The organism is Caulobacter sp. 05T431 (genome assembly GCF_056665975.1).
This window is the reverse complement of sequence record NZ_JBFTKU010000019.1, coordinates 1-56,107: the sequence shown is the minus strand read 5'-3', so window position 1 is coordinate 56,107 and position 56,107 is coordinate 1. Positions and strand designations below refer to the sequence as shown.

At 69.6% G+C, this 56,107-nt stretch carries 52 protein-coding genes (1 of these 52 cut by a window edge); 39 read left to right on the top strand and 13 right to left on the bottom strand.

Features of this window, described 5'->3' with window-relative positions; genetic code table 11:
- Both AC1U89_RS17310 and AC1U89_RS17305 read right to left on the bottom strand, forming a co-directional pair.
- On the bottom strand, positions 1-973 hold the 5' portion of the coding sequence (locus tag AC1U89_RS17310) for a DHA2 family efflux MFS transporter permease subunit (protein WP_479900913.1). 632 nt of this gene lie to the left of the window's left edge; the window shows 973 of its 1,605 coding nt (coding positions 1-973); its start codon is at positions 971-973; its stop codon lies off the left edge, out of view.
- A 24-nt stretch (positions 974-997) separates the two neighbouring features.
- Entirely contained in the window at positions 998-2,116 is a 1,119-nt protein-coding gene (locus AC1U89_RS17305; RefSeq protein ID WP_479900912.1) for an HlyD family secretion protein, read from the bottom strand.
- A 302-nt stretch (positions 2,117-2,418) separates the two neighbouring features.
- Between AC1U89_RS17305 and AC1U89_RS17300 the strand changes: the two genes are divergently transcribed.
- Positions 2,419-2,547 (top strand): hypothetical protein, encoded by a 129-nt coding sequence (locus tag AC1U89_RS17300; protein ID WP_231499424.1) that lies wholly within the window; start codon positions 2,419-2,421, stop codon positions 2,545-2,547.
- Positions 2,548-2,584: 37 nt separating this feature from the next.
- Here the strand turns inward: AC1U89_RS17300 and dut are convergent, their stop codons facing one another.
- Both dut and coaBC read right to left on the bottom strand, forming a co-directional pair.
- A complete protein-coding gene (dut, locus tag AC1U89_RS17295) occupies positions 2,585-3,043 on the bottom strand; it encodes a dUTP diphosphatase (RefSeq protein ID WP_479900911.1) in 459 nt (152 codons plus the stop codon).
- Positions 3,040-4,248, bottom strand: coding sequence for a bifunctional phosphopantothenoylcysteine decarboxylase/phosphopantothenate--cysteine ligase CoaBC (gene coaBC, locus AC1U89_RS17290; protein WP_479900910.1), 1,209 nt, complete (start codon positions 4,246-4,248; stop codon positions 3,040-3,042). The genes dut and coaBC overlap by 4 nt, the downstream gene beginning before the upstream one ends.
- Before the next feature lie 179 nt (positions 4,249-4,427).
- Here coaBC and AC1U89_RS17285 point away from each other — a divergent pair, with 179 nt between their 5' ends.
- Positions 4,428-5,009 carry a hypothetical protein gene (locus AC1U89_RS17285; protein ID WP_479900909.1) on the top strand — a complete coding sequence of 194 codons (582 nt, stop codon included), beginning with the start codon at positions 4,428-4,430 and terminating at the stop codon, positions 5,007-5,009.
- Positions 5,010-5,284: 275 nt separating this feature from the next.
- On the opposite strand, the gene ubiB is transcribed toward AC1U89_RS17285, so the two are convergent.
- Both ubiB and AC1U89_RS17275 read right to left on the bottom strand, forming a co-directional pair.
- Entirely contained in the window at positions 5,285-6,790 is a 1,506-nt protein-coding gene (gene ubiB, locus AC1U89_RS17280) for a 2-polyprenylphenol 6-hydroxylase (RefSeq protein ID WP_479900908.1), read from the bottom strand.
- 207 nt (positions 6,791-6,997) lie between these two features.
- Complete coding sequence (locus tag AC1U89_RS17275; protein WP_479900961.1) at positions 6,998-7,618, bottom strand: TetR/AcrR family transcriptional regulator; 621 nt, start codon at positions 7,616-7,618, stop codon at positions 6,998-7,000.
- 95 nt (positions 7,619-7,713) lie between these two features.
- On the opposite strand from AC1U89_RS17275, the gene AC1U89_RS17270 reads away from it, so the two are divergent.
- Both AC1U89_RS17270 and AC1U89_RS17265 read left to right on the top strand, forming a co-directional pair.
- Positions 7,714-8,553, top strand: a complete 840-nt coding sequence (locus tag AC1U89_RS17270) for an oxidoreductase (protein WP_479900907.1) — start codon at positions 7,714-7,716, stop codon at positions 8,551-8,553.
- A 117-nt stretch (positions 8,554-8,670) separates the two neighbouring features.
- Complete coding sequence (locus AC1U89_RS17265; RefSeq protein WP_479900906.1) at positions 8,671-8,895, top strand: hypothetical protein; 225 nt, start codon at positions 8,671-8,673, stop codon at positions 8,893-8,895.
- 36 nt (positions 8,896-8,931) lie between these two features.
- Here AC1U89_RS17265 and AC1U89_RS17260 read toward each other — a convergent pair whose 3' ends face one another.
- The 3 genes from AC1U89_RS17260 to AC1U89_RS17250 all read right to left on the bottom strand — a co-directional run bounded on the left by AC1U89_RS17260 (position 8,932) and on the right by AC1U89_RS17250 (position 11,037).
- Complete coding sequence (locus tag AC1U89_RS17260) at positions 8,932-9,696, bottom strand: lysozyme inhibitor LprI family protein (protein WP_479900905.1); 765 nt, start codon at positions 9,694-9,696, stop codon at positions 8,932-8,934.
- A gap of 105 nt (positions 9,697-9,801) precedes the next feature.
- The gene (gene rpiB / locus AC1U89_RS17255; protein ID WP_479900904.1) at positions 9,802-10,251 is read right to left on the bottom strand and encodes a ribose 5-phosphate isomerase B; all 450 of its coding nucleotides are present in this window, start codon (positions 10,249-10,251) and stop codon (positions 9,802-9,804) included.
- Positions 10,252-10,278: 27 nt separating this feature from the next.
- Positions 10,279-11,037: a class I SAM-dependent methyltransferase gene (locus AC1U89_RS17250; RefSeq protein WP_479900903.1), complete on the bottom strand. Its 759-nt coding sequence runs from the start codon at positions 11,035-11,037 to the stop codon at positions 10,279-10,281.
- Between the two features lie 148 nt (positions 11,038-11,185).
- Here AC1U89_RS17250 and mutM point away from each other — a divergent pair, with 148 nt between their 5' ends.
- The 5 genes from mutM (at position 11,186) to dnaA (ending at position 17,078) form a co-directional block, all read left to right on the top strand.
- Positions 11,186-12,064 (top strand): bifunctional DNA-formamidopyrimidine glycosylase/DNA-(apurinic or apyrimidinic site) lyase, encoded by an 879-nt coding sequence (gene mutM / locus AC1U89_RS17245; protein WP_479900902.1) that lies wholly within the window; start codon positions 11,186-11,188, stop codon positions 12,062-12,064.
- A gap of 194 nt (positions 12,065-12,258) precedes the next feature.
- Entirely contained in the window at positions 12,259-13,884 is a 1,626-nt protein-coding gene (locus AC1U89_RS17240; protein WP_479900901.1) for a hypothetical protein, read from the top strand.
- 95 nt (positions 13,885-13,979) lie between these two features.
- Positions 13,980-14,768 carry an enoyl-CoA hydratase gene (locus tag AC1U89_RS17235; RefSeq protein WP_479900900.1) on the top strand — a complete coding sequence of 263 codons (789 nt, stop codon included), beginning with the start codon at positions 13,980-13,982 and terminating at the stop codon, positions 14,766-14,768.
- 138 nt (positions 14,769-14,906) lie between these two features.
- The gene (rpsT, locus tag AC1U89_RS17230) at positions 14,907-15,182 is read left to right on the top strand and encodes a 30S ribosomal protein S20 (protein WP_291879514.1); all 276 of its coding nucleotides are present in this window, start codon (positions 14,907-14,909) and stop codon (positions 15,180-15,182) included.
- A 417-nt stretch (positions 15,183-15,599) separates the two neighbouring features.
- Entirely contained in the window at positions 15,600-17,078 is a 1,479-nt protein-coding gene (gene dnaA, locus AC1U89_RS17225) for a chromosomal replication initiator protein DnaA (RefSeq protein WP_479900899.1), read from the top strand.
- A 172-nt stretch (positions 17,079-17,250) separates the two neighbouring features.
- Here the strand turns inward: dnaA and AC1U89_RS17220 are convergent, their stop codons facing one another.
- The gene (locus AC1U89_RS17220) at positions 17,251-17,871 is read right to left on the bottom strand and encodes an alpha-ketoglutarate-dependent dioxygenase AlkB (protein WP_479900898.1); all 621 of its coding nucleotides are present in this window, start codon (positions 17,869-17,871) and stop codon (positions 17,251-17,253) included.
- Positions 17,872-17,996: 125 nt separating this feature from the next.
- Here AC1U89_RS17220 and AC1U89_RS17215 point away from each other — a divergent pair, with 125 nt between their 5' ends.
- From AC1U89_RS17215 to trpS, 9 genes are all read left to right on the top strand, one after another.
- Entirely contained in the window at positions 17,997-20,618 is a 2,622-nt protein-coding gene (locus AC1U89_RS17215) for a M1 family metallopeptidase (RefSeq protein WP_479900897.1), read from the top strand.
- Positions 20,619-21,026: 408 nt separating this feature from the next.
- Positions 21,027-22,925, top strand: coding sequence for a molecular chaperone DnaK (gene dnaK, locus AC1U89_RS17210; protein ID WP_479900896.1), 1,899 nt, complete (start codon positions 21,027-21,029; stop codon positions 22,923-22,925).
- Positions 22,926-23,064: 139 nt separating this feature from the next.
- Positions 23,065-24,216 (top strand): molecular chaperone DnaJ, encoded by a 1,152-nt coding sequence (gene dnaJ, locus AC1U89_RS17205; protein ID WP_479900895.1) that lies wholly within the window; start codon positions 23,065-23,067, stop codon positions 24,214-24,216.
- A gap of 130 nt (positions 24,217-24,346) precedes the next feature.
- Positions 24,347-24,619 (top strand): hypothetical protein, encoded by a 273-nt coding sequence (locus AC1U89_RS17200; protein ID WP_479900894.1) that lies wholly within the window; start codon positions 24,347-24,349, stop codon positions 24,617-24,619.
- A 164-nt stretch (positions 24,620-24,783) separates the two neighbouring features.
- Positions 24,784-27,483 (top strand): DNA mismatch repair protein MutS, encoded by a 2,700-nt coding sequence (mutS, locus tag AC1U89_RS17195; RefSeq protein ID WP_479900893.1) that lies wholly within the window; start codon positions 24,784-24,786, stop codon positions 27,481-27,483.
- A gap of 83 nt (positions 27,484-27,566) precedes the next feature.
- Complete coding sequence (locus tag AC1U89_RS17190) at positions 27,567-30,392, top strand: [protein-PII] uridylyltransferase (protein ID WP_479900892.1); 2,826 nt, start codon at positions 27,567-27,569, stop codon at positions 30,390-30,392.
- A gap of 125 nt (positions 30,393-30,517) precedes the next feature.
- A complete protein-coding gene (locus tag AC1U89_RS17185) occupies positions 30,518-32,422 on the top strand; it encodes an FkbM family methyltransferase (RefSeq protein ID WP_479900891.1) in 1,905 nt (634 codons plus the stop codon).
- A 95-nt stretch (positions 32,423-32,517) separates the two neighbouring features.
- Positions 32,518-34,155, top strand: coding sequence for a murein biosynthesis integral membrane protein MurJ (murJ, locus tag AC1U89_RS17180; RefSeq protein WP_479900890.1), 1,638 nt, complete (start codon positions 32,518-32,520; stop codon positions 34,153-34,155).
- A 164-nt stretch (positions 34,156-34,319) separates the two neighbouring features.
- On the top strand, positions 34,320-35,354 hold the full coding sequence (gene trpS / locus AC1U89_RS17175) for a tryptophan--tRNA ligase (RefSeq protein ID WP_479900889.1): 1,035 nt from the start codon (positions 34,320-34,322) through the stop codon (positions 35,352-35,354).
- Between the two features lie 14 nt (positions 35,355-35,368).
- Here trpS and AC1U89_RS17170 read toward each other — a convergent pair whose 3' ends face one another.
- On the bottom strand, positions 35,369-36,658 hold the full coding sequence (locus AC1U89_RS17170; protein WP_479900888.1) for a cytochrome P450: 1,290 nt from the start codon (positions 36,656-36,658) through the stop codon (positions 35,369-35,371).
- Positions 36,659-36,791: 133 nt separating this feature from the next.
- On the opposite strand from AC1U89_RS17170, the gene AC1U89_RS17165 reads away from it, so the two are divergent.
- The 15 genes from AC1U89_RS17165 to trmB all read left to right on the top strand — a co-directional run bounded on the left by AC1U89_RS17165 (position 36,792) and on the right by trmB (position 49,235).
- Entirely contained in the window at positions 36,792-37,361 is a 570-nt protein-coding gene (locus tag AC1U89_RS17165) for a NifU family protein (protein WP_479900887.1), read from the top strand.
- A 117-nt stretch (positions 37,362-37,478) separates the two neighbouring features.
- Positions 37,479-38,066, top strand: coding sequence for a malonic semialdehyde reductase (locus tag AC1U89_RS17160; protein WP_479900886.1), 588 nt, complete (start codon positions 37,479-37,481; stop codon positions 38,064-38,066).
- Positions 38,067-38,178: 112 nt separating this feature from the next.
- On the top strand, positions 38,179-38,826 hold the full coding sequence (locus AC1U89_RS17155; RefSeq protein ID WP_479900885.1) for a DUF1131 family protein: 648 nt from the start codon (positions 38,179-38,181) through the stop codon (positions 38,824-38,826).
- Positions 38,827-38,830: 4 nt separating this feature from the next.
- A complete protein-coding gene (locus AC1U89_RS17150; RefSeq protein ID WP_479900884.1) occupies positions 38,831-39,496 on the top strand; it encodes a DUF1131 domain-containing protein in 666 nt (221 codons plus the stop codon).
- On the top strand, positions 39,493-40,149 hold the full coding sequence (tsaB, locus tag AC1U89_RS17145) for a tRNA (adenosine(37)-N6)-threonylcarbamoyltransferase complex dimerization subunit type 1 TsaB (protein WP_479900883.1): 657 nt from the start codon (positions 39,493-39,495) through the stop codon (positions 40,147-40,149). Before AC1U89_RS17150 ends, tsaB begins: the two co-directional genes overlap by 4 nt.
- A complete protein-coding gene (gene rimI / locus AC1U89_RS17140; protein ID WP_479900882.1) occupies positions 40,146-40,598 on the top strand; it encodes a ribosomal protein S18-alanine N-acetyltransferase in 453 nt (150 codons plus the stop codon). The genes tsaB and rimI overlap by 4 nt, the downstream gene beginning before the upstream one ends.
- 46 nt (positions 40,599-40,644) lie before the next feature.
- Complete coding sequence (locus tag AC1U89_RS17135) at positions 40,645-41,052, top strand: Fur family transcriptional regulator (protein WP_479900881.1); 408 nt, start codon at positions 40,645-40,647, stop codon at positions 41,050-41,052.
- A gap of 63 nt (positions 41,053-41,115) precedes the next feature.
- Entirely contained in the window at positions 41,116-42,468 is a 1,353-nt protein-coding gene (gene miaB / locus AC1U89_RS17130) for a tRNA (N6-isopentenyl adenosine(37)-C2)-methylthiotransferase MiaB (protein ID WP_479900880.1), read from the top strand.
- Complete coding sequence (locus AC1U89_RS17125) at positions 42,465-43,409, top strand: PhoH family protein (RefSeq protein ID WP_479900879.1); 945 nt, start codon at positions 42,465-42,467, stop codon at positions 43,407-43,409. Before miaB ends, AC1U89_RS17125 begins: the two co-directional genes overlap by 4 nt.
- Positions 43,410-43,427: 18 nt before the next feature.
- Positions 43,428-43,880, top strand: coding sequence for an rRNA maturation RNase YbeY (gene ybeY, locus AC1U89_RS17120; protein ID WP_479900960.1), 453 nt, complete (start codon positions 43,428-43,430; stop codon positions 43,878-43,880).
- 116 nt (positions 43,881-43,996) lie between these two features.
- Entirely contained in the window at positions 43,997-44,929 is a 933-nt protein-coding gene (locus tag AC1U89_RS17115) for a hemolysin family protein (protein ID WP_479900878.1), read from the top strand.
- A complete protein-coding gene (gene lnt, locus AC1U89_RS17110) occupies positions 44,926-46,506 on the top strand; it encodes an apolipoprotein N-acyltransferase (protein ID WP_479900877.1) in 1,581 nt (526 codons plus the stop codon). The genes AC1U89_RS17115 and lnt overlap by 4 nt, the downstream gene beginning before the upstream one ends.
- A gap of 51 nt (positions 46,507-46,557) precedes the next feature.
- Positions 46,558-46,989: a helix-turn-helix domain-containing protein gene (locus AC1U89_RS17105; protein WP_479900876.1), complete on the top strand. Its 432-nt coding sequence runs from the start codon at positions 46,558-46,560 to the stop codon at positions 46,987-46,989.
- Positions 46,990-47,238: 249 nt separating this feature from the next.
- A complete protein-coding gene (gene metK / locus AC1U89_RS17100) occupies positions 47,239-48,462 on the top strand; it encodes a methionine adenosyltransferase (RefSeq protein WP_479900875.1) in 1,224 nt (407 codons plus the stop codon).
- A 92-nt stretch (positions 48,463-48,554) separates the two neighbouring features.
- Entirely contained in the window at positions 48,555-49,235 is a 681-nt protein-coding gene (gene trmB / locus AC1U89_RS17095) for a tRNA (guanosine(46)-N7)-methyltransferase TrmB (protein WP_479900874.1), read from the top strand.
- A gap of 4 nt (positions 49,236-49,239) precedes the next feature.
- Here the strand turns inward: trmB and AC1U89_RS17090 are convergent, their stop codons facing one another.
- Entirely contained in the window at positions 49,240-50,154 is a 915-nt protein-coding gene (locus tag AC1U89_RS17090; protein ID WP_479900873.1) for a LysR family transcriptional regulator, read from the bottom strand.
- A 104-nt stretch (positions 50,155-50,258) separates the two neighbouring features.
- Here AC1U89_RS17090 and AC1U89_RS17085 point away from each other — a divergent pair, with 104 nt between their 5' ends.
- Entirely contained in the window at positions 50,259-50,930 is a 672-nt protein-coding gene (locus AC1U89_RS17085) for a glutathione S-transferase family protein (RefSeq protein ID WP_479900872.1), read from the top strand.
- Positions 50,931-50,985: 55 nt separating this feature from the next.
- Positions 50,986-51,687 carry a hemerythrin domain-containing protein gene (locus AC1U89_RS17080; RefSeq protein ID WP_479900871.1) on the top strand — a complete coding sequence of 234 codons (702 nt, stop codon included), beginning with the start codon at positions 50,986-50,988 and terminating at the stop codon, positions 51,685-51,687.
- 49 nt (positions 51,688-51,736) lie between these two features.
- Here AC1U89_RS17080 and ppa read toward each other — a convergent pair whose 3' ends face one another.
- Positions 51,737-52,270, bottom strand: a complete 534-nt coding sequence (gene ppa / locus AC1U89_RS17075; protein WP_029910284.1) for an inorganic diphosphatase — start codon at positions 52,268-52,270, stop codon at positions 51,737-51,739.
- Between the two features lie 259 nt (positions 52,271-52,529).
- On the opposite strand from ppa, the gene rimP reads away from it, so the two are divergent.
- From rimP to AC1U89_RS17055, 4 genes are all read left to right on the top strand, one after another.
- Complete coding sequence (gene rimP / locus AC1U89_RS17070; protein ID WP_479900870.1) at positions 52,530-53,096, top strand: ribosome maturation factor RimP; 567 nt, start codon at positions 52,530-52,532, stop codon at positions 53,094-53,096.
- Between the two features lie 2 nt (positions 53,097-53,098).
- The gene (gene nusA / locus AC1U89_RS17065; RefSeq protein WP_029910293.1) at positions 53,099-54,781 is read left to right on the top strand and encodes a transcription termination factor NusA; all 1,683 of its coding nucleotides are present in this window, start codon (positions 53,099-53,101) and stop codon (positions 54,779-54,781) included.
- 54 nt (positions 54,782-54,835) lie between these two features.
- The gene (locus tag AC1U89_RS17060; RefSeq protein WP_479900869.1) at positions 54,836-55,486 is read left to right on the top strand and encodes an RNA-binding protein; all 651 of its coding nucleotides are present in this window, start codon (positions 54,836-54,838) and stop codon (positions 55,484-55,486) included.
- A gap of 188 nt (positions 55,487-55,674) precedes the next feature.
- Positions 55,675-56,107, top strand: a 433-nt coding sequence (locus tag AC1U89_RS17055) for a translation initiation factor IF-2 associated domain-containing protein (protein WP_479900868.1), incomplete at its 3' end; no start/stop codon positions are given.

Here is a 56,107-nt window from a genome sequence, read left to right as displayed (position 1 = left end):
CGACTTCCGAGGCGGAGTAGTGGCGCACCCGGCCCAGGAACTGCGGCAGCAGGAAGGTGCCGCCAAACAGGCTGGCGCCGGACACGGCCGTCATGGCCACGCCGATGCTGAAGTTGCGGTTGGCGAAGGCCCGCAGCTCGACGATCGGATTGCGATAGCTGAGCGAGCGCCAGACGAAGACCACGCCGGTGACGACGGCCGTCACGGTCAGGGCCAGGATGCCGCTGTCCTCGAACCAGCCGTCCTTGGAGCCCTCCTCCAACACGAACTGCATGCTCATCAGGAAGACGGCCATGACGCCCAGGCCGAACCAGTCGAAGCCCTTGGCCAGGCTGGGGTCGCCCTTGTCGAACTGGCCCCAGCGGGCCACCCCGAACAGCACGATCAGGCCGGTCGGCACGTTGATGAAGAACAGCCAGCGCCAGCTGAGCCATTCGGTCAGGTGGCCGCCCAAGGTGGGGCCGACGGTCGGGGCCAGGGTGACGATCAGGCCCATGATCACGCTGGCCGTCACGCGCCGCTCGGGCGGGAAGGCGGTGAAGGCCACGGCGAACACCGTCGGGATCATCGCCCCGCCGATGAAGCCCTGCAGGGCGCGGGTGATGATCATCATGTCGATCGACGAGGAGAGGCCCGTCAGCACGCTCATGAGGATGAAGCCGGCGCACGAGATCAGGTAGACGCGCTGGGTGCCCCACAGCCGCGACAGATATCCCGACAACGGGATCATCACGACCTCGGGGATCAGGTAGGCGGTCTGGATCCAGCTGACCTGGTCGGCGCTGGCGCCGACTCCGGCCTGAATCTGCGGCAGCGAGGCCGCCACGATCTGGATGTCGAGGATGGCCATGAACTGGCCGATGACCATGGCCCCGAAGCCCAGGAACAGCTTGCCCCAGTCGACTTCAGGCGCCGCCGCCGGCTTGGGCGGTGCGGCGGGTTGGGCTCCGGCGGGGAGGGCGGCGTCGGCCATGGCGGCGATCCGAACCGAGGCGCCTTAGCGCGCCTGGCCTCCCGTCTGGTCCTTCTGGGCGTACTGGCCCGCGTCCGGCAGGCCGACCTGGGCGAAAGTCGGGCCCGAACGGTCGCGCACGTCGACCTTGACGTCGACCGACAGGCCGGGGCGCAGGGCCGAGCCCAGCTGCGACTTCTCGACGACGATCTTCACCGGCAGGCGCTGGGTGATCTTGGTGAAGTTGCCCACGGCGTTCTCGACCGGGATCAGGGCGAACTCCTGGCCGGTGGCCGGGGCGAAGCTGTCCAGCTTGCCGTGGATCACCGTCTTGCCGAAGGCGTCGGCCTTGATCTCGACCGGCTGGCCCACGCGCAGGCGGGCCACCTGGGTCTCCTTGAAGTTGGCGACGACATAGCCCTGGCCGACCGGCACGATCGACATCAGGGCCACGCCCGGCTGCACCAGCTGGCCGGGACGGACGCTGCGGGCGCCGACCACGCCGGCGGCGGGGGCGCGGATCACGGTGCGGTCCAGGTCGATGCGGGCCTGCTCGACGGCGGCGCGGGCCGCGGCGGCCTGGGCCACGGTCTGGGCGCGGGCCGAGCCCAGCGACTCCGCCGCGCGGCGTTCGGCCTCGAGGGCGGCCTGGGCGCTCTGGACGGCGGCGGCCGACTGGGCGGCGCTGGCCTGGGTGGTCTGGACCTTCTGGGTCGAGACCCAGCCCTGCTTGGCCAGGGCGTCGTAGCGGATCAGGTCGGCCTTGGCGCGGCCCTGGTCGGCTTGAGCCGAAGCGACGCCGGCGGCGCGCTGGGCGATCATCGCCTGCTCCAGGGCGGCCTTGTCGTCGACGCCCTTGATGGCGGCTTCCAGGGCCTGGGCGTTGGCGATCGCCTGGTCCAGCTTGGCCTGCAGCGGGGCGGGATCGATGCGCGCGACCACCTGGCCGGCCTCGACCCGCTGGTTGTCGGCCACCAGGACCTCGGCCACGTAGCCGGAAACCTGCGGGCTGACCTGCACGGTGTCGGCCTGGACGAAGGCGTTGTCGGTGGTCTCGTAGCGCTGCTTGTCGACGAACCACAGGCCGCCGCCCACCACCAGGGCGGTCAGGGCGACGCCGCCCACGATCAGGGGAACAAGCTTCTTTTTCGACGCGGCGGCCATGGACGTGATGATCCTGAAAACAACCTGATGGCCGGGGCGATATATCGGCGCTTCGTCCCGGGCAAGGGATAAATGGACGCACCCGTCCAAAAATCAACCAGGCCCGGCGCGAAAGTTCGAAGCCGCGTCAACGTGTGGCGCCGCCGCCGCGATCGGCGTTGCCGGAGCGTGTCCCGGGCGGGGTTTCTCGCGGAGGGCGAATCACCTCTTAATCTTCGGGCGCCGGCGCAACCGGGGGAGCCGCGCGCGCGTATTTCCAGGGACGGAGCCGTTCGCTCCGCCCGTCATCGAGGAAGCGCCCCATGAACGCCCCGACGCACGATCGCGGCCCGTTGTCGATGTTCCGCCCCGTCCTGTGGCTGGCGGCCGCCGCCTTCGCGGCCGGCTTCGGCGGCTATCTGATGATGTCGCCGGCCCTGCACGCGGGCTGAGCGCACGGCGGCTGATCGCCGCCGCGCTTCCCAGACTCTAGCGTCCGCCGGTCGAGCCGAAGCCGCCCGCCCCGCGCGCCGTTTCGTCCAGGCTGGTCGTCAGACCCCACGAGGCCTGGACCACGGGAGCGATCACCAGCTGGGCGATGCGGTCGCCCCGGCGGATGGTGAAGTCCTCCTCGCCCAGATTGATCAGGATCACCTTCACCTCGCCGCGATAGTCGCTGTCGATGGTGCCGGGGGTGTTCAGGCAGGTGACGCCGTTCTTGGCCGCCAGGCCAGAGCGCGGCCGCACCTGGGCCTCGAAGCCCAGGGGCACGGCGAAGGCCAGGCCCGTGGGCACCATGAAGCGCGCGCCCGGCTTCAGCACCAGGGGCGCGTCCTCATCCACGGCCGCCCGCAGGTCCATGCCGGCCGCGCCGTTGGTCTCGTAGGCGGGCAGGGGCAGGCCCTGCGCGTGGGCCAGCTGGACGACGGGGATATGCGGTGCGGTCATGAAAGGCTCGTTTCCAGACTTTGGGCTATGCGTTGGGCGAGGTCGTGGGCCACGGAATCCTTGGCGGCCCGTGTCCAGCGTTCGGTCTTGTCCTTGGAGATCAGCAGGACGGCGTTCTCGTCGCCGCCCATCACGCCGGGCTCGGTGACGTCGTTGGCGATGATCCAGTCGCAGCCCTTGCGCGCCAGCTTGGCGCGGGCGTAGGCCTCGACGTTTTCGGTCTCGGCCGCGAAGCCGATCACCAGTTTGGGCCGGTTGGGGCCCGAGGCGGCCAGGGTGGCCAGGATGTCGGGGTTCTCGACGAAGGTCAGGGCCGGCGGGCCGCCCTTGTCCTTCTTCAGCTTGGTCCCGAACACCTCGTCGATGCGCCAGTCGGCCACGGCGGCCACGAACACGCCGACGTCGGCGGGCAGGGCGGCCTGGCAGGCGGCCAGCATGTCGCGCGCGGTCTCGACGTCGACCCGGTCGACGCCCAGGGGCGTGGGCAGGAAAACCGGCCCGCTGACCAAGGTGACCCGCGCGCCCAGCTTGGCCAGGGCCCCGGCGATCGCATAGCCCTGCCGGCCGCTGGAGCGGTTGGTGACGCCGCGCACCGGGTCGATCGGTTCGAAGGTAGGCCCGGCGGTGACCAGGGCGTGTTTGCCGGCCAGCGGCCGGGCGGCGGGACCTTCAAGAGCGGCCATGATCGCTTCGAAGATGACGGGAGGCTCGGCCAGGCGGCCCGGGCCGAACTCGCCGCAGGCCATGGCGCCCTCGTCGGGTCCGACGAATAGCACGCCGTCCGCCTTCAGGGTCGCGATGTTGCGCTGGGTGGCGGGGTGCAGCCACATCCGCACGTTCATGGCCGGGGCCATCAGCACCGGCTTGTCGGTGGCCAGCAGGGTGGTCGAGGCCAGGTCGCCGGCCAGGCCGTTGGCGCATTTGGCGATCAGGTCGGCCGTGGCCGGCGCCACCACCACCAGGTCGGCCGAGCGCGACAGCTCGATATGACCCATCTCGGCCTCGTCGGTCAGCGAGAAGAGGTCGCTATAGACCTTGTCCTCGGCCAGGGCCGACAGGGAGAGGGCGGTGACGAACTCGGCGCCCGCCTTGGTCAGGATCGGCCGCACGCCGACGCCGGCCTTGCGCAGCAGGCGCGTCAGCTCCAGCGCCTTGTAGGCGGCGACGCCGCCGCCGACGATCAGAAGAACCCGCTTCTCTGCCATGTGGTCGGTCTCCGGCGCGGCTCGCCTCCCGGAGGTGCTCAGGGGAGGCGTCATCAGGCGCATAGAGCGACGCGGCGTCCAGCGTAAGCCCCCTCGCGCAAAAACCTTAACAGGGACTCGACATCCGTTCCGTCTTCGTTCTTAATCGTAAAAGTAGAGGAAAAGCTCGGAGATCGATCATGACGGTACGGTGCGCGTCCTGGTTTTCCGCCCTGGCGGCCGTGAGCCTGGTCGCCTGTCTTGGCGGGGGGCTCGCGGCCTGCGACGGCGGCGCCTCGGCGGTGAAGGCGCCCAAGGGTGGCGGGGTCGCCTCGGCGGCCGAGCCGGCCTCCGATCGGGACGCGCCATCCTATGAGAGCGCGCCCACGCGGCCCGATCCGCGCGACGCCCCGGTGCGCAAGGTGGCGGGCAAGCCGATGTGGGCGGCCAACCGCACGCGGACGGCGGAAGAGAACGCCCAGCGGGGCTTCGAGCGCTACGGGGCCGACTTCGCCGCCGCCGATGTCGACGACTATGTCCGCAAGACCCACGCCTTCGTCGGCCATCCGCCGGCCGGGGCCGAGACCCTGCAGCGGGCGAACGGCGACACCCTGATCTACGACCCCAAGGGCAATGTCTTCGCGGTGGTCACCAAGGCCGGGGCGCCGCGCACCATGTTCAAGCCCGACGACGGCGCGGCCTATTGGGCCACGCAGAAGGCCAACCAGACCCGACGGACCGCCGCCGCGCGCGACCGGACGTCCGGCCCCAGCGACAGCTAAACTATCCCACCAGCTATCGCTCAGGCGCGCCTTGGGGGAGGCGCAAGGGGAGGGCGGACGCCTCGCGCGCCGCCGCGCCCCGCCACCCGGTCGGCCTCGGCGGCGATCGGGACCCGGGGGCGGCGCGGGGCCGCTCCCGGGCGCTTGGCTGCGGAAGCTCTCTCCCGGAGGGGAGGGAGGGACCCGCGACGAAGTCGTGGGAGGGTGAGGGGTTGAGGTCGGCCGAGGTGCGGTAGGGCGTCGGCGAGCGTACAGGGCGAGCCGGGCGCTGGGCCCTAGCCCAGCCAGACGCCGGCCGCGAACGCCAGGCAGGCCACGGCCGCGCCGGCCAGGAACCACAGCAGCGGCCGGGCCGGGCGCGGCTCGACCACGGCGATCGTCGGGGCGGGCGGGGCCTCGGCCAGGCGGGCCAGGGCCTTGATCGCCCGGGCGGCCTCGTCGGCGAACTCGCGGACCTTGGCGGCGGGCGACAGTTCGCGGGCGATCCAGCGGCGCACCACCGGGTCGGCGGCGGCCCACAGGTCGTGGGTCGGGTCGATGCGGCGGGCCACGCCCTCGACGGTGACCATGGTCTTCTGCAGCAGCACCAGTTCGGGGCGCAGGGCCATGTCGAACAGGGCGGTGATCTCGAACAGCTGGGCCAGCAGCTTGCCCATCGAGACGTCGCTGGCGTCGCGGCCGAACACCGGCTCGCCCACCGCCCGCAGGGCCTGGGCGAAGGCGTCGCGGTCGTGGTGGGCCGGCACGTAGCCGGCGTCGAAATGGATGGCCGCCACGCGCGGATAGTCGCGATTGAGGAAGCCGTACAGGATCTCGGCCAGGTACTTGCGCTCGGCCGGGCCCAGGCGGCCCAGGATGCCGTAGTCGACCGCGACGATCGAAGCGGGTGCGCTGATGAACAGGTTGCCTTCGTGCAGGTCGGCGTGGAACAGGCCGTGGTCCAGGGCCTGGGCCAGGAAGCCGCGGGTGACGGCCTCGGCCAGGGCCTTGCGGTCCAGGCCCGGCTGTTCCAGGGCGGCGGCGTCAGACAGCGGCAGGCCCGCGGCCCAGGTCAGGGTCAGGAACCGCTTGCCGACGCCGTCCCAGACGACGTCCGGGGCCCGCATGTAGGGATCGGCCTTCATGGCCTCGCCCAGCTCGGCGCAGCCGGCGGCCTCGAAACGCAGGTCCAGCTCCAGGTCCAGGGCCCGGATCACCACCTCGACGAACTCGCGGGGCCGCAGGCGGCGAGCGGCGGGGACGAGGCGCTGGGCCAGGTCGGCGGCCAGGCGCAGGGCGGCGGTGTCCTGGGCGACCTGGCGCTCGACGCCCGGGCGCAGGACCTTCACGGCCACCTTCGTCCCGTCGGCCAGGGTCGCGGCATGGGCCTGGGCCAGGGAGGCGGCGGCGATCGAGGGCTCGAAGTCGGCGAACAGGGTGTCGACCGGCCGGCCAAGGCCCCGGGCGATCTCGGCCTTGGCCACGTCCAGCGGGAAGGCCGGCAGGCGGTCCTTCAGATGCGACAGGTCCTCGGCGAAGGCGCTTCCGAAGATGTCGGCCCGGGTCGACAGGAACTGGCCCATCTTGATCGCTGCCGGGCCCTGGCGCTCCAGCACCCGCGCCAGCCGCTCGCCCGGACGGCCCTTGCGCGCCGCCCCGCCGGCGAACAGCCGCAGCGCCCGCCCGGCCAGTCGGGCCGACGGGGGCAGGATCGGCTCCAGCTCGCGCGGGATCAGGGCGTCGGCCCGGACCAGGGCCCAGCCGGCGGCGATCAGGCGCAGGGACGCGGCGAAGCGGCTCATGCGGCGAAGGTCTCGATCGACGGGCGGTGGGGCGAAGGCGGGATCGGTCTCATGTCCCGGCCTGAAAGCCCGCTCCGCACGCTCCGGTCAAGGCCGCTTTCACCGACGACCGAGCGCGGGTCGTGAAAAGCGCATGGGAAAAGCTTCCTAGAGACGTCCGGTTTCGACCCAGGTCAGACCTGACCTGTCGCCGATGATCGTCTTTCCTCACGATCGCAACAGATCCCCGCGCCTGCCGGGCTCGACGAAGCCCAGCAGGACGGTAAGGGCCGTCGTTCGCGCCTTTTCGGGCAGCTGTGCGTCGGTGATCTCGTCGGCGATCCAGAAGGACAGGCAGCCGCGAAAGGCGATCGCCAGTTGTTCGGGCACGCGCTGGGCGGCGAGGTCGGCCAGGGCGGGATCGACGCCCGCGCCGTCGCCGAAGGCGGCGGCCCACAGGGCTCGTGATTGGGCGCTGACGTCGCTCGGCCTGGCGCCGGGAAAGCCGAGCGACCGGATGATCGCCCGGTTGATCTGGGGCTCCTCGAGCATGACGGCGACCGCGATCGATACGGCGGCGAGCACGCGGCTGATCGCGTCGCCGGGCGGCGCGGTCTCAGAAAAGCGCTCGCTCATCAGATCGATCCGGCGAGCCGACAGCGCCTGCGCGATCGCCGCCTTGCTTCCGAACTGATTGAAGGGCGTGGCGAAGCTCACGCCGGCTTCGGCCGCCAGCTCGCGCATCGAGAACGAAGCGGCGCCGTCGGCGCGGAGCAGGCGCTCGGCGGCGTCGAGCACCGTCTCACGCGCCAGTGTCCGCTTTTGCTCCCGAACCGACATCTCGACCATGCGGGCCAAGGTGGGCCGCCCCGCGTCTTGCGTCAACAAATTATATCATGATATAGAGTCTTGGCCACGTCCCACCCGATCGCTTCGAGACCGCCATGACCGCATCGACCAAGACGTTCCTGATCACCGGAGTCAGCTCCGGCCTGGGCCGCGCCTTCGCGCGCGCCGCCTTGGAGGCAGGCCACATGGTGATCGGCACGGTCCGCAATGCGCGGGCCGCGTCGGAGCATGAGGCGCTGGCGCCGGGGCGGGCCCACGCGCTGGTGCTCGACGTCACCGATTTCGACGCCGTGGCCGCTCAAGTCCCCGAGGCGGAGCGCCGGTTCGGTGCGATCGACGTCCTCGTCAACAACGCGGGCTACGGCCAGGAAGGTGTGGTGGAGGAGTCGTCGATCGACGATCTGCGCCGCCAGTTCGACGCCAATGTCTTCGGCGCGGTGGCGATGATCAAAGCCGTGCTGCCCGGCATGCGTGAGCGCGGCTCGGGCCGCATCATCAACGTCACCTCGATGGGCGGATTCATCACCATGCCCGGCATCGCCTATTATTGCGGAAGCAAGTTCGCGCTGGAGGGCGTTTCCGAAGCCTTGGGCAAGGAGGTCAAAGCGCTCGGCATCCATGTGACCGCCCTGGCGCCGGGTCAGTTCCGCACCGACTGGGCCGGACGTTCGATGGACCGTGCGCCGCGCAGCATCGCCGCCTATGACGCGATCATGGATCCGATCCGCGCGGCGCGTCAGGCCAAGAGCGGACGCCAACCGGGCGATCCGGCCAAGGCCGCCCAGGCCCTGTTGACGCTGGTGGAATCCGACGCGCCGCCGACACGGCTGTTCCTCGGCGAGGACGCGCTGGCCGTGGTCGAGCAGAAGCTGGACCTGATGCGGGCCGAGATGGCCGCCTGGGATGCGCTCTCCCGGTCGACGAACTTCGACTAGGCGGAAGGCGCGAGATACCTGGCCCGAGGGGCGATGCAACGCCCGCGATTCAACCATCTAGGCCATTTCGCCGAGAGGTGTAGGTTGGCTGTCGATCAAGCGACGGAACGGTCAGCCATGCGCAAGTGGGTCTATCTGGTCGTGGGGTTGGCGGCCTTGGCGATCGCGCTCGGCTCCGGCTACTTCGTGGGCGAGCACCTGCTGGTGGCGCACACCTTCGGATGGCCCATCCTCTCCGACGCGGCGTTCGCGGCGTTCAGCGCCGCTTGCGTTTGCGGCCTGTCGGGAGCCGTGTTCATGGCCCGGAAGCTGGTTGCGGCGCGCTCGGGCAAGGGCGGCTAGCGACCCCTCGACGCCGTGGGCCGGAGGCGGCCGCCCTCAGGGGTTTTTCGGCTCGGGCATCAGCGGGGGCGTGCTGTCCATGTACTGGAGCCAGCTCGACCAGATCAGCGCGGTGCGGGACCTGGTGACCGACTGCCAGCACGACTGGTACATCGCCCCTCGAATGGTGCCCTCGCTGTACCAGGTGTAGACGGCGGAGCATTCGGCCTTGCGGAACGCTTCCCAGGCGGTCTGGGCGGCGTCGAACTCGGCCAGGGCGGCCTTCGCCGACGGGCCGGAAAACTCGCCGCGCGCCTCTTCGTTCAGGCGCTTGCGGGCCGCCGCGACATAGCGGGCCAGGTCGCGGTCGGCGCGGCGGGAATATTCCGCCTGGCAGGCGTTCACCTCGGGCGTCGACCCCCCGTTCTTGCAGAGCGCCGGCGGGTCCGAGATCGCCGTCAGCGCGCCGATCTGCCGCTGGTACGCGGCGGACAGGCATGCGACGTCGAGGCACGCGTCCCGCTGCTTCAGCCACGCCAGTTGCCTGTCCTTCACCGCCTCGGGGCGCGCCGAGCGATCCAGCGCGCCGCGATAGGCGCCCTCCAGCTGGGCGTCGAACGAATTGAGGTCCGGATCGTCGCAGATCATGCGCTCGATCCGGCCGGCGGCCTTCGCGCAGTCGAAGCTGGCGGCGCGCGCGGCCCCACCCCAGAACAGGACCGCGCCGATACAGGCGGCGGCGAGGCCCAGGAGCGCGGGCGCGACCCGGAAAAACCGCCGCCACGCTGTGACGTCGGGCGGGCAGGGACTGAATACGTTCAACACAGGTCTCTCCGTCGCCCCGTTCATGCGGCCGAGGTTAGCCGCGCCATGGACCGGCTTCCAGCCGCCATGACGCTTGAAGCAGGCCGGCCATGAAGCCGTCCCTCAGGGCGCGGGGACGAACGGCGGCGCGCCGAGTTTCTCGACCCGTCGGGCGTGGCGACCGCCGGCGAACGGGGTCGCCAGGAAGGCGGCGACGCAGGCCTTGGCCGTGTCGAGCGCGATGAGCCGGGCGCCTAGGGCGATGACGTTGGCGTCGTTGTGCTCGCGGCTGAGCGCCGCCGAGACCGGTTCGTTGACCAGGGCGCAGCGACAGCCTGGGTGGCGATTGACCGCGATGGAGATGCCGACGCCCGACCCGCACAGGGCGACGCCGCGCTCGGACCGGCCGCCGGCGATCTCTTCGGCGAGCCTGTAGCCGTAGTCGGCATAGTCGGCCGGCGCGTCGTCGTGGGGACCTAGGTCGGCCACCTCATGGCCCTCGGCCGCCAGCCACGCGGCCAGGTCGGCCTTGAGCGCCATCGCGGCGTGATCCGACGCGATGGCGATGCGCATGGGCCCCGCTCCCCGACAGGTCCGGCGCTACAGCGCCCAGCCTTGGTGCATGGCCGCGACGCCGCCGGTGAAGTTGGTGATGGTCACCCGCTTGAAGCCGGCGTTCTCCATCATGCCCGCGAAGGTCTTCTGGTCGGGGAAGCGGCGGATGCTCTCGACCAGGTACTGGTAGGCGTCGCGGTCCTTGGCCAGCCACTCGCCGAACTGCGGGATCAGCTTGAAGGAATAGGCGTCGTAGGCCTTGGACAGGGCCTCGGTCACCGGCTTGGAGAATTCCAGGCAGATGAACCGGCCGCCCGGCTTCAGCACCCGGCGCGCCTCGCGCAGGGCCGCGTCGATGTCGGTGACGTTGCGGATGCCGAACGAGATCACATAGGCGTCGGCATAGGCGTCGGGCAGCGGAAGGCGCTGGGCGTCGCCCACGGTCCAGGTGATCTCGGGCGCGCCGCCCTTCTCGATGCCGGCGCCGATCATCTCGGCGTTGTAGTCGATGATGTTGATCAGGGCGTCCGGGCCGCCCCGGCGCTCCTGGGCCTGGCGCGCCATCTTGGCGAAGCGGCGGGCCATGTCGCCGGTGCCGCCGGCGCAGTCGATGATGATCTCGCCCGGCTGGGGGTTCAGGCGCGCGGCGACCGCGTCCTTCCACAGCCGGTGCACCCCGCCGCTCATCACGTCGTTCATCAGGTCGTAGTTCTTGGCGACCCGGTCGAACACCCCGCGCACCAGGCCGGCCTTGGCCGAGGCGTCGACGTCCTTGAATCCGAAGGTGGCGGAGGCCTTGGTCATGCAATCGCTCGATATCGTCCGGCTTGTGTCGTCCGGCTCTTATAACCGCCCGCGCCTGCCCGTCACCGGTTTTGCTTGGACCGGGCCTAGGAACCGGGCGCGCTATGCCCGATATCTGACGCCCCAAGCCTTCCGTCCGAGGTCGTCCTTGCCCGAACTTCCCGAAGTCGAGACCGTGCGCCGGGGCCTCGAGCCCGTGCTGAGCGGCGCACGCCTGGCCCGTGTGCGCGCCAACCGCCCCGACCTGCGCTTCCCTCTGCCCGAAGGTTTCGTCCAGCGGCTGACGGGGGCGAAGATCCTGCGCCTGGACCGCCGGGCCAAGTACCTGCTGGCCCCCCTCGACCGGGGCGACACCCTGGTGATGCACCTGGGCATGACCGGACGGTTCGAGATCGCCGCCCCGGAGGGCCCAAATCAAGAAAGAAGGGGCAGGCCGGGCGACTTCGCCCGCCAGGTCACGCCCGACGACAAGCACGCCCACGTGGTCTTCGAGACCGAAGCCGGCGCCACGGTCACCTACTACGACCCGCGCCGCTTCGGCTTCATGGACCTGGTCGCCACCGACCGGCTGGATCGCCACCCCTGGTTCGCGACCATGGGGCCCGAGCCGCTGTCCGAGGCCTTCGACGCCAAGACCCTGGTCGCGGCGTTCAACGGCCGCAAGCAGGGCCCCAAGACCCTGCTGCTGGACCAGAAGACCGTCGCGGGCCTGGGCAACATCTATGTGTGCGAGGCCCTGCACCGGGCCCACATCTCGCCGTTCAAGCCGGCCGGCATGATCGCCGGCAAGCGACTGGGGCCCCTGACCACGGCGATCAAGGACGTGCTGGCCGAGGCGGTCGAGGTCGGCGGTTCGTCCCTGAAGGACTTCGCGGCCGCCGACGGGGCCCTGGGCTATTTCCAGCACCGCTTCCGGGTCTACGATCGCGAAGGCCAGCCCTGCCCGACGCCGGGCTGCAAGGGGACGATCGCGCGGGAGGTCCAGGCGGGCCGGTCGACGTTCTTCTGCCCGGTGTGCCAGGTGTGAGGGGCTCCTCGTAGGTTTCGGTGGAGACCGCTTACTCCTGCCGACCGGAAAGCGGTCAGGTCAGGGCAGGTCGGTGGGAACCTTGGGGCAAAGGTCGGTGGGCGTGACGGTTTGTCCGGACGCCGCGAGAACCCGGGTTCCAGCGGCGGGCGATCCCGCTATGGTCTCCGCGTCACATCGAAAGGCTTGGCGCCATGAGAGTTGGGATCGTTCTGGCCGCGACTCTCCTGGCCGCGTGGGCCGCGACCGACGCACGGGCCCAGGCGCCCATGCACGACCACGCCGCGATGGAGCGCCTGGGCAGCGTCACGTTCGAAACCTCGTGCAGCGCCGCGGCCCAGCCCCGGTTCGACCGGGCGGTGGCGCTGATGCATTCCTTCCAGTTCGGGCCGGCGATCGAAGGCTATCGCTCCGCGCTCGAGGCCGATCCCGGCTGCGCCATCGCCTATTGGGGCATAGCGCTGAGCAACTGGGGCAATCCGTTCGCCGGCTTCAAATCCCCCGCCCAGCTGGAGCGCGGGCTGAAGGCGGTCGAGGCGGGGCGCGCGCTGGGGGCCAGGACCAAGCGGGAGCAGGCCTATATCGAAGCGGTCTCTCACCTGTATGTCGACGCCGGCCGCTTGGACCAGTCGGCCCGGGCCCTGGCCTACGAGCAGGCGATGGAACGGGTGGCCGCCGACTATCCCGAGGACACCGAAGCCAGCATCTTCTACGCCCTGGCGCTCGCCGCCGCCGCCGATCCCGCCGACAAGACCTACGCCAAACAGTTGAAGGCCGGCGCGATCCTGGAAGGCCTGTTCGCCAAGTATCCCGACCATCCCGGCTTGGCGCACTACATCATCCACGCCTATGACGAGCCGGCCCTGGCCTCGCGCGCCGCCGAGGCGGCCCGGCGTTATGGTGAGATCGCGCCCTCGACGCCGCACGCCCTGCACATGCCGTCCCACACCTTCACGCGGATCGGCGACTGGCAGGCCTCGATCGACACCAACCTGGCCTCGGCCGCCTCGGCGCGCGCCGCCGGCCAGCCGGCCGACGAGCTGCACGCCAGCGACTACATGATCTACGCCTATCTGCAGACCGGGCAGGACAAGGCCGCCGGGCAATTGGTCGAAGCCTCCGCCCAGGTCTTCTCGCGGTTCGATCCGACCGCCGCCAACGGCGCGGCGCCGGCCTCCGCCGCCTATTACGCCCACGCCGCGATCCCGGCGCGCTACGCCCTGGAGCGCCGGGACTGGGCGGGCGCGGCGGCGCTGGAGCCGACGCCGAGCCGCTTCCCCTACGCGGACTCGATCTCCTATTTCGCCCGGGGGCTGGGCGCGGCCCATCTGAAGGACGGCGCCGGGGCCCGCGCGGCGATCGGGTCCCTGGACCAGATCCATGACCGGCTGGCCCAGCAGGGCGAGGATTATTGGGCGGGCCAGACGGACATCCAGCGGCGGGCGGTCGCGGCGATCCTGGCCTTCGAGGAAGGCCATGTCGACGAGGCCCTGGCCGGCATGCGGACGGCCGCGGACCTGGAGGACAAGACCCAGCTGGCCTCGGTCACGCCCGGCCCGCTGGCGCCGGCTCGCGAGATGCTGGGCGAGATGCTGCTGGAGCGCGGCCGGGCGGCCGAGGCGCTGGTGGCGTTCGAGGCGTCTCTCGTCCAGGAGCCCAACCGCTTCTGGTCGCTCCAGGGAGCGGCCGAGGCCGCCAGGCGGGCCGGCGACGACGCCAAGGCCAAGGCCTATTTCCAGAAACTGCTGGCCGTGGCCGAGCGGGCGGACAAGCCCGAACGGCCGCAGCTGGTCGAGGCGCGGCGGCGAGTCCGGCCCTGAAGGCGGTGAGCCAGCCGCTCCCGGGGTCGGCAAAGCCGGGGCTCCCCAACGCCGCGCGCCCCTCTATAAAGGCGGCGCTCAAGAGGAGACCGCCGATGGCCGAGTATCAAACCCTGATCGTGGAAGCGCCGCAGAGCGCGCCCGGCGTGACCCTGATCCGCCTCAACCGGCCCGAGGCCCTGAACGCCCTGAACACCGCCCTGCTGACCGAGTTGGCCGCCGCCCTGGCCGCGGCCCAGGCCGACGACGCGGTGGGCTGCATCGTCGTGACGGGCTCGGCCAAGGCCTTCGCGGCCGGAGCCGACATCAAGGAGATGTCCGACAAGTCTTACGCCCAGATGTTCAAGGACGACTTCTTCGCGGCCGGGGCGCGGGCCATCGAGGGCACGCGCAAGCCGATCATCGCCGCAGTGGCCGGCTACGCCCTGGGCGGCGGCTGCGAGCTGGCCATGATGTGCGACTTCATCCTGGCCGCCGACACGGCCAAGTTCGGCCAGCCCGAGATCAACCTCGGCGTCGCGCCCGGCATCGGCGGCACCCAGCGCCTGACCCGCCTGGTCGGCAAGTCCAAGGCCATGGACATGATCCTGACCGGCCGGATGATGGGCGCCGAGGAAGCCGAGCGCGCGGGCCTGGTCTCGCGGATCTTCCCGGCCGACACCCTGGTGGACGAGGCCCTGGCCGTGGCCGCCAAGATCGCCGCCCAGTCGCCCCTGGCCACGGCCATGAACAAGGAGCTGGTCAACGCCGCCTACGAGACGACGCTCAGCACGGGCGTCCAGCTGGAGCGGCGCCTGTTCCACTCGCTGTTCGCCTTCGACGATCAGAAGGAAGGCATGGCGGCCTTCGTCGAGAAGCGGAAACCGGCGTTCAAGGGGTCGTGAACGGCCGTTTGACCGGCGCGCGAGATTCTGGCCCGTCTGTGGATTGACCCCGGGCGGTCGTTCCCGTATATCCGCGCGCTCTTGATTTCTCCTGCTTCGCGGCCGCCCGCGCGGCTGTCCGTTTGAAGGTCCGAACTAATGGCCAATAATCCCGGCGCCAAGAAAGCGATCCGCAAGATCGCTCGTCGCACCGAAGTGAACACCGCTCGCCGCTCGCGCGTGCGCACCTTCCTGCGCAAGTTCGAAGACGCGCTGGCCGCCGGCGACAAGGACGTCGCCAAGGCCGCGTTCATCGAAGCGCAATCGGAACTGATGCGCGCCGTCTCCAAGGGCGTCGTCCACCCCAACACCGGCTCGCGCAAGGTTTCGCGCCTGGCGGCTCGCCTGAAGAAGCTTGATCAGGCCGCTGCCTAAATCAAGATTCTCGCCGAACGCCGTTCGGCTAGCGAATTCAAAGACTTAGAGAAGCCGGTCGAGGAAACTCGGCCGGCTTTTTCTATTGCCTTTTTTCAAACTCAAGATTGTCCACGAGACATTCCGTTGGGTGAACGTCGGGCTCCGAAATTGCATTCCCTTGGCCCGCGAGGACGTCTGTCGAGTCAACAGAAATATCCGCCGACGGACTCAAGTTTTCCGTTTGACCGGCCCGGGCCGCTGGCTAATTTGAACGTCTCAACGCTCTTCCAGTCCATGGAGATCACTGGCGGCGGCGGAACCCTTGCGTTCGCCGATCAACCCCCTGTGCCTGCCGGACATTGAAGGCTTGAGACGCGGTCGTGCGCCATGGGGGGCGGCGATCGGGGATGACACGACATATCGAGGCGGTGACCGATGACGACCAAAGGCGGGGTAGTGACCCAAGAGTTTTCGGCTGCGTTCTCTTCTGTCGCCGGCGAGCCCGCGGGCGTCGTCTGGAGCAAGGTGTGCGTCGTGCTGAAACGCGAGCTGGGTGACGCCGCCTTCGGGTCGTGGATCGCGCCCGCCGCCCTGCGCGAAGGCCAGGCCGGCGACGTGGTGGTGGTGACTCCGACCGGGATCGCGCGCGACTGGATCCGCCGCAGCGCGTGGCGTCGCGTCAGCGAACTGTGGGCCGCCAACGACCCGACCTCGCGCCGCCTGGACCTGAAGTCGCGCCTGGAGTTCGAAGCCGCCGGCGGCGCCGTGAGCGCGCCCGCGTCCTATGAAGCCAAGGCCGAGCCGATCGAGATCGTGCTGCCGGTGTCCAGCGACGTGCCCGCCCTGGCCCCGACGGCCGGCGCCAAGGCTTCGCCGGTCCAAGGCCTGCAGGAACGCTTCACCTTCGACACCTTCGTGCCGGGCCCGGCCAACGAATTCGCCCACGCCGTGGCGCGCCGCGTGGCGAGCTGGGCCGACGGCCACTTCAATCCGGTGCTGTTCCACGGCCCCTACGGCTTCGGCAAGACCCACCTGCTGAACGCCCTGGCCTGGGAGGCCATGCGCCAGGCCCCGACCAAGCGCGTGGTCTACCTGACCGCCGAGCGCTTCCTGTCGACCTTCGTCCGCGCGGTGATGGATCGCCAGACCACGGCCTTCAAGGAAGAGCTGCGCGGCGCCGACCTCCTGATCATCGACGACGTGCACTTCATCGCCGGCAAGCAGTCCAGCCAGGAAGAGCTGTTCCACACCCTGACCGCCCTGGTCGAGGACGGCCGCCGGGTGGTGTTCTCCTCGGACCGCGCCCCGGCGGCGATGACCGAGATGGACGCCCGCCTGCGCTCGCACCTGCAGGCCGGCCTGGTCTGCGGCCTGGAGCCGGCCGACCGCGCCCTGCGCATCGGCATCCTGGAGCGCAAGCTGCAGTCGCTGTCGCGCCAGCACGGCTTCGACCCGACCCTGCGCACCGAAGTGATGAACTTCCTGGCCGACCGCTTCACCGACAGCGTCCGCGAGCTGGAAGGCGCGCTGAACACCCTGTCGGCCCGGGCCGGCGAAGGCGTCTCGCGCCTGACCCTGGACGAGGTGCAGGCGATCCTGCGTCCGCACCTGCGGGCCGGCGAGAAGCGCATCACCATCGACGACATCCAGAAGGCCACCGCCGAGCACTACGGCATGAAGCAGGCCGACCTGCTCAGCGAGCGCCGCAACCGCGCCATCGCCCGTCCGCGCCAGGCGGCCATGTGGCTGGCCAAGCAGCTGACCACCCGCTCGCTGCCCGACATCGGCCGTCGCTTCGGCGGCCGCGACCACACCACCGTCCTGCACGCCGTGCGCCGCATCGAGGCCCTGCGCGCCGAGGACCCGGCCCTGAGCCAGGACCTGGAGACCATCACCCGCAAGCTGCGGGGCTAGGCTTCGGGTTTTCGAGACGATGAAGGGCGGTCCGAAAGGGCCGCCCTTTTCTTTGGTGCGGTGAACACTTGCCCCCTACGGACCGCTTCGCGGTCGTCTTCCCCCAACAGGGGGAAGATGTGCGGTAGCGCGGCGGCGCGGACAGACGGCGAAGCCGTCAGGTGGGGGCAAGTCAGTGAGCCGCTGAGGCCCTGCGCAAGGTGATGTTCACCCGCCCTCCCCCGGCCACCAGCCCCGACGACCCCGCCAAAATCCGGTCCACGCCATGGAACGCCAGCCTCGCCGGCCCGGACAGCCGGCACACATCCCCCGACGACAGCCGCAGCGACTTGGTCGGGTCCTTGCGCGACGTCCCGCCGATCCGGAACACCGCCGTGTCGCCCAGCGAGATCGACAGCACCGGGAAGCGTGGATCGGCCTCGTCGCGGTCCTGGTGCAGGCCCATGCGGGCGTCGCCCCGATAGAGGTTGATCAGGGCCGAGTCCGGCGGCGTCTCCGGATCGCCCAGCTCCGCCCACAGATCGAGCAGCGCCTGGGGCATGGCCGGCCAGGGCCGTCCCGTGTCCGGATGGCGGTCGGCGTAGCGGTAGCCGGTCCTGTCGCTGGTCCAGCCCAGCGGGCCGAAGCTGGTCATCGCCACGCTCATGGCCTTGCCGTAGGCGGTCTCGTAATGGGCCGGCGGCGCGACGTCGCAGGCCGCCAGGGCCAGGCGCGTCAGATCGTTCTGGGCCTTAGGATCCAGCAATCCGGGCCAGAGGTCGAAACCCGGTAGAACGCTGATCGGCTTAATCATTACGGAGATTTAATGCGCCAGACGCCGTGGGACAGTGTTGGTTTGCGCCCGGGGGCATCCTGCCGAACAATTTTTGCAATCCAAGGCCGTTCATGCGTCGACTTCTCTCTTCCGCGGCTGCCGCCGTGCTCGTTTTTGCCGCCGGTTCGACCCTGGCCGCGACCCCCGCCGCCCGCGCTCCCGCCAAGTCGGCCGTCACCGCCGCCACCGTCACCACCCAGCTGCCGCGCGGCGTGGTCCCGACGCACTATGATCTGGCCTTCACGCCCGACGCCGACAAGCTGACCTTCACCGCCTCGGTGAAGATCGCCGTCGACGTGGTCAAGCCGACCAGCACCATCACCCTGCACGCCGCCGACCTGGAGTTCGCCAAGGTCGAGATGGCCGGGGTCGGGGCGGCCAAGGTCAGCGTCGACGCCGAGGCCCAGACGGCCACCTTCACCTTCGACAAGCCCGTGAGCGCCGGCGCCCACGTCCTGGCCATCGACTACAGCGGCAAGATCTACAAGCAGGCCGCCGGCCTGTTCTCGCTGGACTACGACACCGACCAGGGCAAGAAGCGGGCGCTCTACACCCAGTTCGAGAACAGCGACGCCCGCCGCTTCATCCCCTCGTGGGACGAGCCGTTCTTCAAGGCCACCTACGACGTCCAGGTGACCGTCCCGACCGGCCAGATGGCCATCGGCAACATGCCGATCGCCAAGACCGAGGATCTGGGCGGCGGCAAGTCCAAGGTGACCTTCGCCACCTCGCCCAAGATGTCGACCTACCTGCTGTTCTTCGGCCTGGGCGACTTCGACCGCGCCACCGCCAAGGTCGGCGACGTCGAGATGGGCGTGATCACCAAGAAGGGCGACCTGGCCAAGGCCGACTTCGCCCTGAAGTCCTCGGGCCCGATCCTGCAGTGGTACAACGACTATTTCGGCGCGCCCTATCCGCTGCCGAAGCTGGACCACATCGCCGCCCCCGGCCAGAGCCAGTTCTTCAGCGCCATGGAGAACTGGGGCGCGATCTTCTACTTCGAATACGCCCTGCTGGACGATCCGGCGATCTCCACCCAGGGCGACCGCCAGAACATCTACACCACCGTGGCCCACGAAATGGCCCACCAGTGGTTCGGCGACCTGGTCACCATGCAGTGGTGGGACGACCTGTGGCTGAACGAGGGCTTCGCCTCGTGGATGGAGAGCCGGGCCACCGAGCACTTCCACCCCGAGTGGAACAGCCAGCTGGGCTCGGTCGCCAATCGCGAATACGCCATGGGCCTGGACTCGCTGTCGACCACCCACCCGGTGGTGCAGCACGTCGAGACCGTCGACCAGGCCAGCCAGGCCTTCGACGCCATCACCTATGAGAAGGGCGAGGCCGTCATCCGCATGCTGGAGGGCTATGTCGGCCCCGAAGCCTGGCGTTCCGGCGTGCGCGCCTACATCAAGGCCCACGCCCACGGCAACACCCAGACCGACGACCTGTGGATCGAGGTCGAGAAGGCCGCGGGCAAGCCCATCACCGCCATCGCCCACGACTTCACCCTGCAGCCGGGCATCCCGCTGATCACGGTCGACGCCGGCGCCTGCGTCGCGGGCAAGACCCCGGTCACCCTGACCCAGGGCGAGTTCAGCCGCGACAAGCCGACCAAGACCCCCCTGGCCTGGCGCGTGCCGGTCTCGGCCCAGGTCGCCGGCTCCAGCAGCGTGGCCAAGACCCTGGTGGTCGGCGGCAAGGGTTCGCTGAGCGTCGCCGGCTGCGGCCCGGTGGTCGTCAACGCCGGCCAGTCCGGCTATTTCCGCACCCTCTACACGCCCAAGGCCTTCGCCGGCGTCTCGGCCAGCTTCGCCAAGCTGCCGGCCATCGACCAGCTGGGCGTGATCTCGGACGCCTGGGCCCTGGGCCTGAACGGCCAGCAGGCCGTCACCGACGCCCTGGACCTGGTCCTGGCCACCCCGGCCGACGCCGATCCGCAGGTGTGGGGCAAGGTCGCCGGCGTCCTGACCGACGTCGACGGCATGTACGAGAGCGCGCCGGCCGACCGGGCCGCGTTCCGCAAGCTGGCCATCGCGCGCCTGGCGCCGGTGTTCCAGAAGGTGGGCTGGACGGCCCAGCCGGGCGAAGCCGCCCCTGTCGCCACCCTGCGCACCACCCTGATCAACGCCCTCAGCATCCTGGGCGACCCGACGGTGATCGCCGAGGCCAAGCGTCGCTACGCCGCCGACAAGACCGATCCGACCGCCGTGCCCGGTCCGCTGCGCAAGGCGATCCTGGCCTCGATCGGCCGCAACGCCGACGCGGCCGCCTGGGACGCCCTGCGCGAACAGGCCAAGGCCGAGAAGACCCCGCTGATCCGCGACCAGCTCTACACCCAGCTGGCCTCGGTGCAGGACGAGGCCCTGGCGGCCAAGGCCCTGGACCTGGCCATCAGCGGCGAGCCCAGCGAGACCCTGGCGGCCAACATGATCTCGCGCGTCTCGGTGCTGCACCCGGACCTGGCCTTCGACTTCTCCGTCGCCCACAAGGACGCGGTGAACGGCAAGGTCGACGCGGCCTCGGCCACCAAGTTCATCCCGGGCCTGGCGCGCCGCTCGGCCGATCCGGCCATGATCGGCAAGGTCCGCGCCTATGCCGAGGCCAACCTGCCGGCCGGTTCGCGCGGCGAGGCGGAAAAGTCGGTGGCCTCGATCACCGACCGCATCAAGTCGCGCAAGGCCGCCCTGCCGGCGATCACCGCCTGGGTCGCCAAGAAGGGCTGAAAACCCTTGGAAACGCCGGGGGCGAACACGGTCCCTGAGCGGATTCAGCGAACGCGAGGTGAGGCTTTCGGGCCGCTCTCGTCGTCTATCTGGCGGAAGGGCCGCGCTTTTTCGAGCGCGGCCCATTTCGTCGCAGGTCAAGATTCCCCTTCATTCGCTGCGGGATTGGGCTTGCAGGCTGGCGCCTATCCCCCATATCGGCTTTCGAAGCGGGGTTGACGGGCTCGTCAACTTCGATTGAACGAACGCTTTCCCTTCGTACGTCGTTGTGTAGACGCCGTCTGGAGGGCGAGGATTTGGATCAACCGTTAGAACGCGACCAGACGGGGACGGCTCGAGAAAAACCGGGGCGCTTGCCTTAAGGCCCTTGTCACCGCCGTCCGCCAATCAGGAGCTGCAGGTCTCAACATGAGCAAGATTATCGGTATCGACCTTGGCACCACGAACTCGTGCGTGGCCATCATGGACGGTAAGACCCCGAAGGTGATCGAGAACGCCGAAGGCGCTCGCACCACCCCCTCGGTCGTCGCCTTCCTCGAAGACGGCGAGCGCCTTGTCGGCCAACCCGCCAAGCGCCAGGCCGTCACCAACCCCACCAACACGCTGTTCGCGATCAAGCGCCTGATCGGCCGCAACGCCAGCGACCCGGTGGTGGAAAAAGACAAGGGCATGGTGCCCTACGAAATCGTCAAGGGCCCGACCGGCGACGCCTGGGTCAAGGCCCACGGCAAGGACTACAGCCCGCAGGAAGTCTCGGCCTTCATCCTTCAGAAGATGAAGGAAGCCGCCGAGACCCACCTGGGCGAGCCGGTGACCAAGGCGGTCATCACCGTCCCGGCCTATTTCAACGACGCCCAGCGTCAGGCCACCAAGGACGCCGGCAAGATCGCCGGCCTTGAGGTCCTGCGCATCATCAACGAGCCGACCGCGGCGGCCCTGGCCTACGGCCTGGAAAAGAACGACGGCAAGAAGATCGCCGTCTACGACCTGGGCGGCGGCACCTTCGACGTCTCGATCCTGGAGATCGGCGACGGCGTCTTCGAAGTGAAGTCGACCAACGGCGACACCTTCCTGGGCGGCGAGGATTTCGACCTGCGCGTCGTCGACTACCTGGCCGACGAGTTCAAGAAGGAACAGGGCGTCGACCTGCGCAAGGACAAGCTGGCCCTCCAGCGCCTGCGCGAAGAGGCCGAAAAAGCCAAGAAGGAGCTGTCGTCGACCGCTCAGTACGAAGTGAACCTGCCCTTCATCTCGATGAACGCGTCGGGTCCGCTGCACCTGAACATCAAGCTGTCGCGCTCCAAGCTGGAAGCCCTGGTCGAAGACCTGATCACCCGGACCATCGGTCCGTGCGAACAGGCCCTCAAGGACGCCGGCCTGAAGAAGAGCGACATCGACGAAGTCATCCTGGTCGGCGGCATGAGCCGCATGCCCAAGGTGCAGCAAGCCGTGCAGGACTTCTTCGGCCGCGAACCCCACAAGGGCGTGAACCCCGATGAAGTCGTGGCCCTGGGCGCCGCCGTCCAGGCCGGCGTGCTGCAAGGCGACGTCAAGGACGTGCTGCTGCTGGACGTGACCCCGCTCACCCTGGGCATCGAGACCCTGGGCGGCGTGTTCACCCCGCTGATCGAGCGCAACACCACCATCCCGACCAAGCGCTCGCAGACCTTCTCGACCGCCGACGACAACCAGTCGGCCGTGACGATCCGCGCCTTCCAGGGCGAGCGTCCGATGGCCGTCGACAACAAGTTCCTGGGTCAGTTCGACCTGCAGGGCATCCCGCCGGCGCCGCGCGGCGTGCCGCAGATCGAGGTCACCTTCGACATCGACGCCAACGGCATCGTCAACGTCCACGCCAAGGACAAGGCGACCAACAAGGAGCACTCGATCCGCATCCAGGCCAACGGCGGCCTCTCGGACGCGGACATCGAGCGCATGGTCAAGGAAGCCGAGGCCAACAAGGCGTCGGACGAGAAGAAGAAGGCGCTGGTCGAGGCCAAGAACCAGGGCGAGGCCATCGTGCACTCGACCGAGAAGGCCCTGGCCGAGCACGGCGACAAGGTCGGCGCGGCCGAGAAGACCGCGATCGAGACCGGCCTGACCGACCTGAAGTCGGCGCTGGAAGGCGAAGACGTCGAGGCTATCCAGGCCAAGACCCAGGCCCTGATCCAGGCGTCGATGAAGCTCGGCGAGGCGATGTACAACGCCCAGCAGGGCGGCGCTGAAGGCGGTGACGAAGCCGCCGCCGATGACGGCGTCGTCGACGCCGAATTCGAAGAAGTCGACGACTCCAAGCCGTCGGCGTGACCATGGGTCGCGGGGCGGTGCGCGTGACTTCGGTTCCCTCCGCCCCCACCTTCGGGGACAAGGCTCCCGCCTGCCGCTTGCGGCCGGGCGGGAGCGCTCCCACCTCCTATTCCAACATGGCTAGTGATCGACCCTGACGATGCGCGACTATTACGAAGTCCTGGGCGTGGCCCGTGGCTGCGATGACGCCGCCCTCAAGGCCGCCTTCCGCAAGATGGCGATGGAGCACCATCCTGACCGCAACGGCGGTTGCGAGAACGCATCCTCGCGGTTCAAGGAAATCAACGAAGCCTATTCGGTGCTTTCGGACGCGCAGAAGCGCGCTGCCTATGACCGCTTCGGCCATGCCGGGGTGAACGGTCCGCAGGGCGGGCCCGGCGGCTTCGGCGGCGCCGACGCCAGCGATATCTTCAACGACGTTTTCGGCGACGTGTTCGGCGAGATGTTCGGCGGCGGCCGTCGCCAGTCGAACGGTCCCCAGCGCGGCCAGGACCTGCGCTACGACCTGGAGATCACCCTCGAGCAGGCCTATGCGGGCGCCGAGGTCGAGATCAAGGTTCCGGCCGCCATCACCTGCGAGGTCTGCGACGGCTCGGGCGCCAAGCCCGGCACCAGCCCGACGGTCTGCGGCTCGTGCGGCGGCGCCGGCCGCGTGCGGGCCACCCAGGGTTTCTTCGCGGTCGAGCGCGCCTGCCCCCGCTGCGGCGGTTCGGGCCGCCTGGTCCTGGACCCCTGCCAGAGCTGCCACGGCCACGGCCAGGTGCGCCGCGAGCGCGTGCTGTCGGTGCGCATCCCCGCCGGCGTCGATGACGGCGCCCGCATCCGCCTGGCCGGCGAAGGCGACGCGGGGGCCCGCGGCGGTCCGCGCGGCGACCTGTACCTGTTCCTGTCGGTGATCCCGCACGAGCTGTTCGAGCGCGACGGCCTGGACCTCCTCTGCACCGTGCCGGTGCCGATGACCGTGGCCGCCCTGGGCGGCGAGATCGAGGCCCCCTGCCTGCTGGGCGGCGAGAACTGCGACGGCAGCAGCCGCCAGACCGTCAAGGTCCCGGAAGGCTCGCAGACCGGCAAGACCGTCCGCCTCAAGGGCCGCGGCATGCCCTCGCTGCGCAGCCGCCAGCGCGGCGACCTGGTGGTCGAGCTGTTCGTCGAGACCCCGACCCACCTGTCCGCCCGTCAGAAGGAGCTCCTGCAGGAGCTGGCCGGCCTGTGCGGCGAGAAGCAGAACCCCAAGTCGGCCAACTTCGTCGGCAAGGCCAAGCGCTTCTGGGAAGAAGTGACGGGCAGCTAGCGCAACGGGCGCGATCGACTTTCGGAATACAAATTCGGGTTGCAAAACCTGAAGATGCATACTCCCATGGCGTGCGCATTCGGCGCATTGCCAAAGGGGTTGTTCAGTGAAGATTCGTCGGAAATTGGCGTTGTTCGGTGTCGCCGTCAGCCTGGCCGCGGGCATGTCCATGGTCAGCGCGCCGGTCGTCGCCGCGCCCACCTATTGCCAGCAGCAGGCCTGGTGGTTCTGCGATCCGTACTACACGCGCGGCACCACGGAATGGTGGGCCTGCGTCGACAACTACATCGCCAACTGCGTCTACAACGGCTGCATCAAGACCGGCGACGAGCAGTGCGTGGCGAACCGCATGCCCAAGGCCCTGCCGCTCCAGAAGATGAAGAAGCTGCAGAAAGCCGCCTAGGCTTTCGACGGCCGCCGCGCGCGCGGCGGCCGTCACCCCTCCGCGCCGCCCATGGGCCGAAAGCGCCTATTTCGTGGGTTTTCGCGGGATTAGTCCCCAGGGCTTGTGGATATCCCTTGCCGAAGTCTTAACGGGAGGCGCGACGCCCTATACCTTCCGGCCCGATGAACGCCCCCGCCTCCCCCACCGTCCAGACCTATGACGCCACCGGCGCGACGCCGGTGATGCAGCAGTTCTTCGAGATGAAGGCGCGGCAGCCCGACGCCCTGATCTTCTTCCGCATGGGCGATTTCTACGAGCTGTTCTTCGACGACGCCTACAAGGCCGCCGCCGCCCTGGGCATCAGCCAGACCTTCCGGGGCACCCATAACGGCCAGCCGATCCCGATGGCCGGCGTGCCGCAGCACGCGGCCGAGGCCTATCTCTCGAAACTGATCCGCATGGGCTTCAAGGTCGCCGTCTGCGAGCAGATGGAAGACCCGGCCGAGGCCAAGAAGCGCGGCTCGAAATCGGTGGTCCGCCGCGACATCGTCCGTGTGGTCACCCCCGGCACCCTGACCGAGGACGGCCTGCTGGACGCCCGGGGCGCCAACCGCCTGGCCGCCGTGGCCGTGCGGGCGGGCCAGGCGGCCGTGGCGGCCGTCGAGCTGTCCACCGGCGAGGTCGAGTGCTTCCTGGTCGCCAAGGACGCCGTGGCGGCGATCCTGGCCGCCCTGGCCCCGTCCGAGACCCTGGTCGCCGACCGCCTGCTGTCGGACGAGCACCTTTCCCAGACCCTGAAGATCTGCGGCGGGCTGATCCAACCCATGCCCTCGGCCCTGTCCGAGCCCCAGGCGTCGGAGACCCGGGTCAAGCGCCTCTACGGCGTCGACACCCTGGACGGGTTCGGCGGCCTATCGCCGGCCGAGGTCGGGGCCCTGGGCCTGATCGCCGCCCATCTGGAGATGACCCAGGCCGGCAAGCTGCCGGCCCTGCGCGCCCCGCGACGCGCGGCCGAGGCCGACGTCATGGCCATCGACCCGGCCACGCGCGGCAGCCTCGAGATCGACCGCACCCAGGGCGGCGACCGCAACGGCTCGCTGCTGGCCGCCATCGACCGCACGGTCACCGCCGGCGGCGCTCGCCTGCTGGCCTCGCGCCTGGCCCGGCCGCTGCTGGACCCGGCCGCCATCGACGCCCGCCTGGACGCGGTGGAATGGTTCGTCGACCACCGGGTGCTGCGCGAGCGCCTGCGCGAGGTGCTCAAGGGCGCCGGCGACATGGCCCGCGCGCTTTCCCGTCTGGCCCTGGGCCGGGGCGGTCCGCGCGACCTGGGCTGCCTCAAGGACGGTCTCAAGACCGGCGAGAAGCTGGCCGGCATGGTCGGCGGTTCGGGCGATCCGCTGTCGCCGCCGCCCGCCGAGCTGGAAGGGGCGCTGAAGGCCCTGACCCCGTCGCTGCAGGAGGGCCTGTCGCGCCTGCTGGCCCAGCTGGAGCAGGGCCTGGGTCCCGACCTGCCGGCCCTGGCCCGCGACGGCGGCTTCGTGGCCCCTGGCGTGCGTCCCGAGCTGGACCAGGCCCGGGCCCTGCGCGACGACAGCCGCCGGGTCGTGGCCGCGCTGGAAGCCCGCCTGATCCAGGAAAGCGGCGTGCCGCTGAAGATCCGCCACAACGGCGTCCTGGGCTATTTCGTCGAGGCCACGGCCGGCAAGGCCGACCCGCTGTTCCAGCCGCCGCTGAACGCGACCTTCATCCACCGTCAGACCCTGGCCAACCAGGTGCGGTTCACCACCGTCGAGCTGGCCGACCTGGACGCCCGCATCGCCCAGGCCGCCGAGCGGGCCCTGGCCATGGAGGTCGCGGCCTTCGAGGACTGGCGCGCCGACGCCGTGGCCCTGGCCGAACCGATCCAGCTGGCCGCCGAGGCCCTGGCCAGGCTGGACGTCGCCGCCGCCCTGGCCGAGTGGTCCGAAGACGCCGGCGCCGTGCGCCCCACCGTCGACCGGTCCCTGGCCTTCGACGCCAAGGCCGCCCGCCACCCGGTGGTCGAGGCGGCGGTCAAGCGGGCCGGCGATCCCTACACCCCCAACGACTGCCGCCTGGACGCGGCGGGCGACATCGGGGCGCGGCTGTCGATCGTCACCGGCCCGAACATGGCCGGTAAGTCGACCTTCCTGCGCCAGAACGCCCTGCTGGCCATCCTGGCCCAGTCGGGCTGCTACGTGCCGGCCAAGTCGCTTCGTCTTGGCGTGGTCGACCGCCTGTTCAGCCGTGTCGGGGCAGGCGACGACCTGGCCCGGGGCCGTTCGACCTTCATGATGGAGATGGTCGAGACCGCCGCCATCCTGACCCAGGCCAGCCCGCGCAGCCTGGTGATCCTGGACGAGATCGGCCGGGGCACGGCCACCTACGATGGTCTCGCCATCGCCTGGGCCTGCGCCGAGGCCCTGCACGACGTCAACCGCTGCCGCGCCCTGTTCGCCACCCACTATCACGAGCTGGCCACGCTGGAGACGCGGATGGCCCACGTCTCCAACCTCAGCCTGCGGGCCAAGGAGTGGAACGGGGACCTCGTCTTCCTGCACGAGGCCGCCGCCGGCCCGGCCGACCGTTCGTACGGCGTCCAGGTGGCCAAGCTGGCCGGGGTGCCGCCCCAGGTCGTGGCCCGCGCCAAGGAGGTGCTGGACCGCCTGGAGAGCAAGACCGAGTCGCCGGCCAAGCTGGACGAGCTGCCCCTGTTCGCCGCCTCGGCTCCGGTCGCGGCGCCTGTTCAAGCGGCGCCCAGCCGCACGGACGCGGCGCTGGAGGAGCTGGACGTCGACGGCATGAGCCCGCGCGAGGCCCTGGACGCGCTTTACCGTCTTAAGGCTCTGCTCAAGGCTTGAGATCATATAGGTAGGGCGCGGGTCGCCTCGCCGGGTTTTTGATCGGGTTCGGCGATCGCGTTCCGCAAGCCTATATTGGTCCCATGCCCCGTCGCCTTCGCCCCACCCCGCTGGAACATGTCGTCGACGGCCACGCCCTGCGCGCGCGCCTGTCGGCCGCCGCCCTGGACCTGATCGGCGACGAGGCCGGCCAGCGGGCTCGCGCCATCGAGATCCTGAAACAGGCGCTGTTCCGCGGCCGCATGATCGCCAAGGAGCGGCTGGAGAACGGGGCCGGCGGCCTGGAGACGGCCCGCCTGCTCAGCGGCGTCACCGACGAGGTGATCACCGCCCTCTACGACTTCACCACCGTCCACGTGTTCCGGGCCCGCAACCCCACCGAGGGCGAGCGCCTGTGCCTGCTGGCCGTGGGCGGCTACGGCCGCCGCACCCTGGCGCCGTTCTCGGACATCGACCTGCTGTTCCTGCGCCCCTACAAGCAGACGCCGCACGCCGAGAGCGTGATCGAGTACATGCTGTATGCGCTGTGGGACCTGGGCTTCAAGGTCGGCCACGCCTCGCGCACGGTCGAGGAGTGCGTCAAGCTCTCCAAGGAAGACTACACGATCCGCACCTCGATCCTGGAGGCCCGCCGCCTGACCGGCGACGAGCGCCTGGGCGAGGAGCTGAAGAAGCGCTTCCGCGACGACGTCATGAAGGGCACCGGCGCCGCCTTCGTCGCCGCCAAGCTCAAGGAGCGCGACGACCGCCAGGCCCGGGCCGGCGCCAGCCGCTACATGGTCGAGCCGAACGTCAAGGAGGGCAAGGGCGGCCTGCGCGACCTGCACACCCTGATGTGGATCGCCGAATACCTGCACCCGGTCGACCGTCCCGAGGACGTGTTCAAGTTGGAGGTGTTCGATCGCCGCGAGGCCAAGGGCTTCATCCGCGCCTTCGACTTCCTGCACGCCGTGCGCGCCCACCTGCACTTCGCCACCGGCCGTCCGGAAGAGCGCCTGACCTTCGACCTGCAGCCCGAGATCGCCCGCCGCATGGGCTACGGCGACCGCGGCGACGCACCCGCCGTCGAGCGCTTCATGCGCCGCTATTTCCTGGTGGCCAAGGAGGTCGGGGCCCTGACCCGCGCCTTCTCGGCCAAGCTGGAGGCCGAGCACTTCAAGCACGAGCCCCGGGGCATCTCCCGCTTCCTGCCCGGCGGCGGCAAGCCCAAGCGCAAGGCCCTGGACGTGGCCGGCTTCTACGAGGACGGCGGCCGTCTGAACATCGACGGCCCGCAGGTGTTCGAGGCCGACCCGGTCAACCTGATCCGCCTGTTCAAGACCGCCGACGACCGCGACCTGGACCTGCATCCGGACGCCTTCACGGCGGTGACCCGCAACCTGCACCTGATCACCTCGAAGGTCCGCCGCGATCCTCAGGCGACGCGGGCGTTCCTGGACCTGCTGGCCTACGGCAAGCGCAGCTACCGCACCCTGACCTTGATGAACGACGCCGGCGTGCTGGGTCGGTTCATCCCCGAGTTCGGCCGGGTCGTGGCCCAGATGCAGTTCAACATGTACCACTCGTACACGGTGGACGAGCACACCCTGCGGGCCGTGGGCCTGATCGGCGACATGGCGGCCGGCCGCCTGGTCGACGACCACCCGCTGGCCGTCTCCATCATGCCGTTGATCGAGGACCGCGAGGCCCTGTTCCTGGCCATGCTGCTGCACGACACCGGCAAGGGCGGGGTCGGCGGCCAGGAGAAGGCCGGGGCCCGCAGCGCCCGCAGCGCCTGCGAGCGCCTGGGCGTGGAGCGCACTAAGGTCGAGCTGGTGGCCTGGCTGGTCGAGAACCACCTGGTCATGAGCGACTTCGCCCAGAAGCGCGACGTCGCCGATCCCGGCACTGTCGCCGCCTTCGCCCGCATCGTCGAGAATCCCGAGCGCCTGCGCCTGCTGCTGGTCATCACCGTGGCCGACATCCGCGCGGTGGGCCCGGGCGTCTGGAACGGCTGGAAGGGCCAGCTGCTGCGCGAGCTCTACAACGCCACCGAGGCGGTGTTCCGGGGCGGGCGCGGCAGCGACGCCGCCGCCAGCGTCCAGCGCCACCAGGAGGCCGCCGCCGAACAGGCCCGCGACGTGCTGGTCCAGGCCGATCCCGCCGCCCAGGGCTGGGCCCAGGCGATGGAGGCGGCCTATTTCGGCGCGTTCTCGCTGGAGGACCTCAAGGCCCATGCCGAGCTGGCCCGCCGCGCGGCGATCCAGGGCGGGGCCGCCGCCGAGGGTCGGGTGCCGGCCGGCGCCAACGCCGCCGAGATCGTCATCGCCGCCAAGGACCGTCGCGGCCTGTTCGCCGACCTCGCCCTGGCCATCTCCTCGCTGGGCGGCAACGTCGTCGGCGCCCGGGTCTTCACCTCGCGCCAGGGCCAGGCCCTGGACGTCTTCCATGTGCAGGACGTGACCGGCGCGGCCCTGGGCTGCGAGAACCCCCGGGCCCTGCGCCGCCTGGCCGACGCCCTGGAGGCGGCCGGCCGCGGCGAGCCGATCGCGGTGGAGCCCCGGCGCGGCGCGGAGCTGTCGCGCACCGCCGCCTTCTCGATCGCCCCGACCGTGGTCGTCGACAACGAGGCCTCCAACGAGGCCACGGTGGTCGAGGCCTCGGGCCGCGACCGTCCGGGCCTGCTGCAGGCCCTGGCCCGCACCCTGGCCGACAACGGCCTGTCCATCCAGTCGGCCCATATCGACGGCTACGGCGAGCGGGCGGTCGACGCCTTCTATGTCCAGACCACCGAGGGCGGGAAGGTCGAGGACGCCAAGAAGGTCTCGGCCCTGAAGGCCGATCTGCTGGCGGCCCTGGAGCAGAACGAGGCCGGCGCGCCGAACACCCGTCCGGGCCTGAAACGGGCGCGGGCCAGCGTCGCCCGCTAGGCCTGGGGACCTATCCAAGGTTTCATTATGGCTTGACGAGAGGCTCCCGCCACGCGACCTCAGCCACTTCTGAAGAAGTGTGACAGGATTGCGTCTTGGCAAAGTCTCCCGCCCGTAGCTTCGCGATGTCGCCCGAAGACGTGGTCCGGGCGCTGTACAAGCACATGCTGCGGCGCGGGCCGAACGCGACGGAAATCGAGGGCTGGTCGGCCCTGATCCGCGAGCACGGCGATCCGTCGGTCGTCGTGAAGGGCCTGCTGGGATGCGACGAGTACGGCCTGATCCATCGCTCCGTGACCCTGAAGCCGCGCAAGCTGTTCTTCTTCCACAATCCCAAGGCCGCCGGCCTGTCGATCACCCACGCCCTCGAGGCGGCCGTCGGCGAGGTCGGGATGGCCCCCGAGATCGCCAACAACCTGAACCAGCACGAGGCGGTCGCCGGCCGGTACGAGCCGTTCAAGGGGCATGATTTCTACGCGGGCCACTACGGCCGCGACGTCTTCGAGGCCGTCCGTGACGGCCACGCCTACATCACCAACTTCCGCCATCCGGTGGGGCGGGTCCTGTCGCTGTACAACTACTTCAAGGACACGTTCAAGAAGCTCACCCCCGGCCACGGCAGCGTCGCCTACTACGCCGCCTGCGAGGCCGCCGCGACCCTGAGCCTGCACGACTTCGTCACCAGCAAGCACCCGGCCGTCCGCATCTTCGTCAGCGACTTCCACTTCCGCCAGCTGACCGGCACGCCGTGGGAGTTCCGCGAGCCCGCGCCGCTGCGGGCGGCCTACGACTTCATCGACGGCGCCCTGTGGTACTATGTCTGCGAGTTCGAGGACCTGTCCCGGCGCTGGCTGACCGAGGCCCTGGGGATCGAGTCCCTGCCCCACGACAACACCAGCCACGACAAGCCGACCAGCCTGCGGCCCTGCCAGATCCCCGACGAGACGGTCCAGGCGATCCTCGACCTCAACACCCGGGACCTGGCGATCTATCGCTACGCCGTCCAGGGCCTGCTGGGCCGCGACGCCGCGCCGACCGAAGGCTCCGACGCGGCCCTGGCCGCCCGGACCCCCGCCGCGGGGACCTTCGCCATGTCGCCCGAAGAGGTCGTCCAGGCGCTCTACAAGAACCTGCTCGGACGCGACGCCGATCCCGGCGGGCTGGAGGGCTGGTCCAATCTCATCCGCCAACACAACGATCCCAGCTTCGCGCTGAAGTGGATCCTGGACAGCGACGAGTACAAGGCGCGCCAGCCGGCGGCGGCGCCCTCGTTCGACGCGCTCGCCGCCCAGGCCCTGGCCCGCCTGGACCGCAGGCCGCGCATCGTGGACGTCGGCGCCCAGACCCTGGGCCCGGGCAGCCACGCCTACGACGCCCTGATGCGGTTCTGCCCGACGGACGTCATCGGCTTCGATCCGCTGGAGGAGCGGCTTGACGAGCGCGAGGCGGCGGAGGGCGGCGAGAACGTCACCCTGCTCCCCTACGCCCTGGGCGACGGCGGCACGCACACCCTGCACATCAACAACGCCGACGCGACCTCGTCGCTGTATCCGCTGGACCTGGACCACAACCGGCCGTTCCCGCTGCTCAGCCCGCTGGAGACGGTGCGCACCCTCGACCTGCCGACGCGGCGGCTGGACGAGGTCCTGCCGCCCGAGCCGGTTGATTTCCTCAAGCTCGACATCCAGGGCGGCGAGCTGCTGGTGCTGCGGCATGCGGAGGCCACGCTGGCGCGGACGGCGGTGGTCCATTGCGAGGTGGAGTTCGGCCCGATCTATGCGGGCCAGCCCCTGTTCGCCGAGGTCGAGACCTTCCTGCGCGCCCACGGCTTCTACCTGGTGGATTTCCCGACCCTGGGGAAATACGCCTATGAGAACACCGGGAATTTCGAGACCGACGACCAGCTGCTGTGGGCCGACGCCGTCTTCTTCCGCCGGACGGACGACCCGGCCGTGCGCGCCGCCCAGGCCCTGATCGCCTCGGTCGTCTATCGCAAGCCGTCCATGGCCGCGCACCTTCTCGAGGCCTGAAGCCGCGAGAAGGGCGACGTCCTGCACGAAAAATCCTCGGCCGGCTGGTTCCGCCGTCGCTTGACGGCCCATCGTCCAGCCCGCAGAAGCCATTCGTGACCGACAGCGCCCCCCCGAACGCCTCCGCCCCGCAGACCGACGCGCCCAAGAAGCCCGGCGGTCTGCTGAAGTCGTCGATGATCTATTCCGGCCTGACCCTGGTCAGCCGGTTCATGGGTTTCGCCCGCGACCTGGCGGTCTCGTACCGGATGGGGGCCAGCGCCACCCCGGCGGCCGACGCCTACAACGCGGCCCTGGCCTTCCCGAACCTGTTCCGCCGGTTCTTCGCCGAGGGGGCCTTCGCCGCCGCCTTCGTGCCGGCCTACGCCAAGTCGCTGCAGCGCGACGGCGAGGAGACTGCCGACATCCTGGCCGCCGACGCCATGGCCACCCTGGCGGCCTCGACCATCATCATCACCGTGATCTGCCAGCTGGCCATGCCCTGGCTGATGATGCTGATCAGCCCCGGCTTCGGCTGGGGCACCGAGAAGTACAAGCTGGCGGTGCTGCTGACCCAGATCACCATGCCCTACCTGCCGTGCATGGCCATCGTGGCGCACCTGTCGGGCGTGCTGAACGCCCGCGACCGCTTCATCCTGTCGGCCGGCGCGCCGATCCTGCTGAACATCTTCACCCTGGCCTTCATCCTGCCCCAGACCAGCGCCGTCGGCGCGGCGACCTGGGGTTCGGTCGGGGTGGTGGTGGCGGGCGTCGCCCAGGCGGCCCTGCTGACCTGGGGCGTCAACAAGTCCGGCGCCCAGGTGCACTGGCGGCTGCCGCGCCTGACGCCCGAGGTGCGCGAGCTGATCGGCAAGGCCATCCCCGGCGCCCTGGCGGCCAGCGCCACCCAGGTCAACATCTTCATCTCCGGCAACCTGGCCAGCCATGTGCCCGGCGGCCGCTCGTGGCTGGCCACCGCCGACCGCCTGTACCAGCTGCCGCTGGGCCTGGTGGGGGTGGCGATCGGCGTGGCCCTGCTGCCGCGCCTGTCGCGGGCCGTGAACAGCGGCGACGGCGAGGACGCCCAGAGCGCCATGGACCAGGCGATCACCCTGGCCATGGCCCTGACCATTCCGGCCGCCGCGGCTCTGGTCGCCATGCCCGGCTTCCTGTCGGACGCCCTCTATACCCGCGGCCAGTTCACCCCCTTCGACGCCAGCCAGACGGCGGCGGCGCTGCTGTTCTACGGCCTGGGCACCCCGGCCTTCGTGCTGCAGCAGCTCTATTCGCGGGCCTTCTTCGCGCGCGGCGACACCAAGAGCCCGATGCGCTTCGCCCTGATCTCGGTGGCGCTGAACATCGGCCTGGGCATCGCCCTGTTCAATGTGATGGGCGTGCGCGGCATCGCCGCCGCCACGGCCGTGGCCTCGTGGATCAATGTCGGCCAGATGGCCTGGGGTCTGGCGCGCAAGGACCACTACAGCCCTTCGCTCCAGACCTGGTCGCGGGTGAGCCGGATCCTGGCGGCCAGCGTCGCCATGGGCGGCGTGCTGGCGGCGGCGTCGCACTGGCGGCCGCTGATCGAGGCCCCGCTGCGCGAGCTGGGCCTGCGCGGCCACACCTTAGGAGCCAAGGAGGCCGCCCTGCTGCTGACCGTGTTGATCGGCGGCGCGCTCTATCCGCCCCTGGTCCTGCTGTTCGGTGGCGTGACGCCGGCGGAGGTCAAGGGCCTGCTCAAGCGGGGCAAGGCGTAAGGCTTGCTCTCTCAGCGCCGGCCCGGTAACCAGCGTGCATGGCTTCGATCGGATCTTCCGCGCCGCGATGGCGCAGCTTCATCTGACCTCGACCGCCGCGCTCCAGGCGCGGCGCGCGCCGCTGCGCACCCGCCATATCGCTCTAAAGTTCCAAGGCTGAAGCCATGACCGACCACACCCCTGTCCCCTACACGGGCCCCACTCGCGTGCTCTCGGGCGTCCAGCCGTCCGGCGCCCTGCACCTGGGCAACTATCTGGGCGCCCTGGTGAAGTTCGCCCGCCTGCAGCACGAGATGGACACCTTCATCTTCGTGGCCGACCTGCACGCCATCACCGTCTGGCAGGAGCCCGAGGCCCTGGCCCAGCAGACCCGCGAGATCGCCGCCGCCTACCTGGCCGCGGGCCTGGACCCGAAGAAGGCGACGATCTTCCCGCAGTCGGCGGTGCGCGAGCATTCCGAACTGGCCTGGATCTTCCAGTGCGTGGCCCGCCTGGGCTGGCTGGACCGCATGACCCAGTTCAAGGAGAAGAGCGGCAAGCACAAGGAGCGCAGCTCGGTGGGCCTCTACACCTATCCGGTGCTGCAGGCCGCCGACATCCTGGTCTACAAGGCCACCCACGTGCCGGTGGGCGAGGACCAGAAGCAGCACCTGGAGCTGACCCGCGACATCGCCGGCAAGTTCAACCACGACTTCGGCGTCCAGGGCTTCTTCCCGCAGCCCGAGCCGCTGATCCAGGGCCCCGGCGCCCGGGTGATGAGCCTGCGCGACGGCTCGGCCAAGATGAGCAAGTCCGATCCGTCGGACTACAGCCGCATCAACCTGACCGACACGGCCGACGACATCGCCGCCAAGGTCCGCAAGGCGCGCACCGATCCGGAGCCGCTGCCCGAGACGCTGGAAGAACTGGGCGCCCGCGCCGAGGCCGACAACCTGGTGGGCATCTTCGCGGCCCTGGCGGGCAAGACCAAGGCCGAGGTGCTGGCCGAGTACGCAGGCAAGGGCTTCGGGACCTTCAAGCCGGCCCTGGCCGAGCTGGCGGTCGAGAAGCTGGCCCCGGTCGGCGAGACCATGCGCCGCTACCTGGCTGACCCAACCGAGATCGACCGCATCCTGAAGGCCGGCGCCGAGCGGGCGTCCGAAGTCGCCGCGCCGACGGTGGCCGAGGTGAAGAAGCTGGTCGGGTTCTGGGGGGCGTAAGGTTTTCCCTCTCCCTATGGGAGAGGGTTTCTCGCCGGGATCCGCACCGGCAGGCTCTCATAGCCCTTCACGAAGCTAGAATAGACGCGCTTCGGCTCGCCCATCACCTCGATCTTCGGGAAGCGCTTGAGGATCTCCTCCCAGATGATCTTCAGCTGCAGCTCGGCCAGGCGGTTGCCCACGCAACGGTGGATGCCGAAGCCGAACGACAGGTGGCGGCGGGCCTGAGGGCGGTCGATCAGGAAGGCGTTCGGATTGTCGATGACGGTGTCGTCGCGGTTGCCCGAGACGTACCACATCACGACCTTGTCGCCCTTCCTGATGGTCTTGCCCGACAGCTCGAAGTCCTCGATGGCCGTGCGGCGCATATAGGCCAGCGGCGTCTGCCAGCGGATGATCTCCGAGACCATGTTGGGGATCAGCGACGGGTCGGCCCGCAGCTTGGCCTCTTCCGCCGGGTTCTGGCTCAGGGCCAGCAGGCCGCCGGTGATCGAGTTGCGGGTGGTGTCGTTGCCGCCGACGATCAACAGGATGATGTTCCCCAGATACTCGAACGGCGGCATGTTCCGCGTCGCCTCGCCGTGGGCCAGCATCGAGATCAGGTCGTTGCCCGGTTCGGTCGAATTGACCCGCTGGTTCCACAGCTCGGTGAAATAGGCCAGGCACTCCATCAGCTCGGCCCGGCGCTGCTCCTCGGTGTCGACGATCCCGGCGCCCGGCACGGCGGTGGAGACGTCGGACCAGCGGGTCAGCTTGCGGCGCTCCTCCCAGGGGAAGTCGAACAGGGTGGCCAGCATCTGGGTGGTCAGCTCGATCGACACCTTGTCGACCCAGTCGAAGGTCTCGCCGATCGGCAGGTTGTCGAGGATGCCGCCCACGCGCTCGCGGATCGTGCCCTCGAGCAGCGCCAGGTTCACCGGCGAGACGATCGGGCTGACGGTCTTGCGCTGGATGTCGTGCTTGGGCGGGTCCATGGCGATGAACATCGGCAGGACGAAGTCCTCGTCGAAATTCCGGATCGTGATCCCGCCGAAGCTGCTGTCCGACGAGAACACCTGGTGGGTGGTGTCGACGGTCATGATGTCGTTGTAGCGGGTGATCGACCAGTAGGGTCCGTGCTCGCTGACGGCGCAGTAGTGCACCGGGTCCTCGGCCCGCAGCCGCTCGAAGAACGGCCAGTGGGCGTCGGCCTGGAACAGGGCGGGATCGGCGACGTCGATCTCCTCCAGGGGCATCGAATAGGCCCGGGCGCGCGCAGCGTCCTTCTGGGCGTCGGCCGACAGATCGATGGCTCCGTCGCTCATGACGACCTCCCAAGAAAATGAACAAGCAAACAACTGTTTCGAGGATGGAGCCATAACGCGGTTCGTTTGTCACGATGACGCAAGCGGCACCCGGCCTCTTGCCCGGGGGGCGCCGAAGGTCCATTTCTCCGGCATGTTCATCCAGACCGAAACCACGCCCAATCCCGAGGTCCTGAAGTTCCTGCCCGGCCGCGAAGTGCTGGGCGAGGGCGCGCGCGAGTTCCGCACGGCCGAGGAAGGCGACGCCTCGCCCCTGGCCGAGGCCCTGTTCCGGCTGGGCGACGTCGACCGCGTGTTCTTCGGCCCGGACTTCCTGACCGTGACCAAGGCCGAGGGCGCGGAGTGGCCCCACCTGAAGGCGCCGATCCTGGCCGCCATCATGGACCACTTCACTAGCGGCCGGCCCCTGCTGCTGGACCAGGTCGAGAGCGGCCACGACGAGGACGGGGTCTACGACGAGGAGACCTCGCAGATCGTCGCCGAGATCAAGGACCTGCTGGACACCCGCATCCGCCCCGCCGTGGCCCAGGACGGCGGCGATATCGTGTTCTCCAAGTTCGAGCCGGCCACCGGCGTGGTCTGGCTGCACATGCGCGGCGCCTGCTCGGGCTGCCCCTCGTCCTCGGCCACGCTGAAGGCGGGCGTCGAGAACATGCTCAAGCATTACGTGCCCGAAGTGACCCGGGTGGAGCAGACGCTCTAGCACCCCGCGGCGTGCGCATGGGGGCAAGGGAATGCGTCCTGGGCGCCTTGCCAGCGCGGTTCCGCGTCCTTATCGTAACTGTATAAGTTGCAATTATATCGCCCATAAGGATCGCTGATGGCCAAGCTCGCCGACACGGCTCTCGACCAACTGTTCACGACGGCCCGCACCCGCAACGGCTGGAGCGACAAGCCCATCCCCGAGGCGGTGCTGCGCGAGCTGTACGACCTGGTGAAGTTCGGCCCGACCGCCGCCAACAGCACCCCGGCGCGCTTCGTGTTCGTGCAGAGCCCGGAAGCCAAGGCCCGTCTGGCGGCCGTGTCGTCGGGCTCGAACGGGGCCAAGATCCTCAAGGCGCCGGTGACGGTGATCGTCGGCTACGACCTGGACTTCCCCGAGACCCTGCCCAAGCTGTTCCCCAACGCTCCGGGCGCCAAGGACTGGTTCCCCGATCCGGTGGCCAAGGAGTGGGGCGCGCTGCGCAACAGCTCGCTGCAGGGCGGCTACTTCATCCTGGCCGTGCGGGCCCTGGGCCTGGACGCCGGTCCGATGTCGGGCTTCGACAACGCCGCCGTCGACAAGGAATTCTTCGCCGGGACGAACATCAAGTCGAACTTCATCGTCTCGATCGGCTACGGCACCGAAGAAAACCTCTTCCCGCGCAATCCGCGCCTGGACTTCGAGGAAGCGGCGAAGATCGTCTGATCGCGTCCTGAGCTCCAAAGGCTGTCATCCCGGATAGCGCTGCGCGCTTCCGGGATGACAACTTCTTTGTGCGCACGTGCACATCGCTGGGACCCAGTGCTAGAACGCGGGGATGACCCAGCGCCTCGCCCTGATCGCCGCCCCGCTGCTGCTGCTCGCCGCCTGCGGTCCCGCCAAGCAAGTCGACGAGGCCCCGCCCGCCGCTTCGAGCGCCGAAGTCCCCAAGTCCGGGCCGGTCGCCGTCGCGGTGACGCCCTATGTCGGCGGACCGCTGCACGTGCGCGCCGACGGCGTGGGCCCGATCACCGGCGAGACGGCCTTCGACCTGGCCACCATCAAGGCCCTGTTCCCCAAGGCGGTGGTCAAGAGCGCCTTCATCCACACCGGCGAGGGCCCGCCCGGGCCGATCCTCACCGTCGACCAGGACAACGTCCCGCTGCTGGAGATCGGCAAGGGCGCGGAAGGCGGCATCGGCGAGATCCGCCTGGCCGGCGGTCCGGTCGAGGGCCCCAAGGGCGAAACCCTGCTGGCCAAGTGGGGCGACCTCGGTTTCGACATCGCCCAGTGCCGGGCCGGCGAGGGCCGCACGGTCAACCAGACGGTCTGCGTGCGTCCCGAGGCCCCGACCGTGGCCTACGTCTTCGGCGTGCCGGGCTGGGCCAAGGGCGGCCTGCCGCCGGTCGAGGTGCTGAAGGCCAAGGGCCAGCTGAACGAGTTCGTCTGGCGTCCGGCCGAGCAGGCGGCCGTCGGGGCGGCCTGATCCGATGCGCGTTGGTTCCATTCTCCTGGCCGTGGCGCTGCTGGGGTTGACCGCCTGCGGGCCGGCCGACAAGGCCCAGGACTACGAGATCCGGGGCGGCAAGGGTCCCACCGCCATCCCGGCCCCTGGCGTCGTGACGCGTCATGCGGTGTCCGGCTCGATCGATCGCTTCACGCCCTATACGGGCGGCCCGCTGGCCCTGGACGAGTTCTCGGTCGGGCCGCTGATGGCCCAGACCGAGTTTTCGCTGGACGCCGTGACGCCGCGCTTCCCCAAGGCGACGGTGAAGTCCGCCTTCCTGCAACAGGGCGCGGGCGAGCCGACACCGATCATCACGGTCGAGCAGGGCGGCGGCGTCATCGAAATCCAGGGCAATCCCGGCACGGTCACGGTCGGCGACATCCGGGTGTCCGGTGGAACGCCGCAGGGGCCGCGCGGCGAGACGCTCGGCCTGAAATGGGCGAACGCCGACATGGACTATCCGCGCTGCTGGATGGGCAAGGACCGCGACCTCCACGCCGTGATCTGCACCCAGCCCGGCGAGCCGGTGCTGCGTTACGTCTTCGCCGTGCCCGGCTGGACCGCCGACACCATGCCGCCCGAGGCGGTGCTGCGCGACAAGGCGACCCTGCGCGAGTTCCTCTGGCGCGGCGGGGCGCCGGCCCAATGACCCCCCAATCTCTCATTTTAAGCGTCGACACCTGCCTGGCGGCCAGCTCGGTCGCGATCCTGGACGGCGACACGGTGCGCGCCGCCCGCAGCGAGCCCATGACCCGCGGCCATCAGGAGCGGGTCGCCGTCATCGCCCGCGAGGTCGCCGCCGAGGCCGGGGTGAAGTTCGCCGACCTGACCCGCATCGCCGTCACCGTCGGACCCGGCTCGTTCACCGGCCTCCGCGTCGGGCTGTCCTTCGCCAAGGGCCTGGCCACGGCCCTGTCGATCCCGTGCGTGGGGGTCAACACCCTGGAGGCTCTGGCCGCGTCGGCCAACGCGTCCGGCTTCGTGGCCGGCGTGCTCGACGCCAAGATGGGCCAGGTCTATCTGCAGGTCTTCGACGGCGGAGCGGCCCTGATGGCGCCCGACGCCCTGGAGATCGGGGTCGCCGCCGCGCGCCTGGCCGAGCTCTATTCCGGCGGACCGGCGACCCTGGTCGGTTCGGGCGCGCCGCTGGTCGCCGAGGTGCTGCCCGGGGCGACCGTGCTGACCCCGGCCTTCGCCGACCCCGCCGCCGTCGCTCGTCTGGCCGCCGCCCGGCCGGTCCCGACCCATTCGCCCCGGCCGCTGTATCTGCGCGCGCCCTATGCCGTGGCGCCGGCCGCATGATCCTGCGTCCCGTCGGGCTGGAAGCCTGCTTCACCCTGGCCGACCTGCACGACCGCGCCTTCGACCGGCCCTGGTCGGCGGAGGAGTTCGAGAGCCTGCTGAAAAGCCCCGGCGCCTTCGCCGTCCTGGGCGAGGCGGGCGACCCCGAAGAGGCCAAGGGCTTCATCCTGTGCCGCGCCGTGGCCGGCGAGGCCGAGATCCTGACCGTCGCCGTCGATCCGGCCGCTCGTCGCCGCGGCTGGGGCGCGGCCCTGGTCGAAATGGCCGCCGGGATCGCCCGCGAGGCCCGGGCCTTCGAGATGTTCCTGGAGGTCGCCGCCGACAATATCGCGGCGATCAAGCTCTACGAAGCCACCGGTTTTGAGCGTGTCGGCCTGCGAAAGGGTTATTATCCCCATCCGGATGGGGCCAAGGACGCGGTGGTGATGCGTCGGACGCTTAACAGCTAGCGCCCAAATGCCTATCTTGCCCGCGAATCCCGCAGGAGACGCCACAGTGGATCGCCTCGAAAAGCTCTGCATCGAAAAGGGCATGCGCATGACCGACCAGCGTCGGGTCATCGCCCGCGTGCTGTCGTCGGCCACCGATCACCCGGATGTCGAAGAGCTGCACCGCCGCGCCCACGCCGTGGACCCGCACATCTCGATCGCCACGGTCTACCGCACCGTCCGCCTGTTCGAGGAAAGCGGCATCATCGAGCGCCACGATTTCCGCGACGGCCGCTCGCGCTACGAAGAGACGCCCGACCACCACCACGACCACCTGATCGACATGAAGACCGGCAAGGTCGTCGAGTTCGTGGACGAGGAGATCGAGGCCCTGCAGAACGCCATCGCCAAGAAGCTGGGCTACAAGCTGGTGGACCACCGGCTGGAGCTGTACGGGGTTCCGATCGAGGAATAGCGCCGGAGGGGTGTGACTTCGCTGTCCTTGCGAAAGCCCGCCCTCGCGCCCATAACGCCCCGCATGAGCGAGACCCCGCAAAAGCGCCTCTATATCAAGACCTACGGCTGTCAGATGAACGTCTACGACAGCGAGCGCATGGCCGATGTCCTGCGCCCGCTGGGCTATGGCGTGGTCGACGAGCCCGAAGGCGCCGATCTGGTGGTGCTCAACACCTGCCACATCCGCGAGAAGGCCACCGAGAAGGTCTATTCGGAGCTGGGCTACATCAAGCAGATGAAGGGCCGAAAGGCCGAGGCCGGCGGCAAGATGACCATCGCCGTGGCCGGCTGCGTGGCCCAGGCGGAGGGGAAGGAGATCATGCATCGCCAGCCGGCGGTCGACCTGGTCGTCGGACCCCAGGCCTATCACCAGCTGCCCGAGCTGATCGCCCGCGCCCACCGGGCCACCGGCGAGCGCCTGTCGGCCGACTTCGCCGCCGACGAGAAGTTCGACGCCCTGCCGGCCGAGCGCCACGTGACCGGCGTGACCGCCTTCCTGACCGTGCAGGAGGGCTGCGACAAGTTCTGCACCTTCTGCGTGGTGCCCTACACCCGGGGCGGGGAGTGGTCGCGGCCGCCGCAGGACATCGTCGAGGAGGCCAAGCGCCTGGCCGACCAGGGCGTGCGCGAGGTCACCCTGCTGGGCCAGAACGTCAACGCCTATGACGGCGGCGGCGAGACCCTGGCCAAGCTGGTGCGACGCCTGGCCAGGATCGAGGGCCTGGACCGCATCCGCTACACCACCAGCCACCCGCGCGACATGGGCGACGACCTGATCGAGGCGCACGGCGAGCTGCCGCAGCTGATGCCCTATCTGCACCTGCCGGTGCAGGCGGGCAGCGACAAGATCCTCAAGGCCATGAACCGCGACCACACGGCCGAGAGCTATGTGCGGCTGATCGAGAAGATCCGCGCCGCGCGGCCCGACATCGCCATGAGCGGCGACTTCATCGTCGGCTTCCCCGGCGAGCGCGACGGCGATTTCGAGAAGACCCTGGACCTGGTCCGCGAGGTCGGCTTCGCCTCGGCGTTCTCCTTCAAGTACTCGCGCCGCCCCGGCACGCCGGCCTCGGCCATGCCCGGCCAGGTGGACGAGGCGGTCAAGGCCGAGCGCCTGGATCGGCTGAACGCCCTGCTCGACGAGCAGCAGAAGACCTTCAACGCCGCCCAGGTCGGCAAGGTCCTGCCGGTGCTGTTCGAGAAAAAAGGCCGCAACCCCGGTCAAATCGTCGGTCGCAGTCCCTATCTGCAAGCGGTCCACGCCGTCGGGTCCGATGACCTGATCGGCAAGATCGTTCCCGTCCGCATCGAGTCGTCGGCCAAGATGAGCCTGGGCGGCGTGCTCGAGAGCCAGTCCCTTCCGGAGCCCGCTTGAGCCGCACGCCTGAGTTCCTGCCCCTGTCCGACACCGCCGTCCGCGCCGTTTCCGGGCCGAACGGCCGTCACGCCGCCCTGATCGAGGACGCCTTCAAGGTGTTGATCGAGACCCCGGGCGGCGGGGTGACGATCACCGGCGACGTCAAGGCGCGGGCCGGCGCCAAGCGGGCGATCCAGGCCCTGGCCCACCGGGCCGACGCCGACGACGAGGTGGTCGAGGCCGACGTCCGCGTGGCCGTGGGCGAGGCCCACAGCGCGTCCGGCCAGGCCTCGCCCCGCGCCGTGCGCAAGGGCAGCGTCTCGCCCAAGACCAAGGGCCAGGCCCGCTACATGGAGGCCATGGCCAGCCACCCGCTGTGCTTCGGCCTGGGCCCCGCCGGCACCGGCAAGACCTTCCTGGCCGTGGCGCAAGGGGCGGGCATGCTGCTGCGCGGCGAGGTCGACCGTCTGATCGTCACCCGTCCCGCCGTCGAGGCCGGCGAGAAGCTGGGCTTCCTGCCGGGCGACCTGAACGAGAAGGTCGATCCCTACATGGCCCCCGTCTGGGAGGCCCTGACCGACATCATGGGCGCCGACCAGCTGCGTCGCCGTCGCGAGAAGCTGGAGATCGAGGTCGCCCCGATCGCCTTCATGCGCGGCCGCACCCTGGCCCATGCGTTCGTCATCGTCGACGAGGCCCAGAACTGCTCGCGCCTGCAGATGAAGATGGTGCTGACCCGCCTGGGCGAGGGCGCGCGGATGGTGGTGACGGGCGACCCGACCCAGGTCGACTTGCTGAACCCCCGCGACTCCGGCCTGGCCCACGCGGTGTCGATCCTGGAAGGCGTCGAGGGCGTGGCGGTGTCGCGCTTCACCTCGGCCGACGTGGTGCGCCACCCGCTGGTCGAGCGCATCGTCAAGGCCTACGACGCCGACGCCCTGCAGACGACGACGCGCTAGATGACCATCACCGTCGACATCGAGATCGAGGACGAGGCCTGGACCCAGGCCGAGCCGGAGGTCGAGGCCCTGGTCTGGCGCGCCGCCCAGGCCGTGCTGGACGCGCACGAGGACATCGAAGGGCAGGGGATCGTCATCCTGCTGGCCGACGACGACAGCGTCCAGGCGCTGAACCGCGACTTCCGCCAGAAGGACTACGCGACCAACGTCCTGTCCTTCCCGTCGCCGCCCAATCCCGAGGGCCAGATCGGCGACATCGCCCTGGCGTTCGGGGTCTGCCGGCGCGAAGCGGCCGAGCAGGGCAAGCCTCTTGCGCACCATTTGCAACATCTGGTGGCGCATGGGGTGCTTCATCTCTTAGGATACGACCATCAGGACGACGGCGAGGCCGAGGCCATGGAAGCGTTCGAGCGCGAGATTCTCGCGGGCTTGGACATTCCCGACCCCTATGCCGAACCCGCGTCCGCTTAGATCGGTTTGCTTCCGAAGGCAGCAAACCGATCTAAGTCACTTAGCTTGAGCGTTTTCTTCACGCGAACCGGTCTCCACTTCGCTTGAAAACGCTCTGAGGGATAACCAAGCAGGGCATGCCCAGCGACGACCAGAGTTCCCCGCCCGCCGGTTCGACTCGCTTGAGTCGGGGCGTGCGGGCGTTCTTCCGTAAGATGCGCAAGGACCTCGCCGGTCGGCGGGTTCCGGGCCTGGCCGAGGCGACGCGCCCGGCCGACCCCGCCCTGGCCCACGAGGTCGACCTGGTCGACCAGGCCGAGGCGTTCCAGAGCCTGCGGGTGGCCGACGTGATGACCCCGCGCGCCGATATCGTCGCCGTCGAGGTGAGCACGCCGTTCGAGGCGGTGGTGGCCCAGTTCACCGAGGCCGAGCACTCGCGGATGCCGATCTACCGCGAGACCCTGGACGACCCGGTCGGCGTGATCCACGTCAAGGACGTGTTCCGCCTGCTGGCCGCCGACGACCGGCGGCCGGGTCCGTCGGACCAGGTCCTGCAGCGGCTGCGGCGCGAGGCGCTGTACGTGCCGGCCTCGATGCGGGCCGCCGACCTCCTGCTGCGCATGCGCACCAGCCGCATCCACATGGCCCTGGTCATCGACGAGTTCGGCGGCACCGACGGCCTGGTGACCATGGAAGACCTGATCGAGGCGGTGGTCGGCGAGATCGACGACGAGCACGACGACGCCCAGGTCTCCAACATCATCGCGCGGCCCGGCGGCCTGTTCGAGGTCGACGCCCGCGCGCCGCTGGAGGACCTGGAGGCCGCCCTCGACACCGACCTGGCCCCGCCGGACATGGAAGAGGACATCGACACCGTCGCCGGCCTGGTCGTGGCCCTGGCGGGCCGCGTGCCGCAACGGGGCGAGGTGATCGCCCACCCGGCGGGCTTCGACCTGGAAGTGGTCGAGGCCGACCCGCGCCGGGTGCGCCGGGTGCGGGTGCGTCCGGCCGTGGCCCTCGAGCCTGGCGTGGAAGCGGCCGAGCCGCCCGGTCGCGTGGCCGCTTCGTGAACCTGCCGGCCCCGCCGAAACTGACGCCCTGGCGGGTGCGCGGCCTGGCGCTGCTGGCCGGCCTGGCCGCCGCCCTGGCCCATCCACCGTTCGGTTTCCTGCCCGGCCTGCTGGGCTACGCCGTGCTGCTGTGGCTGCTCGACGCGGTCGAGGGCCCCCGACCCCTGCGCTCGGCCTTCCTACGCGGCTGGCTGATGGGCCTGGCCTATTTCGGCCTCTCCACCTGGTGGATCGCCGAGGCCTTCATGGTCGACGCCGCCAACCAGGGCTGGATGGCTCCGTTCGCCGTGGCCGCCATGGCCGCGGGCATGGCGCTGTTCTGGGGGCTGGCGGCGGTGCTCTATCGCCTGGTCCGTCCCGCCGGCGTGCGGCGGGTGCTGCTGTTCGCCGGCGCCTTCGCCCTGCTGGAATGGACCCGCGGCCACATCCTGACCGGCTTCCCCTGGAACCTGCCGGGCGAGACCTGGCGGGCCGGCTCGGCCGTGTCGCAGACCGCCGGCGTGGTCGGCGCCTACGGCCTGACCTGGATCACCCTGGCGATCGCCGCCGCCCCGGCGGTGTGGCGGGACGGCAGGCGCGGCCGGATCGCGGTCGGCGCGGCCGCCGTCGTCCTGGTCGGGCTGTTCGCCGGCGGAGCCATCGCGCTCTCGCGGCCGCCGTCCGCGCCCGGGTCGGCCCTGACCGTCCGCATCGTCCAGGCCGACATCCCCCAGGAATCCAAGTGGGACGCCCAGCGCTTCGCCCAGATCGTCCGGGCCTATGTCTCCCTGACCGCCAAGCCCTACGCCGGCAAGCCCGCTGACATCGTCGTCTGGCCCGAAGGCGCCCTGCCGCTGGCCATCAACGACTACATGGTCCCCGGCAGCTGGGTGCGGCAGGACATCGTCGACGCCCTCCAGCCCGGCCAGCTGATGTTGCTGGGCGGCTACCGCTACGAGGGCCCGCCCGACAAGCCGGTCTATTACAACAGCCTGGTCGCCCTGCGCCGCACGGCGGACGACGTCGTGGTGGTCGGCATCTACGACAAGCACCGGCTGGTGCCGTTTGGGGAATATCTGCCCGCCGACGCCTTGATGACGAAGATCGGCTTCAAGAGCATGGCCCACCTGGGCGACGGCTTCGCCACCGGGCCCAAGCCCGCGCCGCTGCGCGTGGCGCCCGACCTGCTGGTCCAGCCGCTGATCTGCTACGAAAGCCTGTTCCCGCGCCTGGCCAAGCCGGTCCCTGGCGTGCGGGCGATCGTCAACGTCTCGAACGACGCCTGGTTCGGGGTCACCTCCGGGCCGTTGCAGCACCTGAACCTGGCCAGCTATCGCGCGATCGAGACCGGCCTGCCGCTGATCCGCGCCACGCCCACGGGCGTCTCCGCCCTGATCGACGCGCGGGGAAGAATTTTGCCCGGCGCCCGCTTGAAACTTGGCGAATCAGGGGTGATCGACGGTAAGGTTAGTGACGTCGGTTCGCCGACCCCGTTCTCCAAGCTTGGGCACTGGCCGTTCGGACTGCTGCTTTTGGTTTCATTCCTCGCCGCGATTCGCGTTCCAGGAGGTCGAGGCTTGGAAAAAGGTCTAAACTGAAACAGACAAGCTTTCAGATACCCGTGGCTTCCTCCCAGTGATTGAAACGGCATGAACACGATTCCTGAAGAACGCTCCCCCAATCCGGTCGACCTGCACGTCGGCGCCCGGATCCGCATGCGCCGCAAGATCCTCGGCGTCAGCCAGGAGCGTCTGGCGGACGACCTGGGCCTGACCTTCCAGCAGGTGCAGAAGTACGAGCGCGGCGCCAATCGCGTCAGCGCTTCCAAGCTGTACGAGATCGCCAAGAGCCTGCAGTCATCGGTGTCCTACTTCTTCGAGGGCCTGGCCGATCCGACCGACCTCGAGGGCTTCGAGGAGAACGGCTCGGAGCAGTTCGTGCACGACTTCCTGATGACCCCGGAGGGCCTGGAGCTGGCCGCGCTGTTCCCGCGCATCGGCAAGTCCCGGGTGCGTCGCCGCATCCTCGACCTCGTCCGCTCGATGGCCGAGGACATGATCGAAGAAGACTCCGAGGCCTGATTCAGGCCGATCTCCGGATCTGGGCCAGCGAAAGCCGGGTTAGAGCGTGGCAGCCGAAAGTGGCCGCCGGTTTCGGCGTCCGCCACGCTCTAAAGGCTTGATTCAGAGCCTTTTTGGACGCCTCACATGGTTCCATGTGAGGCTAAAAGGCTCTGGGGCGTCTTGCGGACATAAACTTATCTTTATATGTTCCGCCTAGTCCCTCGGGCAGACCGTCCGCGTGGGCGACGTCATGTCCGGAGCTGACCCTTGAGCCGTTCTTCCTACATCTTCACCAGTGAAAGCGTTTCCGAAGGCCATCCGGACAAGGTCGCGGATCGGATCAGCGACACCGTCGTCGACGCCTTCCTGACCGCCGACCCCGAAGCGCGCGTCGCCTGCGAGACCCTGGTCACCACCAACCGCATCGTCCTGGCGGGCGAAGTGCGCGCCGGCAAGCCGGGCGGCGACAAGGCCGCCAACAAGCAGCTGACCAAGGACATCATCAAGTCGCTGGAGCCCAAGGTCCGGGCCGCGATCAAGGACATCGGCTACGAGCAGAAGGGCTTCCACTGGGAGAAGGCCAAGTACGCCTGCTACCTGCACGGCCAGTCGGCCCACATCGCCCAGGGCGTGGACGCTTCGGACAAGAAGGACGAAGGCGCCGGCGACCAGGGCATCATGTTCGGCTACGCCAGCACCGAGACCCCGGAGCTGATGCCGGCCACCCTGCAGTACAGCCACAACATCCTCAGCCGCCTGGCCCAGCTGCGTCACAGCGGCGAGCTGCACGAGCTGGAGCCCGACGCCAAGAGCCAGGTGACCCTGGAATATGACGCCAACGGCAAGCCGGTCCGCGTCGTCTCGATCGTCGTGTCGCACCAGCACAAGAAGAAGATCGACGGCAAGTCCGCGACCTCCAAGCGCGTGCTGGACCTGATCAAGCCGCACATCCTGCCGATCTTCCCGGAAGGCCTGATCACCAAGAAGACCCAGTGGCTGGTCAACCCGACCGGCCGCTTCGAGATCGGCGGCCCGGACGGCGACGCCGGCGTCACCGGCCGCAAGATCATCGTCGACACCTACGGCGGCGCGGCCCCGCACGGCGGCGGCGCGTTCTCGGGCAAGGATCCGACCAAGGTCGACCGTTCGGCCGCCTACGCCTGCCGCTACCTGGCCAAGAACGTCGTGGCCGCGGGCCTGGCCGAGCGCTGCACCATCCAGATCGCCTACGCCATCGGCGTGGCCCAGCCGGTCTCGTTCCACGTCGACCTGCACGGCACCGGCAAGGTCGATCCGGCCCAGCTGGAGAAGCTGCTGCCGCAGCTGATCGGCGGCGCCACCCCGCGCGCCATCCGCGAGCACCTGCAGCTGAACAAGCCGATCTACGCCCGCACCGCCGCCTACGGCCACTTCGGCCGCACGCCGGACAACCAAGGCGGCTTCTCGTGGGAGAAGACCGACCTGGTGTCGGAGCTGAAGGGCCTGGCGTAAGCCTCACCCCTTCCAGACCTATCGGAGCGGGCCTCGATCATCCGATCGGGGCCCGTTTCATTTGAGCGCGCATTTCCGGTAAACACCCGCCCATGACCAACCCCCAGCAACCCCACGGGCCGCTGCGCTCGTTCGGCCGCCTGAAGTCGCGGCCGGTGAAGCCGCGCCAGCAGGCCTTGCTCGACAGCCTGCTGCCGACCATCGCCGTGCCCCAGGCCCCGTTCCAGCCGCGCGACCTGATGCCCGAGGCCCAGGAAGTCTGGCTGGAGATCGGCTTCGGCGGCGGCGAGCACATGGCGGCCCAGGCCGCCCGCCGCCCCGACGTGCTGGTGATCGGCGCCGAGCCCTTCGTCAACGGCGTGGCCAGCGCCGTCCGGCACGTCGAGGAACAGGCGCTTTCGAACGTCCGCATCCACGAGGGCGACGCCCGCGACGTGGCGGGCTGGCTGCCCGACGCCTGCGTGGACCGGCTCTTCATCATGTTCCCCGACCCCTGGCACAAGGCCCGCCACAACAAGCGCCGCCTGATCCAGCCCGCCTTCGTGGCCGAGCTGGCGCGGGTGCTGAAGCCCGGCGCGGCCTTCCGCTTTGCCACCGACTGGGCCGACTACGCCGAATGGACGGTCGAGCGGGTGCTGGCCGACCCGGCGTTCCGCTTCGCCGACGCGGACGCCGACCGCAACGCCGCCCCGGCCGACCACGTCACCACGCGCTACGAGGAAAAGAAGCTGGGCGACTGCGCCCCGGTGTTCCTGGACTTCGTCCGGGCCTGAAGCCCTACCAGCGTCCCCGACCGGAGCGGTCGGGGGTCTGGCGCATGGTCATCGTCAGATGCGGCACGATGAAGTCGATGAAGGCCCGGATGCGCGGGACCTGTTTCAGGTCCTGGCGGGTCAGCACCCAGAACGAGGCCTGGCCCTCGACCGTGACGGGCTGGCAGTAGACCAGGTCCGGCCGCCGGTCGCCCAGGCCGGAAGGCAGGGCCACCAGGCCCAGGCCCGCCTCCGCGCCGTTGAGCATGTTCTGGACGGTGCTGCACCGGAGGGCGGCCGTCGCGCCGCCGGTCGCCTCGCGCAGCCAGCGGATGGGCGGCAGGTTCTCGGCCGCCCCCTCGCCGTCGACCACGGTGTGGCCGGCCAGGGCTTCGACCGTGGTGGGCAGGCCGTGGGCCTCGGCATAGGCCCGGCTGCAATAGACGCCCCAGAAGTCGTCGGCGACCTTGCGGGCGACCAGGTTCGAGGTCTCCAGGCCGTACGAGGCGCGCAGGGCGATGTCGGCCTCGCCCTTCTCGATGTCGAGGAAGGCGTCGGTCAGCACCAGGTCGATCTGGATGTCGGGATAGAGCCGCCGGAACTCGGCCAGGCCCGGCACCACGCCGATCGTGGCCAGGGCCTCGCTGGTGGTCAGGCGCACGACCCCGGCCATGCCCCGGCGCTGGGCCGCTAGGCGGTGCTCGACGGCCAGGGCCGCCTGCTCCATCGCTTCGGCGTGCGCCAGAAGATCGGCGCCCGCCTCGGTCAGGCTGGCCCCGGCGCGATCGCGCTCGAACAGCTTCACGCCGCCGGCGGCCTCCAGCGCGTCCAGCCGGCGAGCGACCGTGGTCTGGTTCACCCCCAGGCGCTTGGCCGCCCCAAGGGTGCTGCCGGCCCGGGCGACGGCCAGGAAGTGGCGAAGATCGTTCCAGTCGAACATGGCTCCACTCTGCAAAATCGCAGAACGGTGATGCAAGAACAATGATCGCTGAAGGTCGGGCGGATCGTTAGTTAGACGGCCTCGTCTCACCCGAAGGCCGCCCCATGCTGTTCTACTGCGACCCGCTGTCCACCGTCTGCCGCCCGATCCTGCAGTTCGCGGCCGAGCACGACCTGACGCTGGAGCACCGCCACGTCGACCTGATGTCCGACGAACAGCGGGGCGAGGCCTATGGCCGGATCAATCCCAACCGCGTCGTGCCCTTCTTGGTCGACGGCGACCTGGCCATGGGCGAGGCCTCGGCGATCCTCAAATACCTGGCCGACGGGATCGGCTCGCCGGCCTATCCGACCGACCTGAAGGCGCGGGCCAAGGTCAACGAGGCCATGGACTGGTTCAACACCAACCTCTACCGCGACTTCGGCCACCTGCTGGTCTATCCGCAGATCCTGCCGCCCGACCACATGCCGCCGGTCGAGACGTTCCCGGGCCTGATGGCCTTCGGCGCCCACGCCTGCGAGAAGTGGCTGGCGGTCCTGGACCGGCACATGCTGGGCGACCGGCCGTTCGTCTGCGGCGACGAGATCAGCCTGGCCGACTATTTCGGCGCGGCGATCGTCAGCCTGGGCTGGGCCGTGGACTTCGACTTCTCGCCCTATCCGGCGATCGCCGCCTGGCTGGCGCGGATGTCCGAGCGACCGTCCTGGCCGATCGCCAACGCCGCCTTCAACGGCTGGCTCAGCGCCATCGAGGCCCAGCGTCGCCAAGCGGTCTGAGGTCTTTTCCTTTCCCCCGTCATCCATCGGCCCGTCCGCGCCGAAAGGAGCCTTCATGTCCTATCTTCCGGCCCACGCCGCCGCCCACGATCTCTATGGCGCGATCCACAAGGGCCTGCGCTACGCCCAGGTCCGCCTGCTGACCCGCCTGGGCGCCGTCGCGCCGGACAACGGGGCGGCCGTGACCGAGCTGCTGGCCGACCTGCGGGCTCATCTGGGCGCCCGCGCCTGCCAGATCGACTTCGAGCGGCGCGAGATCCTCGTCCCCCTGGAGGCCCGGGCCCCGGGCGCGGTCACCGAGCTGGCGGAGGGGCACGCCCGCCGCCTGGCGCGCCTGCCGGTCCTGGAGACGCTGGCCGCCGAGGTCGAGCTGGCCCGGCTCCGCCAGCGCGACGCCGCCCTGCACCGCCTCTACCTGGCCTTCTCGCGCTTCGTGGCCGAGGACCTCGTCCAGATGGCCGAGGAGGAGGAAGAGTTCTCGCCGGTCCTGCAGGCCCTGTTCACGGACGCCGAACTGGTCGCCATGGACGCCCGCATGCGCGGCGCCCTGAACGACGAGCACCTGATCGACCTGGCGCGGATCATGGCGCCGGCGGCGCGGCCGGACGAACGGCTGGCCCTGCTGCGGGCGGTGCGCGAGGACATGATCCGCCAGGCCGCGCCGCCGGAGGGCTTCGCCGCGCTGCTGGCCCTGGGCGTGCGGCCCGCCCTGACCCCCGCCGACTGGGCGATGCTGGAAGCCGGTCTCGCCGCCTGAGGCGCGGGGAACGAAAAAGGCCGGCCCCTGAGGGCCGGCCTTTGGTGTCTCAGTAGCTTTCGTCGTGGCGCTTGATCGCCGCGCGGATGATCTCGGCGGTCTCTTCCGGATCGGCCCAGCCGGTGATCTTGGTCGACTTGCCCTTTTCCAGGTCCTTGTAGTGCTGGAAGAAGTGGGCGATCTGCTCGGTCAGGATCACCGGCAGGTCGCGCCAGCTGGTCACGCCCGTATAGAACGGGTGCAGCTTGTCGACCGGCACGGCCAGGATCTTCTCGTCCGACCCGGCCTCGTCGACCATCATCAGGGCGCCGATCGGGCGGCAGCGGATGATCGCGCCGGGCACCACCGGGGTCGGGCCCACGACCATGATGTCGGCCGGGTCGCCGTCGTCGGCCAGGGTGTGCGGGATGAAGCCGTAGTTGGCCGGATAGAACATCGCCGTGTGCAGGAAGCGGTCGACCATCAGCGCGCCGCTGGCCTTGTCGATCTCGTACTTCACCGGCTCGCCGCCTTGCGGGATCTCGATGACGGCGTTCAGGTCGTACGGCGGGTTCACGCCGACGGCGATCTTGGAGAGGTCCATTGTGACTCTTCGTTTGGGAAAGGTCCCGCGGGGAGGCGGGCCTGCGCGGGGCGCTTATAGGCCACAAGTGCTGCACCGCGAAAGGGGGCGGCGACGTGTCCGGGCGCGGGGGGCTTCCAACCGCCCGAACATCGCGCTATATAACTCTCACATCGTCCGTCAGCGCTGATAGCGCTTTCGAGCGGCGGCCCGAAAGGCTGCCGCTTTTTCTTTGGCCGCTCGCCCGCTAGAGCTTGCGGCCCAGTGAGTTGAGAGAACCGTGCGCGGCAAGACGCAGGAAGATATCGGTCTGGTCGAACTGCTCGATCCCGTCGCCGAGTCCGTCGGCTACGAGATCGTCCGCCTGCGCCTGATGGGCGGGGCCGAGCAGCGTCGTCTGCAGATCATGGCCGAACGACCGGACGGCGACATGAACGTCGAGGATTGCGCCAAGCTGTCGCGCGCCATCTCCGAGATCATGGACGCCGCCGATCCGATCGCCGGCGAATACACCCTGGAAGTCTCCAGCCCGGGCGTCGACCGCCCCCTGACCCGGCTGAAGGACTTCGACACCTATGCCGGTCTCGAGATCCGCATCGAGCTGGACCGCGTCGCCGAGGGCCGCAAGCGCTTCAAGGGCGAGCTGGCCGGCGTCGAGGACGGCCAGGTGGGCCTGAACATCGAGGGCGAGGACGACACCACCGTCTATTTCCCGTTCGACTGGATCGTCGAGGCCAAGCTGGTGCTCACCGATCAACTGATGAAGCGGGGCGCCGAACAGCGCGCCGCCCGCGTCGGCGCTGACGCCGACAACGACATTGACCTGTCCGAAAGTGAAGAGGACTGACCATGGCCATCGGCATTTCCGCCAACCGCCTCGAGCTGCTGCAGATCGCCGACGCCGTCGCGCGCGAAAAGGGCATCGAGAAGGAGGTCGTCATCGAGGCGATCGAGGACGCCCTGCAGAAGGCCGCCCGGGCCCGCTACGGCGCCGAGCACGACATCCGCGTCAAGATCGACCCGCGCACCGGCGAGACCACCCAGAAGCGGGTGATCGAGGTCGTGCCGGACGACTTCGAGCTGGAAGGCGAGATCGGCAAGGTCCAGCTGTCGTCGGCCAAGCGCACCTGGCGCGACGCCGAGGTGGGCAAGATCTACGAGGAGGCGCTGCCGCCGTTCGAGATCGGCCGCGTCCAGACCCAGATGGCCCGCCAGGTCGTCATGCATAAGGTCCGCGAAGCCGAGCGCGAGCGCCAGTACGACGAGTACAAGGATCGCGCCGGCGAGATCGTCAACGGCAGCGTCAAGCGCGTCGAATACGGCAATGTCATCGTCGACCTGGGCCGCGGCGAAGGCATCATGCGCCGCGACCAGTCGATCCCGCGCGAGAACTTCAACGTCGGCGACCGCATCCGCGCCTACATCTACGACGTCCGTCGCGAGACCAAGGGCCCGCAGATCATGCTGTCGCGCGCCCACGGCGGCTTCATGGCCAAGCTGTTCGCGCAGGAAGTGCCGGAAGTCTACGACGGCGTCATCGAGATCCGCGCCGTGGCCCGCGACCCGGGCTCGCGCGCCAAGATGGCCGTGATCTCCAACGACAGCAGCATCGACCCGGTCGGCGCGTGCGTGGGCATGCGCGGCTCGCGCGTCCAGGCCGTGGTGGCCGAGCTGCAGGGCGAGAAGATCGACATCATCCAGTGGTCCGAGGACGAGGCGACCTTCATCGTCAACGGCCTGGCCCCCGCCGAAGTCTCCAAGGTCGTCATGGACGAGGAGGACGAGCGCGTCGAAGTGGTGGTGCCGGACGAGCAGCTGTCGCTGGCTATCGGCCGCCGCGGCCAGAACGTCCGCCTGGCCTCGCAGCTGACCGGCTGGCAGATCGACATCATGACCGAGAGCCAGGAAAGCGAGCGCCGCCAGCGCGAGTTCTCCGAGCGCACCGCCCTGTTCCAGGAAGCCCTGGACGTCGACGAGGTCATCGCCCAGCTGCTGGTCACCGAGGGCTTCGCGGCCGTCGAGGACGTGGCCTATGTCGAGCCGCACGAGATCGCGGCCATCGAGGGCTTCGACGACGAGACCGCCGAGGAACTGCAGACCCGCGCCCGCGAATTCCTGGAAAAGGAAGCCGCCGCCCTGGACGCCAAGCGTCTGGAGCTGGGCGTCCAGGACGAGCTGCTGACCATCGAGGGCGTGACCCTGCCGGTGGCCGTGGCCCTGGGCGAAGGCGACGTGAAGTCGATCGAGGACCTGGCCGGCCTGATCCCGGACGACCTGCGCGGCTGGTTCGAGACCAAGGACGGCGAGCGCGTGCGCGAGGCCGGCATCCTGGACAGCTTCAACCTGTCGCCGGAAGACGCCGAGGCCCTGATCATGCGCGCCCGCATCGTGATGGGCTGGGTCGAGGCCCCGCCGGAACCGGAATACGTCGAGGAAGAGGAAGGCGAGTTCGAGGAAGAGGCGGGCGACGAGCCGGCCGAGGCCTCGGAGGAAGAAGCCCCCGAAGCCGAAGACGAAGCCAAGGAAGACTGACCCTAAGCCCCGGGCCTCCCACGAAAGTCGGAGGCCCGGTGTCTTTACAAGCCCATGACCGACGCGAACGCCCCCAAGACCCACGCCGAAGCCAGCCGCCAGCGCAAGGACATCGTCCTGGGCGAGGCGACCGACGAGGCGCGCCTGGTGCGGTTCGTGGCGGGCCCCGACGGGATGGTGGTCCCGGACGTGGCGCGCAAGCTGCCCGGCCGCGGCATGTGGGTGGACGCCACCCGCGAGGCCGTGGCGACCGCCGCCAAGAAGGGCCTGTTCTCGCGCTCGGCCAAGACCAAGCTGACCGCCCCGGCCGACCTGGCCGACCAGGTGGAACGGCTGCTGGCCCGACGTGTTCTGGACGGGCTGGGACTTGCACGGCGCGGCGGAACGATTATCTCAGGCTTCGAAAAGGTCTCCTCGGCCCTGGCCTCGGGACAGACCGCCTGGCTGATCGAGGCGTCCGACGGCGCCGCTGACGGTCGCCGAAAGATCCTCGCCGCGGTCCACAGGGCCCCGAACAGCCCCAAAATCTGCGGGATGTTCACGTCCGACGAATTGGGTTTGGCCTTGGGTGGGGAGAATGTGATACACACGGCGCTCCTTGCCGGGCGCGGCACTGATCGCTGGACTTTGGACGTCGAGCGGTTATCAGGCTTCCGCCCACTCCTTCCCTCGAGTTGGTCGGCGAGTTGGCGCGAGGAGCCCTAGGCCCCTGGCTTCGACGAATGGCTTCCATTCGTCGGCGACAGAGGTCTGGAACTTGAAATGAGGAGCGTGATCCGCTCCTGAGCGAAGGGTCGGGAAACGCGCTTTCTTCGGAAAGTACGTCCAGGCCCCTTTCTCGTATGGATCGAACGTTTTTTGGCCGGCCCCCCGGCGGAAGTACAAGCGAGCGCATGAGCGACGAGAACGATAACGGTCGGCCTGGTTCCAACCCCGGCGGGCGAGCGCCCATCACGCTGAAGCCCCGTCAGGGCTCGGTCAGCGCCGGCGTCGTGAAGCAGAGCTTCAGCCACGGCCGCACCAAGACGGTGGTGGTTGAAACCAAGCGCGTGCGCCCGCACGCGCCGCCGACCGGCAACCTGGCCGCGCCGTCCTCGGCCGAACGCCGTCAAGACGCCCCGCGTCAGCCCTCGTCGCAAGGCGGCGGTTCGGGCGGTGGCTCGGCCGGCGGCCTCTCGCAAAGCGAGATGGTGGCCCGCCAGCGCGCCATCGAGGCCGCCCGCGAACAGCAGGAGCGCCAGGCCGCCGACCGCCGCGCCGCCGAGGCCCGCGCCGCCGCTGACGCGGCCGCGGCTCGCGAAGCCGCCGCCAAGGCCGCCGCAGCCG

Excerpts from the sequence above, each read along its gene's own strand:
- AC1U89_RS17165 (WP_479900887.1), top strand. The coding sequence starts at position 36,792 with ATGTTCATCCAGACCGAAACCACGCCCAATCCCGAGGTCCTGAAGTTC.
- AC1U89_RS17160 (WP_479900886.1), top strand. The coding sequence starts at position 37,479 with ATGGCCAAGCTCGCCGACACGGCTCTCGACCAACTGTTCACGACGGCC.
- AC1U89_RS17060 (WP_479900869.1), top strand. The coding sequence starts at position 54,836 with ATGACCGACGCGAACGCCCCCAAGACCCACGCCGAAGCCAGCCGCCAG.
- AC1U89_RS17105 (WP_479900876.1), top strand. The coding sequence starts at position 46,558 with ATGAACACGATTCCTGAAGAACGCTCCCCCAATCCGGTCGACCTGCAC.
- AC1U89_RS17150 (WP_479900884.1), top strand. The coding sequence starts at position 38,831 with ATGCGCGTTGGTTCCATTCTCCTGGCCGTGGCGCTGCTGGGGTTGACC.
- AC1U89_RS17240 (WP_479900901.1), top strand. The coding sequence starts at position 12,259 with ATGAGAGTTGGGATCGTTCTGGCCGCGACTCTCCTGGCCGCGTGGGCC.
- AC1U89_RS17190 (WP_479900892.1), top strand. The coding sequence starts at position 27,567 with ATGCCCCGTCGCCTTCGCCCCACCCCGCTGGAACATGTCGTCGACGGC.
- AC1U89_RS17305 (WP_479900912.1), bottom strand. The coding sequence starts at position 2,116 with ATGGCCGCCGCGTCGAAAAAGAAGCTTGTTCCCCTGATCGTGGGCGGC.
- rpiB (WP_479900904.1), bottom strand. The coding sequence starts at position 10,251 with ATGCGCATCGCCATCGCGTCGGATCACGCCGCGATGGCGCTCAAGGCC.
- ubiB (WP_479900908.1), bottom strand. The coding sequence starts at position 6,790 with ATGAGCCGCTTCGCCGCGTCCCTGCGCCTGATCGCCGCCGGCTGGGCC.
- AC1U89_RS17285 (WP_479900909.1), top strand. The coding sequence starts at position 4,428 with ATGACGGTACGGTGCGCGTCCTGGTTTTCCGCCCTGGCGGCCGTGAGC.
- AC1U89_RS17155 (WP_479900885.1), top strand. The coding sequence starts at position 38,179 with ATGACCCAGCGCCTCGCCCTGATCGCCGCCCCGCTGCTGCTGCTCGCC.
- dnaA (WP_479900899.1), top strand. The coding sequence starts at position 15,600 with ATGACGACCAAAGGCGGGGTAGTGACCCAAGAGTTTTCGGCTGCGTTC.
- AC1U89_RS17220 (WP_479900898.1), bottom strand. The coding sequence starts at position 17,871 with ATGATTAAGCCGATCAGCGTTCTACCGGGTTTCGACCTCTGGCCCGGA.
- rpsT (WP_291879514.1), top strand. The coding sequence starts at position 14,907 with ATGGCCAATAATCCCGGCGCCAAGAAAGCGATCCGCAAGATCGCTCGT.
- dnaK (WP_479900896.1), top strand. The coding sequence starts at position 21,027 with ATGAGCAAGATTATCGGTATCGACCTTGGCACCACGAACTCGTGCGTG.
- dut (WP_479900911.1), bottom strand. The coding sequence starts at position 3,043 with ATGACCGCACCGCATATCCCCGTCGTCCAGCTGGCCCACGCGCAGGGC.
- AC1U89_RS17275 (WP_479900961.1), bottom strand. The coding sequence starts at position 7,618 with ATGGTCGAGATGTCGGTTCGGGAGCAAAAGCGGACACTGGCGCGTGAG.
- trpS (WP_479900889.1), top strand. The coding sequence starts at position 34,320 with ATGACCGACCACACCCCTGTCCCCTACACGGGCCCCACTCGCGTGCTC.
- miaB (WP_479900880.1), top strand. The coding sequence starts at position 41,116 with ATGAGCGAGACCCCGCAAAAGCGCCTCTATATCAAGACCTACGGCTGT.
- nusA (WP_029910293.1), top strand. The coding sequence starts at position 53,099 with ATGGCCATCGGCATTTCCGCCAACCGCCTCGAGCTGCTGCAGATCGCC.
- AC1U89_RS17270 (WP_479900907.1), top strand. The coding sequence starts at position 7,714 with ATGACCGCATCGACCAAGACGTTCCTGATCACCGGAGTCAGCTCCGGC.
- trmB (WP_479900874.1), top strand. The coding sequence starts at position 48,555 with ATGACCAACCCCCAGCAACCCCACGGGCCGCTGCGCTCGTTCGGCCGC.
- coaBC (WP_479900910.1), bottom strand. The coding sequence starts at position 4,248 with ATGGCAGAGAAGCGGGTTCTTCTGATCGTCGGCGGCGGCGTCGCCGCC.
- dnaJ (WP_479900895.1), top strand. The coding sequence starts at position 23,065 with ATGCGCGACTATTACGAAGTCCTGGGCGTGGCCCGTGGCTGCGATGAC.
- AC1U89_RS17115 (WP_479900878.1), top strand. The coding sequence starts at position 43,997 with ATGCCCAGCGACGACCAGAGTTCCCCGCCCGCCGGTTCGACTCGCTTG.
- tsaB (WP_479900883.1), top strand. The coding sequence starts at position 39,493 with ATGACCCCCCAATCTCTCATTTTAAGCGTCGACACCTGCCTGGCGGCC.
- AC1U89_RS17235 (WP_479900900.1), top strand. The coding sequence starts at position 13,980 with ATGGCCGAGTATCAAACCCTGATCGTGGAAGCGCCGCAGAGCGCGCCC.
- AC1U89_RS17265 (WP_479900906.1), top strand. The coding sequence starts at position 8,671 with ATGCGCAAGTGGGTCTATCTGGTCGTGGGGTTGGCGGCCTTGGCGATC.
- ppa (WP_029910284.1), bottom strand. The coding sequence starts at position 52,270 with ATGGACCTCTCCAAGATCGCCGTCGGCGTGAACCCGCCGTACGACCTG.
- AC1U89_RS17085 (WP_479900872.1), top strand. The coding sequence starts at position 50,259 with ATGCTGTTCTACTGCGACCCGCTGTCCACCGTCTGCCGCCCGATCCTG.
- AC1U89_RS17185 (WP_479900891.1), top strand. The coding sequence starts at position 30,518 with ATGTCGCCCGAAGACGTGGTCCGGGCGCTGTACAAGCACATGCTGCGG.
- mutS (WP_479900893.1), top strand. The coding sequence starts at position 24,784 with ATGAACGCCCCCGCCTCCCCCACCGTCCAGACCTATGACGCCACCGGC.
- AC1U89_RS17300 (WP_231499424.1), top strand. The coding sequence starts at position 2,419 with ATGAACGCCCCGACGCACGATCGCGGCCCGTTGTCGATGTTCCGCCCC.
- AC1U89_RS17170 (WP_479900888.1), bottom strand. The coding sequence starts at position 36,658 with ATGAGCGACGGAGCCATCGATCTGTCGGCCGACGCCCAGAAGGACGCT.
- AC1U89_RS17080 (WP_479900871.1), top strand. The coding sequence starts at position 50,986 with ATGTCCTATCTTCCGGCCCACGCCGCCGCCCACGATCTCTATGGCGCG.
- AC1U89_RS17090 (WP_479900873.1), bottom strand. The coding sequence starts at position 50,154 with ATGTTCGACTGGAACGATCTTCGCCACTTCCTGGCCGTCGCCCGGGCC.
- AC1U89_RS17250 (WP_479900903.1), bottom strand. The coding sequence starts at position 11,037 with ATGACCAAGGCCTCCGCCACCTTCGGATTCAAGGACGTCGACGCCTCG.
- rimI (WP_479900882.1), top strand. The coding sequence starts at position 40,146 with ATGATCCTGCGTCCCGTCGGGCTGGAAGCCTGCTTCACCCTGGCCGAC.